The organism is Kistimonas ophiarachnellae, assembly GCF_057552235.1.
The window spans coordinates 346,030-387,292 of the sequence record NZ_BAAJPA010000003.1 but is presented as its reverse complement, the minus strand read 5'-3'; the positions used below and the strand labels follow the sequence as shown (position 1 = coordinate 387,292).

35 protein-coding genes and 1 tRNA gene (1 of these 36 cut by a window edge) are annotated in these 41,263 nt (G+C 48.5%); 19 read left to right on the top strand and 17 right to left on the bottom strand.

The genetic code is table 11. From position 1 onward, the window contains the following. The first annotated feature begins 217 nt into the window (after positions 1-217). Positions 218-1,009 (top strand): helical backbone metal receptor, encoded by a 792-nt coding sequence (locus tag AC27K1_RS05735; RefSeq protein WP_487148982.1) that lies wholly within the window; start codon positions 218-220, stop codon positions 1,007-1,009. Positions 1,010-1,079: 70 nt separating this feature from the next. Here AC27K1_RS05735 and AC27K1_RS05730 read toward each other — a convergent pair whose 3' ends face one another. From AC27K1_RS05730 to AC27K1_RS05710, 5 genes are all read right to left on the bottom strand, one after another. After that, positions 1,080-1,976 carry a LysO family transporter gene (locus tag AC27K1_RS05730; protein ID WP_487148980.1) on the bottom strand — a complete coding sequence of 299 codons (897 nt, stop codon included), beginning with the start codon at positions 1,974-1,976 and terminating at the stop codon, positions 1,080-1,082. A gap of 138 nt (positions 1,977-2,114) precedes the next feature. Beyond that, positions 2,115-2,189 (bottom strand) — tRNA-Gly (locus tag AC27K1_RS05725). Between the two features lie 65 nt (positions 2,190-2,254). Then, on the bottom strand, positions 2,255-3,088 hold the full coding sequence (locus AC27K1_RS05720; protein WP_487148978.1) for a c-type cytochrome: 834 nt from the start codon (positions 3,086-3,088) through the stop codon (positions 2,255-2,257). A 108-nt stretch (positions 3,089-3,196) separates the two neighbouring features. Then, the gene (locus tag AC27K1_RS05715; protein ID WP_487148977.1) at positions 3,197-3,952 is read right to left on the bottom strand and encodes an META domain-containing protein; all 756 of its coding nucleotides are present in this window, start codon (positions 3,950-3,952) and stop codon (positions 3,197-3,199) included. Between the two features lie 54 nt (positions 3,953-4,006). Then, positions 4,007-5,239 carry an FAD-dependent monooxygenase gene (locus AC27K1_RS05710; RefSeq protein WP_487148975.1) on the bottom strand — a complete coding sequence of 411 codons (1,233 nt, stop codon included), beginning with the start codon at positions 5,237-5,239 and terminating at the stop codon, positions 4,007-4,009. A 471-nt stretch (positions 5,240-5,710) separates the two neighbouring features. On the opposite strand from AC27K1_RS05710, the gene AC27K1_RS05705 reads away from it, so the two are divergent. Next, a complete protein-coding gene (locus AC27K1_RS05705) occupies positions 5,711-6,961 on the top strand; it encodes a protein kinase domain-containing protein (RefSeq protein ID WP_487148973.1) in 1,251 nt (416 codons plus the stop codon). Positions 6,962-7,188: 227 nt separating this feature from the next. On the opposite strand, the gene cdd is transcribed toward AC27K1_RS05705, so the two are convergent. After that, positions 7,189-8,226 carry a cytidine deaminase gene (gene cdd / locus AC27K1_RS05700; RefSeq protein WP_487148971.1) on the bottom strand — a complete coding sequence of 346 codons (1,038 nt, stop codon included), beginning with the start codon at positions 8,224-8,226 and terminating at the stop codon, positions 7,189-7,191. A 155-nt stretch (positions 8,227-8,381) separates the two neighbouring features. Beyond that, positions 8,382-10,112 (bottom strand): hypothetical protein, encoded by a 1,731-nt coding sequence (locus tag AC27K1_RS05695; protein WP_487148969.1) that lies wholly within the window; start codon positions 10,110-10,112, stop codon positions 8,382-8,384. 235 nt (positions 10,113-10,347) lie between these two features. Between AC27K1_RS05695 and AC27K1_RS05690 the strand changes: the two genes are divergently transcribed. Continuing rightward, on the top strand, positions 10,348-10,707 hold the full coding sequence (locus AC27K1_RS05690) for a TraR/DksA family transcriptional regulator (RefSeq protein ID WP_487148967.1): 360 nt from the start codon (positions 10,348-10,350) through the stop codon (positions 10,705-10,707). A gap of 117 nt (positions 10,708-10,824) precedes the next feature. After that, positions 10,825-11,604, top strand: a complete 780-nt coding sequence (gene murI, locus AC27K1_RS05685; protein WP_487148965.1) for a glutamate racemase — start codon at positions 10,825-10,827, stop codon at positions 11,602-11,604. A gap of 164 nt (positions 11,605-11,768) precedes the next feature. Here murI and AC27K1_RS05680 read toward each other — a convergent pair whose 3' ends face one another. Next, positions 11,769-12,764: a metallophosphoesterase gene (locus AC27K1_RS05680; RefSeq protein WP_487148964.1), complete on the bottom strand. Its 996-nt coding sequence runs from the start codon at positions 12,762-12,764 to the stop codon at positions 11,769-11,771. Positions 12,765-13,125: 361 nt separating this feature from the next. Beyond that, the gene (locus tag AC27K1_RS05675; protein WP_487148963.1) at positions 13,126-13,692 is read right to left on the bottom strand and encodes a metallophosphoesterase; all 567 of its coding nucleotides are present in this window, start codon (positions 13,690-13,692) and stop codon (positions 13,126-13,128) included. Between the two features lie 297 nt (positions 13,693-13,989). Between AC27K1_RS05675 and AC27K1_RS05670 the strand changes: the two genes are divergently transcribed. Continuing rightward, a complete protein-coding gene (locus tag AC27K1_RS05670; protein ID WP_487148961.1) occupies positions 13,990-15,135 on the top strand; it encodes a bZIP transcription factor in 1,146 nt (381 codons plus the stop codon). A 329-nt stretch (positions 15,136-15,464) separates the two neighbouring features. On the opposite strand, the gene AC27K1_RS05665 is transcribed toward AC27K1_RS05670, so the two are convergent. Further along, on the bottom strand, positions 15,465-15,605 hold the full coding sequence (locus tag AC27K1_RS05665; RefSeq protein WP_487148959.1) for a hypothetical protein: 141 nt from the start codon (positions 15,603-15,605) through the stop codon (positions 15,465-15,467). 304 nt (positions 15,606-15,909) lie between these two features. Here AC27K1_RS05665 and AC27K1_RS05660 point away from each other — a divergent pair, with 304 nt between their 5' ends. Both AC27K1_RS05660 and AC27K1_RS05655 read left to right on the top strand, forming a co-directional pair. Then, positions 15,910-16,410, top strand: coding sequence for a prolyl-tRNA synthetase associated domain-containing protein (locus AC27K1_RS05660; RefSeq protein WP_487148958.1), 501 nt, complete (start codon positions 15,910-15,912; stop codon positions 16,408-16,410). A gap of 92 nt (positions 16,411-16,502) precedes the next feature. Then, positions 16,503-17,018 carry a hypothetical protein gene (locus AC27K1_RS05655; protein ID WP_487148957.1) on the top strand — a complete coding sequence of 172 codons (516 nt, stop codon included), beginning with the start codon at positions 16,503-16,505 and terminating at the stop codon, positions 17,016-17,018. Between the two features lie 19 nt (positions 17,019-17,037). On the opposite strand, the gene AC27K1_RS05650 is transcribed toward AC27K1_RS05655, so the two are convergent. Together AC27K1_RS05650 and uvrD are read right to left on the bottom strand one after the other, a co-directional pair. After that, the gene (locus AC27K1_RS05650; protein ID WP_487148955.1) at positions 17,038-18,147 is read right to left on the bottom strand and encodes a TRAP transporter substrate-binding protein; all 1,110 of its coding nucleotides are present in this window, start codon (positions 18,145-18,147) and stop codon (positions 17,038-17,040) included. 137 nt (positions 18,148-18,284) lie between these two features. Continuing rightward, positions 18,285-20,462, bottom strand: coding sequence for a DNA helicase II (gene uvrD / locus AC27K1_RS05645; RefSeq protein WP_487148954.1), 2,178 nt, complete (start codon positions 20,460-20,462; stop codon positions 18,285-18,287). Between the two features lie 446 nt (positions 20,463-20,908). Here uvrD and AC27K1_RS05640 point away from each other — a divergent pair, with 446 nt between their 5' ends. Continuing rightward, positions 20,909-23,743 (top strand): putative bifunctional diguanylate cyclase/phosphodiesterase, encoded by a 2,835-nt coding sequence (locus AC27K1_RS05640; protein WP_487148952.1) that lies wholly within the window; start codon positions 20,909-20,911, stop codon positions 23,741-23,743. A gap of 20 nt (positions 23,744-23,763) precedes the next feature. Here AC27K1_RS05640 and AC27K1_RS05635 read toward each other — a convergent pair whose 3' ends face one another. Beyond that, positions 23,764-24,549 (bottom strand): gamma-glutamylcyclotransferase family protein, encoded by a 786-nt coding sequence (locus AC27K1_RS05635; protein ID WP_487148950.1) that lies wholly within the window; start codon positions 24,547-24,549, stop codon positions 23,764-23,766. A 586-nt stretch (positions 24,550-25,135) separates the two neighbouring features. On the opposite strand from AC27K1_RS05635, the gene hexR reads away from it, so the two are divergent. Both hexR and AC27K1_RS05625 read left to right on the top strand, forming a co-directional pair. After that, the gene (gene hexR / locus AC27K1_RS05630) at positions 25,136-25,990 is read left to right on the top strand and encodes a transcriptional regulator HexR (RefSeq protein ID WP_487148948.1); all 855 of its coding nucleotides are present in this window, start codon (positions 25,136-25,138) and stop codon (positions 25,988-25,990) included. A gap of 191 nt (positions 25,991-26,181) precedes the next feature. Next, positions 26,182-26,373 (top strand): PA3496 family putative envelope integrity protein, encoded by a 192-nt coding sequence (locus AC27K1_RS05625; RefSeq protein WP_487148947.1) that lies wholly within the window; start codon positions 26,182-26,184, stop codon positions 26,371-26,373. Here AC27K1_RS05625 and AC27K1_RS05620 read toward each other — a convergent pair. Continuing rightward, the gene (locus tag AC27K1_RS05620) at positions 26,313-26,894 is read right to left on the bottom strand and encodes a class I SAM-dependent methyltransferase (protein ID WP_487148945.1); all 582 of its coding nucleotides are present in this window, start codon (positions 26,892-26,894) and stop codon (positions 26,313-26,315) included. The genes AC27K1_RS05625 and AC27K1_RS05620 overlap by 61 nt on opposite strands. Before the next feature lie 474 nt (positions 26,895-27,368). On the opposite strand from AC27K1_RS05620, the gene AC27K1_RS05615 reads away from it, so the two are divergent. The 7 genes from AC27K1_RS05615 (at position 27,369) to AC27K1_RS05585 (ending at position 36,779) form a co-directional block, all read left to right on the top strand. Then, complete coding sequence (locus AC27K1_RS05615) at positions 27,369-28,106, top strand: ankyrin repeat domain-containing protein (protein ID WP_487148944.1); 738 nt, start codon at positions 27,369-27,371, stop codon at positions 28,104-28,106. A 226-nt stretch (positions 28,107-28,332) separates the two neighbouring features. Continuing rightward, positions 28,333-29,553, top strand: coding sequence for a serine hydrolase domain-containing protein (locus AC27K1_RS05610; protein WP_487148942.1), 1,221 nt, complete (start codon positions 28,333-28,335; stop codon positions 29,551-29,553). Positions 29,554-29,713: 160 nt separating this feature from the next. Then, positions 29,714-30,655 carry a zinc ABC transporter substrate-binding protein gene (locus tag AC27K1_RS05605; protein WP_487148940.1) on the top strand — a complete coding sequence of 314 codons (942 nt, stop codon included), beginning with the start codon at positions 29,714-29,716 and terminating at the stop codon, positions 30,653-30,655. A gap of 154 nt (positions 30,656-30,809) precedes the next feature. Then, the gene (locus AC27K1_RS05600; protein ID WP_487148938.1) at positions 30,810-31,664 is read left to right on the top strand and encodes a mechanosensitive ion channel family protein; all 855 of its coding nucleotides are present in this window, start codon (positions 30,810-30,812) and stop codon (positions 31,662-31,664) included. A gap of 283 nt (positions 31,665-31,947) precedes the next feature. After that, positions 31,948-34,497 (top strand): hypothetical protein, encoded by a 2,550-nt coding sequence (locus AC27K1_RS05595; protein ID WP_487148936.1) that lies wholly within the window; start codon positions 31,948-31,950, stop codon positions 34,495-34,497. Positions 34,498-34,635: 138 nt separating this feature from the next. Continuing rightward, positions 34,636-35,619 carry a PLP-dependent cysteine synthase family protein gene (locus tag AC27K1_RS05590; RefSeq protein ID WP_487148935.1) on the top strand — a complete coding sequence of 328 codons (984 nt, stop codon included), beginning with the start codon at positions 34,636-34,638 and terminating at the stop codon, positions 35,617-35,619. Then, a complete protein-coding gene (locus AC27K1_RS05585; protein ID WP_487148934.1) occupies positions 35,616-36,779 on the top strand; it encodes a trans-sulfuration enzyme family protein in 1,164 nt (387 codons plus the stop codon). The genes AC27K1_RS05590 and AC27K1_RS05585 overlap by 4 nt, the downstream gene beginning before the upstream one ends. A gap of 56 nt (positions 36,780-36,835) precedes the next feature. Here AC27K1_RS05585 and AC27K1_RS05580 read toward each other — a convergent pair whose 3' ends face one another. Beyond that, positions 36,836-37,789, bottom strand: a complete 954-nt coding sequence (locus AC27K1_RS05580) for a bile acid:sodium symporter family protein (RefSeq protein ID WP_487148933.1) — start codon at positions 37,787-37,789, stop codon at positions 36,836-36,838. A gap of 334 nt (positions 37,790-38,123) precedes the next feature. Between AC27K1_RS05580 and AC27K1_RS05575 the strand changes: the two genes are divergently transcribed. After that, positions 38,124-39,158 carry a hypothetical protein gene (locus AC27K1_RS05575; RefSeq protein ID WP_487148931.1) on the top strand — a complete coding sequence of 345 codons (1,035 nt, stop codon included), beginning with the start codon at positions 38,124-38,126 and terminating at the stop codon, positions 39,156-39,158. Positions 39,159-39,289: 131 nt separating this feature from the next. Next, complete coding sequence (locus tag AC27K1_RS05570) at positions 39,290-40,351, top strand: pyridoxal phosphate-dependent aminotransferase (protein WP_487148930.1); 1,062 nt, start codon at positions 39,290-39,292, stop codon at positions 40,349-40,351. Here AC27K1_RS05570 and AC27K1_RS05565 read toward each other — a convergent pair. Both AC27K1_RS05565 and AC27K1_RS05560 read right to left on the bottom strand, forming a co-directional pair. After that, positions 40,348-40,797 (bottom strand): hypothetical protein, encoded by a 450-nt coding sequence (locus tag AC27K1_RS05565; protein WP_487148929.1) that lies wholly within the window; start codon positions 40,795-40,797, stop codon positions 40,348-40,350. The genes AC27K1_RS05570 and AC27K1_RS05565 overlap by 4 nt on opposite strands. Positions 40,798-40,926: 129 nt before the next feature. Further along, on the bottom strand, positions 40,927-41,263 hold the 3' portion of the coding sequence (locus AC27K1_RS05560) for a bacteriohemerythrin (RefSeq protein ID WP_487148928.1). 161 nt of this gene lie beyond the right edge of the window; only the last 337 of its 498 coding nucleotides appear in the window; its start codon lies off the right edge, out of view; the stop codon is at positions 40,927-40,929.

Below are 41,263 nucleotides of genomic sequence, written 5' to 3'. Positions count from 1 at the left end.
GTTTTCGCTGTCAACCACTGCGTGGCGCGGTGGTCAGAAGCATGCGTCGCAGACAACGGAGGCGAATTATATAGAGACATCGCGAGATAGCAATAGGCAACTTGCGGCTTATTATCGTTCGATACTGAACGCCTTCTTTTAAACCCATGTGCTTTATCTTATTGTTCGCCGCCTTCGTAACTTTCCAAGCCGCTTTTCCCTGCACAAGGAATCTGACATGACCCGTTTATTCATTGATCAAATGAAGAACCCTGTGAATGTCTGCGATGAACCGTCACGGATCATATCGCTTGTCCCTTCTCTGACAGAGCTGCTCATTAACCTTGGACTGGAAGATCGAGTCGTGGGTGTCACCCGTTATTGTGTACACCCAGAAAACATTCGAAAGGATAAAGCCATCATTGGCGGTCCAAAGACTTTTGATTTCGACGCCATTGACGCCTTGCAGCCGGATTTGATCCTGGGGAACAAGGAAGAAAACTACAAAGAGGGTATCGTTGAGCTTCAACAGAAATATTCCACCTGGCTTTGTGATATCCATACCCTAGATGACGCGCTTGCCATGATCACGGCCGTCGGCCAGCTGACCAACAGGGAAGAGAAAGCCAATCAACTGGTTGATGATATTCGCGCCAAAATGGATCGTCTTGCTTCCTACCGTCCACTGCGTGTCGCCTATTTTATCTGGCGAAAGCCTTATCGTGTCGCTGCAGGAAACACCTTTATTAATGAAATGCTCAAACGCTGCGGCATGGTAAATGTATTTGCCGACCTGGATCGTTATCCGGAAGTAACGATTGAGCATGTTCGCGAAGCGAATCCGGATATCCTGCTACTGTCTTCCGATCCCTATCCATTTCGCGACAGGCATTGCCAGGAATTTGCGGAAGCGGGCATCAACACTCGCTGCAAACTGGTAGACGGTGAAATGTTCTGCTGGACCGGCAGCCGACTGCGTCTGGCCGCCGATTACTTCGCGACTTTGCGTGAAGCTATTGATCACGAATGAAATAAAAGAATAAAAGGCAGCGCGTACAGGGGTGTAATTCCCATTCACGCTGCCTTTGAACGTGATAAATTCAGGCGATTCCGAGAAACACGGGAATCAGCAACGGTGCGGATAAGCTCAAAATAAATCCACTTGCTACTGCAACCGGCACGCAGTGGACACCGCCCGTTCTTTCAATAACCGGCAATGTGTAATCCATTGAAGTTGCGCCACCATACCCTATCGCCATCGGTGCATTACGGCGAATAACAAAAGGTATTAGCAATAGCGCCACCAGCTCCCGGCAGAGATCAACCAAAAATGCCACGCTGCCATATACCGGCCCCAGCTGATCACCGATCATGATGCCACTGAGCGAGTACCAGCCAAAACCGGACGACAACGCCAGTGAAACATTGACCGGAACACCCGCAATCCATCCTGCCAACAATCCACCCAGCAATGCAGTGATCACGACCGTCGCGGCAATCCGTATACCGGTTTTATTCAACAAGACATCTCTGATCGCAATATCACTGCTGCGAAGCTGCACGCCGATTAAAAGCAACATCAGGTAAAGCAAACCATTTGCAACAGTATCAAGTAGTGCAAAAGGCTTGTTAACAAGGATACCTGCAACCATGCCCACGACAACGATGCCGGCAAACATCAGGGATTCCAGTGCCATCCCGATAAACGACGGACGCCCACCAGATGCCTCACCGGTAATCATGCGAATGGTAGGCAACAACCCCAGCAGGTTTGCGAGTGTGATACAGACCAGAAACAGTAACGCCATTTCCAGCGCCAGCATGAGATTTTCTGTCATATTCTCAAGGGTTCCCAAGCCATACCCCATGAGAAACAAAATGCCCAGCGTGATGGCAAGCAACGATTGGCTAATCCGTTTCAGTGCTGACGATTGGCGTACTCTTATTCCATAACCGGCAAACAAGGCGACAAAGAACAACGCAGTCCCGAAGCTCATGACATCTCACCCAGAGTAATGTTTACATCAGCCCTATAAACAACAATGAATTAGTAGCTGGCGGGTTTACTAACAATGTGCTGTTTAATTATCTGTATTAGCGAAAGTTGTCCAGAGAAGAACGACGAATGGACACTTTGGAGCGGGTAGCGGGAATCGAACCCGCCTCACGAGCTTGGGAAGCTCGGGTAATAACCACTATACGATACCCGCAAGCAGAGACTTCATTCTATCGATCTGCACTGAAACGAACAACTGACGAATATCAATTCAAACGACTACTGACGCTCAGCATTACCTGAAATCTTGTGTTGCTCCTGATGTTTAAGGTAAGCGATGATCTGATCCAGTTCCTTACTACCAAGATCCTCGTTATCCGGCATTTTCGTGTACCGAAAATCCGACGGCTTCCTGATGTACGCTTTAAGAAACGCATCATCCCTGTAAGTGACAATCCCTTTTGGCATCAACAAGTCTGGCCCAAGCCATCCACCCTGCCGGTCCATGGCGTGACAAGTAAGGCATCGCTGCCTGAACAACTTGAACCCCTGCCAGACATCGGATGTCTCTTTTACCTTCTGTGGATAAACCGCCGGATAACGATTCTGAAAACGGAGCAGAACAATTTTCACCACTTGATTCGGCCAGGGATAACCGGTTGCAAACCTCTGATGATCACCTGTCCAAACCAGATAATACGGACTGAAATCAATCCTTTTTTCGCCAAACGGCTCAAACCCGGAGCCATGATCCACATCTCGAAAGGCCAACCAGGCTTCCGGTTTTTCCTCTACACGTTCCAAGTCCATGACGGGCTGATAACCATCCAGCGCAACAAAAGCCACATCCGAAAATTCCGGCGCTCGCCAGCGTTCTGCCAGCCCACGCATCATCACATCGCTGAGCCGGAACGCTTCATACCGTTTTATCTTATTAAAATAAGGGTCATAGAGTTCGACGATCTGGCTTTTCAGCCCGGAATCCGAAGCGGTGAGATCGACACTTGCCACTTCATCCTGCTCAACAAAAAAGCGGACAATACTACCGAAGCTCTCCAGCGGATGCAGGCCCCAGAGCACCATCAGCAATACAAATGACGTGAAATGCCTCACTGACAAACCCTGACCCGATAGTTCTTTCAGGTATGAAATACGGCGAGTATAGCGGCTGACCCAAAAAGCACCCTGACTCTTTTTTAAAATCAGCCAACCGCTTTTCCCTTATTCTACCGCCTCAACATTCACAATAATTGGATTATTGACGTCAGAATCCAATTCCAATGGGATCCGGCTGGTACTGATATAAGCAAGCCGCCCCTCCTCCATCACCCTGACGGAGAGGCTGTAACGATGATTATCCTTCACCAGCGAGGGCGCATAAGCGACAGAAAACGGGATGGGTGACTGTTCAGCCTGCTTCAGGCGTATCTCATTCATGCCGATGGTAAATGATCGGACATCCTGCCGGCTGACATCTTCTATCGACACCATAACCACGGCATTTTCGGGCAACGGCCCGGCTTCTGCGATGATCCTGCCATTGACCTGTCTGCTTTCGGCCTCAAACGCCAGGGATTTATCACCGGATTCATTGGTCATCACCAATGACCAGCCATTCTGTTTCAGGCGGGTAACCTGCTCCAGATCTGACAGAAAAACCTGCTCCTGTTTCATCATGGGATCCGGGCACGCCATCAAGGTCGAAGCCAACTGGCCGATTTCGACACGGTTCTGGTCAATGGCATACATACCAAAGTAACGGTTGCAGGATGCATCACCGAAAATACGGCCTTTGCCCTCTTCCGGCGACTCCAGTCTCATGGTGACCCGGGACTGTTCCACTGGTGCCTTGCCATTCATCGTGACAAGCACCCAGTCATGTTCATAAAGTGATGTTGATTCATTCATTGCCGCATTCTGAAAAGTACTGCATGCCGTCAACAGCAAACCTGCCATTACCAGACACTTTTTCTTCACGTTTCCCAGCTCCAGAAGAAGAAATGGTTAGCAGGTTAGTTCATCACCGGCGGTTTAAACATCCTTCAGGCCCATCGCGTATTTCATGACCTGCCTTTGACCCGGCGTAAACCGTCCCGCGACCGTCAAACCAATGTTACGCAGCAGTTTGAGCGGCGCATGATCATTACTGAATGTGTAGTAAAACGCATCCATGGCCCACTGCATCTTACGGTTGGCTGGCCGGCGAATACGCTCATACTCATTCAAGACAGCAAGACTGCCAAAAGGTTCGTTCTTTTTGTGGGCTTTGCCCAGAATCTCCACCAGGGTCGCGGCATCCTGGAAGCCTAAATTGACACCCTGTCCTGCCAGCGGGTTAATCGTATGCGCCGCATCACCCACCAGTGCCACACCAGGTTTTACATAGTGCCGGGCATGTCGTTTGGTCAGCGGGAAACTGCCTCGTTCCAGCAATCGTTTGATAACGGGTAATTCCACCGGGTAGGTCTGAACCATTTCGTTGAGGAAATCGTCATCTGACAATGCCTTTAAACGCTGCACGTCTTCCGGCAGGTTATACCAGACCATGGATGCATAACTGCGGCCGTCTATATCGGGTAAGGGCAACAGGGCCAACGGGCCTGTCGGCGTGAACGCCTGCCAGGTGATATCCAACTGACCTGGCTCAATCTCAACCGTTGCCACCAATGCCTGTTGTTCGTAGTCTTCGCTGTTGAGGCCAATGCCTGCCAGCTTACGTACCTGCGAGTTGGCGCCATCAGCACCCACTACCAGAGAAGCTTCAAAGCTGGCGCCATCCTTTAATCTCAGCGTGACGTTTTCATTCTCCCAGCAAATGTCGTCTATCGCTGACGGGCAGAAAAGATCGACCGTATCCAGCTGCTCCAACACCTTATGAATAGAAAGCTGGGTAACACGGTTTTCCACAATAAAGCCAAGCTGATTTACCGACAGATCACGACAATCAAAAAGCGTTTGGTTCGGTCGCTGCCGGATCTCTTTTCCTGTTAGCGGTTCACGTAATTTCTCCCAAACCGCCATACGACGATAAGGGCACATCCGCATCGCTTTCATGTGCGGCCAGGCACCGATATTCTGCAGAAAACGTTCCGTCGCAGGGCTCAGGGCAGATACCCGCAGATCCGGCAGCTGTTCCGGAGAAAATGCCGACGGTAACGCATGATCAAACAGCGCAACCTTTATTCCCTGTTGTCCCAACGCGCAGCCTACGGCAGCGCCCACCATGCCGGCACCCACCACAAGCACGTCGTACCGCATTGTCATGATGTCTCCTAAGAAATTACTAACCACCCGATGCTCGAGATTGTACTGTTCCTTGCTGTGAGTAACAGCCTTGCCTGTGTCATCGGCAGAACTTGTTGCCTATTCTGACCGTACATACCTGAAGCAGATGTGTCCTAACACAATAAAAATCCAGAGAGCAGCTCGAAAAATATGCGTATCAAAGGCAAACATTCTTCCGAATTTCAGCTTGATGATAATCAGATCCTTGCACATCAATAGCCCTCACTCCTGTGATGGGCCACTATGAAATGGTTGCTCCACATAAATATACTGCTCATTTCTCCGCTCTCTCAGCATGTCATTATTCTATGTCTTAGAGGAAATAGAATTTTGACATGGCTTTTACAGGCAAAATTTAGTCAGTAAATATGATCAATCTGTAGATTGAACTGTTAAATCACTACGGTATTAAATCTGTCTTACGTCACAGCAATTCATAAGGGTACAGGTATGGAATCAACAAGTTTCAGAAGTGGAAGCTTGGCAACCGGAGAGCATGTGGGTCAGGCTCAACCATCAAGGTCACATAGCCTATCAGAAATAGAATCAATAATTGCCAGAACTCCAAGCTGGTCTCCGCATCTGAGTGATATGACAGCACTTACTGATCGACGGTTCAAACAATTATACAAAGTATTATGTTCATTTTGTAAGGATTGGCTTGATTTTAAAGCCAATACGATTTTAGCGCCTGCAGAGAGGAAAACCACAGCGATTGAACTGATTGGCAAAGGTGCTTTTTCACACGTCTACGTACATAAGGAAGCCCCTGAGATTGCCTTGAAACTTGCAAAGGGAGAGTCTGATACACCGAAAAATGTAGAAGCTATTGACTGCAGAAACAGCCTTGTAAATGAAAAAATACATTATACGAAAATAGGCGATCATCCGAATATTACCAAGTACTTTGGTACTGCTGATATTTGTCTTGATCCTAGAGAGACCCTGAAAATCACAGGGGTTCAGCGGTATCACATGAATTTCACGCAGTATCTTGAAAGTGACGACCGTGAAAAAATGTCCATTATGTCTGATGAATATGTTATCAGGAGAAGCATTCTCGATATATCCAAAGCCATCACTCATCTTAAGAAAAAAAACATATTACATCGTGATCTAAAAACTGAAAACATATTATTATTCTTTAGTGATTTTGGTGTTAAAGCGTTACTTTCTGACTTTGGTGCTGCCTGCTCGAATACCAAAGAGCAAATGCATATTTATGATGGCATTAGCAAACAAGCGCCCGAGTTACTAGGATATTATGTTGATGGCAAGTTCCGGAATCACACCATATGGACAGAGGCATGGGCATTCGGAACAATATTAATGGAAATTGCCTGCTTTCCTGAACCACCGCCCTACTATGCAAAAATGGCAGTGGTTAACAATCAAAAGACAGTCATGACGCATAAACCAGACACCTTTTTGAAGGTTTTAAAAAAGTACAAATCAGGCACAGATAATTTAACACTGGAAGAAGCCATATCAAAAGCCTTCATCAGCGTGAGGAATCTTGAAACATTCATGTCTATGAAGATCAATCCGTCACAATTCAAACTTAACCAATTTTCCTTGAAAATGCAGTTATTCATAATCGGTGCCGCCTGCAGGAGAATCCCTCCAAAGTTAAGAATGCTTTCAGAAGTTATTGAATCGTTGCAGGAAGATTGGTTTAAAAAAACTATTACATTTTTGTAATAACCCTTTTCAACAGATGACTAACAGCTGTAAAACCGGCTTGACGAAGGCTTCGTTGACACTGTCTGACATTCAGAGCAAACAACCAACTGCGGGTCACTGTAGACTGCAGTACGCCCATTCACCACCAAAGCGACTCCATGGAAGCACTGCAAGATGCTATTTCCTGTCACATCACCGTTACACTGTTCCAGACTGCAGAACGGTGATGATCATCATCCTGTATTCTATCCTCTACCATCCACACACCCACTTGAAGTTAACACGGGCAGGTAACGGAAACATTCAACACCCAACATTCCTGCAACAGACTCTGTCAGCTGCTTTTGAGTGACCGTGGCCTGATGCTCCACCAAAATAATTTCAGCAATACGGCGGTGGGTATTCAAACTGGCAAAACGTAACTGAGACAATGCAGAGATTATGGCCGTCAGGCTGGGATTAAACGCGGCATTCTCGGCATATCGCCCGACAAAAACAGCATTATCATCCGTTCGAATTGCAACGCCTGCATAGCCATTGGTATAGGGTGCATAACTGGAACAAGCTTCGTGCAATGCATGATCGGCCAGCTTGTCACCCGTTGTGGATAACCGGAGTGGCTGATGTGATTCATCCATCAGCAAAGTATCCACTGTCAGGTTCCTCGGACCGAAGGCAAACGGCAGCAACTGTGTCAGCTGACAGTGCTGAACTTCTGCGCTATTCATATCACCAATCATGATATCCAGTGTTTCTGCCGAGGCCGTCTCAAACATAAACTGTCGGCAATGCCCGCAGGGAGCCGCATTGACGGCCAGCCGGTCCAGCCCCTTTTCACCGTGCAGCCAGGCATTATTGATGACAGCCTGTTCAGCATGCAGTGCGATGGCCATACTGCCGCCTGCAAGCTCCATATTCGCACCGAGATAAACGGATCCCGAAAGACCACGGGCAACCGCTCCGACATAAAAGGATGACACCGGCGCCCAGGCACAAGCCGCCGCCAGAGGCAGCAGACGAACCAGCAGGTCATTCGCGGAGCAATCCAGTTTCTGGCTTAATGTCTCTGTTTGATCAGGCGAAATGACGCCAGCCTGTTTGAACAGGATATCCTTCAAGAGTGGATGGCTGTCAGTGGGGAATTGATCAAAGACTTCGGCGCGGAAACAGCTGGAAAACATGGGCGTCACTTCATACAGGTGATAGGCAGGCCGTAAAGCCATCTGCCATGGCGGGACAGTGTAATACCCCGGCGTCAGCGATACCAGAACCGGATATACCACCTGCGATCCGTGCTTACCACCCTCTCAACAAACACGTCATGTGCATGGCGCTCATCTATTCCAGCCACTTTGATCATTCCGAAGGAGGATGAAGAGTTGTCATTTTTCATTACAGGCCTGGCGGGTGAACCCAAACAGGAGAAAGTGATCCCGGATTAGCCTTCCTTCCATTCCTGATATTTCTTACCCCAATAACTCACCAACTGTCGGTACTCATACGTGTTTTCGCGTCCGCCTTTCTGAAAATACTCTGATTGGTTATTGAATGCTATACGGCTATTTTTCGTGCTGGTAATTCTGTTTTCCAGAACGATAAATGCTTTTTTGTTTATTTTCTGGCAATAGAGTACATAGTACTGTGCTGTTTCTTTCGACATTTTCTGAACCGCAAGGTTGGCCCTGTTCGGAAGATACACCGGCTTCCCGTTGATGACCACGAAGCTACTGATGCCTGCTCTGTCATAAACATGGGCGCAAGGGTTCCCGTTGCGTATTCGTATACAGTCGGCAAAGTCTTGACAAAATCCGCCTAAAAATTCTTTAAAAAATGGCTCATAAAGACCAATGTCTGTTTTATAGTTGTGTCCGGCATTAATACTTATAATATTGTCGAAAATGTATTGAGGTAATGCCTCTTCAAGTTTTTCTTTACCCTCTATGAAGTGGTAGAAAAACTGTACAGCGTCATCATCAAATATTTCAAATACTTCTTGCTCCATGCTGACTCTTAACGATAAGTAGCCATACCTTATTGAGTTTTTTATGTCTGGAATTCTGATGCCTGCCTCTTTGTTATTTTGCAGATTGATGAAGTAGTTCATGATGACTTTTGCATGGTGAAATAAAAAAGCCTCTATTTGCCTTTTTGCTTTATGGGGAAAGGTTGTCTCCGCGAACAACTCTATGATTTTTTTCTTTAATTCACTATCCAACTTACTCATGATTACAACTTCATGCAGATCAACACTTACATTTTGATAGTCTCCATATAATTCTTCTATTTCCAAAATATTTTCATAGGGTATCAGAAAAGATGTTTGTCTGAACCATGACTCAGATAATCTTCTGTATATACAGGATGGATCGTCATTAGCAATCCTGATGTGATCATCAAAGGTGCGTTCGTCAGCAAATATTTCTGATAAGAAGATATCATCTTTACTGTAATCCAGGTTGAGGAGTTCGCTATGCTCTACGATGGTTTTATATATTCGCCCAGTCTTTCTTAGTGTGCCTGTATCCTTAACTCGAGAGAGTCTTACAAGATTTTTGATGTCCTCTGGGATGTCCAGCTCTTCTATTTTTTCGTTTATGTAGCTGACGACGTCTTTGAAGGGGACGTAGCTTCTTTCAGCTGCTGTTATTTGTTTTTTCCCCTCATTGCCAAGTAAGTGTTTTAGTGTCTCTTGAATGATGGCCATTATTTTTTCCGTTCTTATTTCCTGGTGTTCTTTTTGTGTTAATGGCGCTGTAACAATCTCTATGCCAGGAAATTGACCATAGCGAATAGTCTCAACAGTCATCGATATCAAAGGGTGACCACAGCAAACACCTTTTGATTTTGCAACGATATCGCTCTTTTTTAACGGCCAATTTGAAATTAAACAATATGTTTTGCACTCTAACTCAATACCCGCTTTAAATAACAATGTTTCGTCCGTGATAGTGACCTGATCCGTTATCAGTGCCGGGCGGACTTGTTCAGGAAGGCAGGGCTTGATATTGAAATTAGTGATTTTTTTATCATCATAGATGGGGATGTTTTTCAGGGTTTGAGATTGTAATACAGAACCCGACGGGTTATCTGTACTGACATTGCTGTTATCATCACTGGCAGGCTGAGTCAGAGGGTGGCCAGTTGCAGGTTTGAACTTTGGTGGGGTCATGATTTTTCAGAAGGAGAATCTCACAGAATCGGTTATGTATATTTATGACCATGCTACGGCGGAATAGTTGCCTGTTTTTCATCCTGTTCATGATTTTACTCGCCCTGGGCATTAACATGATCCAAAGAGATAGACAGAACGTGCAACCGAATACCTCAGACTTTTCCAGGATGGCAGCGATCCATCCAAAACACTCGCACACTCTACCAATCATCAGGTTACTTGCAGACTCTCTATGGATGAACTGACGCCGGAACAATTGACAGAATTAACCCACAACCTGCAATCCCTCCGTGACACGCTGCAACAGCAGCTGGCTCAGACCAGCGAATCAGCACAGACGGTCACCCTGGATCAGCAGGCGTTTGGACGGGTTTCCCGTATCGATGCGATTCAGCAACAAAGTATGGCCCAGGCTGGCAAGGCACAATGTGAACAACAGTTACGTCAGGTGTTTCGGGCACTGGCAGATGTGGACAGCGGCGACTATGGTTTCTGCCGGAGCTGCGACAACCCGATCGGCTACGAAAGGCTGAAGATCCGGCCGGAGACACCACTTTGCCTGATCTGCCAGACAAAAGCCGAGCAGGCCTGAAGGGCTATTTACTTATTTGGACAATGACTGTCGCGCTCTACAATGAGGGCACAATGCACGCCCTGGTGCAGCATAACGGACGTGCCGAATGAACAACCATGAGATGTAACCAGACCCGTGTCACCTATTGTCATTTTTGATTCCGGGGTCGGTGGGCTCAGCATATTCGACGAGGTTCGCCAGCAATTACCCTGGCTGCCTGTTGTGTACTGTTCCGATAACGCCGGCTTTCCCTATGGCCCGAAAAGTGAGGCCGAGGTGGTAGAGCGCGTCAGCGAGTGTCTCCGTCGCCTGCAGGATACCTATCAGCCCCAGCTGATGGTGATTGCCTGCAATACCGCCAGTACCGTTGCACTTCCGCGTGTTCGCCGGGAACTCTCCGTGCCGGTGGTGGGTGTCGTACCCGCCATTAAAACTGCGGCTGGCCTGTCACAGAATCGCTGTATTGGTCTGCTGGCAACTCCCGGTACCGTAAATCGCCCGTATACGGATCAACTGATCCGGGAATTTGCCAGTGACTGTGATGTTATTCGGGTGGGTTCATCAGAACTGGTTTTCCTGGCCGAACAACAGTTACGCGGCCAAACCACCGACCGGTTACAACTTGCTGCCATTCTGGCACCTTTCCTGGAAAGGCAGATAGCCCCCGATCATATTGTGCTGGGCTGCACTCATTTCCCGTTGATGAAGGATGCGTTGTCTGTCTGTGCTCCCGGTATCAACTGGATTGATTCCGGTAACGCCATTGCCCGGCGTGTCAGCAGCCTGATTCCGCAGGAAAGTTCAGCCGTGGGGAAAGCGTCCCATATCGCCGTTTTTACACAGCCCTGTGACACGATTGAAGCATTGTCACCGGCACTCTGCGCACGGGATATTGGCGATATACACATACTGTGATGAATCGATAAAAGGGAAGTGGTCTCTCCCGCCAGGCACATTTTCTTGCAAACCTGTCATGAAGATCCTGTCACCCGCCGGGAGAGCATCTCTTTGGAAAAGCCAGAACGTCGAAAGTTCACTGACACACTGTACGACTATGGTCAGCAAAGTTGACCTCAGGGTTACTGTCGGGTGATGGTTTTTGTATACGCCAGCTGCCATTGTCCGGTATTCGGATTAACGGTATAGGCTTCTCCGGTCAACTGGTCACCAGCAATCTGAATCCTGAAAAAACCCAGGGTATCAGCCGCCTGCCACCAGGCAGCATTCCTGTCTTTTACTAACAATGGATGCGTCTGGCCTCCCGCGCCGGATACGATGAATCCCGTTTTGCCACAGGCTTGAACCGGCGTTAACCATTGCAGGTTGTGATCATGCCCGGAGAAATAGACATCCACCCGATCACACAGCGTGTCCTCTATCAACGACAACCAATCCTTACCCGAACCGGTTACGCCATCATACTCTCCGGCATTGCCATGCTTGCCATTGGACACATAGGGATGATGAGCAAACGCGATTTTCCATGGCGCCTGAGAACCTGCGAGCCTTTGCCCTAACCATGTCTTTTGTTCTGCCAAGTACTTATCCCGCCAAGGCAAACGATCCCAGCGCAGTTTGCCGCCACCGATCGGGTTTGAATCCAGTGCAAAAAAATCGATCAACGGATGATCCGAAGCAACAGGGGCGGAAAAATGATAGTAGCGTGCCGGCAGATACCACTTATCACTCAAGCGGCCTTTCCGGTAATGATAACCTACCTGGAATTTTCCCTTGAAATCATCCAGCCCATTCAGCGGAGACCGGGGAGAATCGTCATGATTTCCCAGCGCCATATAGAATGTGAAATCCAGTTTGACATAAGGGTGTTCGAACTTGCTTTCAAAAGCCTTGTCACGGCTGCTTTCAACACCTGATGGATAAATGTTGTCGCCTAATCCGATAGCAAAATCACACGTTTTCCTGCCACACACATCGGCGATAGCGTGAGCGACAGCATATTGGTTTTCATTGCCGGTACCCGTATCACCAACAGCAATAAAGCTGACACTCTCAGACAATGCATAAACAGATGTCTGGGTAAAATACAGCAAGAGAAGTAAAAAAATGCATTTCACGGAACAGCCTTCCATCAACAGGGCTATCCATTACTCAGCTTTTTTTGGATAACCAATGACCAATCACAGCGCTGTTTATATAGCAGAAGCAAACAGCCAGACCGCTTCTGTAAGCCTTCATTCTTCAATAATCAGAACCAAGGGGAACATGAAAGTTCCCCTTTTTATAATAGAGCTGACGTTGAGAATAACACTGTCACTCAAGGTTTACTGATAGTGTTGCTATACGCCAACTCCCACTGGCCTGATTCTGCATCCACTACGTAGGCTTCCCCGGTAAACTGATTGCCTTCAATCTGGATTCTGAAAAATCCCAGCGTATCACCAACTTGCCACCAGGCAGGGTTACGATCAGGGTTCGTCAGGCTTCGCGTTTTTCCGCCAGCACCAGAAATAATGAAGAATGTCTTGCCGCATTCACTGCCAGGTTTGAGCCATTGCAAATAGGATTGGAATCCAGCACGAGGAAATCGACCAGCGACTGTTCACTCTCCAGCGGTGCAGTGAAATGGTAATAGCGGTTAGGCATACGCCATTTGTCACTGCTGCGATCATCGCGATAATGGTAGGCAACCTGGTACTCGCCCTTGAAATTATCCAGACCACCACCGCTGGAAAAATGGGAATTATCATGATTGCCTAACGACATGAAAAAGGGGAAGGTCAGTCCTGCATAGGGTTGTTCGAATTTACTCTGGAAACTGTCGTCACAACTACTGTCGACACCTGCCTCATAAATGTTATCACCAAGACCAATAGCGAAATTGCAGGCTTTTTGCTGACAAAGGCTTTCTATTGCCTTGGCCACCTTATACTGCTTATCGCCCCCCGTTCCCATATCACCAATAGCAATGAAACTGACGCTTTCGGCCACGGCACCAGTCGCCACCAGGCTGGTTGCAAGCAAGAGTTGTCTAACGCGGCTCATATCCCTGATTCCTGTTTTTTTTCGTTATTATCTGGGGTCTTTATGACATATGAATTGCGAAACAATGACAAGCACTATCGGTAAAGCGTGTTCAGGATATAAATTTGCGTGCACAAACAATAAATACAAGAGGCCTATCAAGAGCATGTAAAATTTAATACACTACGATGTTAGTGACATTATGCATATAAACAATAAAAATTATCTCTTTGGTTTTATAAGAGATAAAGGTTAATGTTTTCAGGATCACCTCCAAAGACCACAAATAATAGCCCTATTCTTAATCCAGATGTTTTCATGCCACAGTCAACATCACCAATAATGCCATTACTTGAGGCCGGACCATCACAATCAACTCTTGTTCGAACAGTTAGCACCGTCCCAGCAGTCCCTTATTCCGAGAATCTTTCTCAAGCTATGACGAATCCTGACCAAGAATTCCCATCAATAGAGGAATATATTCAGGGAGCGGAGGATCAACCTCGTCTGCTCCTTAGTGAGGCTTTTTCATTAGAATTTGACACTGCTATTCCGTCATCATCTTGTACGATACCAACAAGCTATCCACCAATAAATCCTCTTGAAACCACTGACTCAACCGTACAGGAGCCTAGCGCTCTACAAGCAGAACCACTATTAACAGCGGCCTTCACACAACCTTACACATCTCAAGCCGGGACTACACCATCAGAAAAACCTCACTATGTGCCAACAATCTTACCTGCCAGAAAACAAGAGTCCGATGGCGCCACCATTTCAGGCGATCTGACAACTCCCCATCACCAGAGATATTTAGCTCCATTTTCAGCGGCATCAGAACAACAGGGCGAAGGCATAGCAGTCAAAATAAAACCAACATCGAGGAGAAAGCCATACGGGAAAAAATCATATACTGCAGAATCCGCCACTCAAGAATCATCAGTTAGTATTGATGACGCGAGTGTCATTTTAAGTGAATTTCACATTCCTGACATGTTTAATCCTACAAAAGCAGCGAATATAAAATTACTTATATCACAAATTCACGATGAGATTTATCAGCTGGATCTTGAACATTATTTATCTTCTCTACCTCCCACCCAAAAATGGGCGGCAGTATTTGAAATAGCTTCCCGCACTATCGAAAACCCTGACCTGTCCGAACAATATTTAAAAACCATCAAAAAAAAGATCAGAAAATACAAAAACAAATTATCAGCACAAGAAAGTAGAAAAAGAAAAAAACAGTATGTGGATCAATTAGAACATCAGGTCCAAAGCAAACAAGCCCACATTAATGAATTAGAGTCAAACATCAGCTTTTTGAGAGAAAAATTAAGCCAGACCTCACTAAAAACTACTGAACTCACTGAGTCACTCAAAGATATCTCTATTCCTCCAGCAGCCAGCCTCAAACTAGATGAGCTACAAGCGTTAATTGCACCGTGGGGAAATACGACCTAATTATCAAAAAAGACAGATGTTAAATAAATAGACCACTTATATTTACAAGCAAAAAAACACTGTACTCACGATATATTATACTGAGCCTCCGCGAAAAAATACTCAGGCAGGCTTGAAGTGTCTAAGCCTGCCAAAAGATATTTTATGTTTGATCACTACAAGAAAAAATTCCACTATTTAGTTTTCCTATAACCACCCTTAGAAATGTTTTTCAGTAAAGTCCCACATTGCTGACATCCTGGTTTATTCAAATGGGCTACTGTCTTCTTTTCATCTATCTCTGTGGTGACCGAGCAGTAGGTATACAGGCAGTTATTATCTTTTGCCCACTATTCATAACTGTCCGGCAATACCCTGACAACGGTAGCCAGGATGAACGAAAAGCCATTTTCAAAGGCAACCCGCTCATCCGAGAACTGGCTGATGTGATTGTATTGCGCAAGAAAACCTGCCACCAGATTTCCATCCACTTCTCCGACCCATCCAGCGTAAGCAGGCTCAGTCAAATAGAGATCAAAAATTTGCTTAACCCGTTGTTCACAAAACGACAAATTACAGTATTCATAACAGCCTCCTGATTTCCTTGCAGATAACGATATGAGTATCAGTCACAACGCCACCATTCTTTATGGTCATGACACACGACGAATTACACCCATATGCCTTTCCCCCAACCATCGCCATTCAGTAAGCTGGGTATCCGCTGAGGTAATAACCATCCGTTTCAGACAATGCCCCGGCGATCCGGTATGAAGTACTGTTGAGGTAAAGCCTGTGGATATTTTCGACCAACTCACCCGCCTGAAGATTGACTTCCAGCGTGTCGACCACCCTCCGGTCTATACCTGTGAAGAAGCGAATCGTGAAACACCCGACCTGCCGGGTGCCCGAACCAAGAATCTGTTCGTTAAGGACCGCAAGGGCAAGCAACACTTTCTCATTGTTGTTGCAGACCACAAGGCCACCGACCTCAATCAGCTGGGGAGTGTTTTGGATGTGGGGAAGCTTCAGCTCGCCTCACCTGAACGACTGAAAAAATACCTCAACCTGAAACCTGGCGCCGTCACACTGCTTGGAATCGTGAATGACCCGGAACAGCATGTTACCGTTGTGATTGATGAAGATGTCTGGCAACAGGATGCCATTCAGTGTCATCCGCTGGTTAATACCAGCACACTGGTGATCAGCAGAACTGGCGTTGAACAATTCCTGCAAAGCAGCGGACATACGCCGTACGTCGTAAAAATACCGGAGCGGGAATTATCCGTATCATAAGCGTAATGCTGTAATCAGGCCCGCTGTAACATTAGATACGCTAAGCTAATGCAAGAGCTAAATACAGCGGGTCAGCGTCAGGGAAGCCGGTTATGCCTCATGGAATAGACTATGGTCGTCGTATTTCTTTTACGTTATTCATCGGTGCACTGGTTGCAGCACCCTTTTATATTCCCGGACCCAGTGGCAAACCGCTGGCAACACTCGATGATATCCTGCCAGATGCCAATACCTTCACCTCACTCCTGAATGAAGGTAAACGCATTACCAGAAAGCTTGAAACCCATATACCAGACGATACACATTACCCCCGGCAAAAAACCGTTAACGGATGGCAGGATGCCAACGGTGTCTGGCACTTTTCAGATACGAAACCCACTGATGACTCCAACATTAAAACACGCAGGATTCACATAGATACCAGTCGCATAACACCGCTGCCTGACATGCCAGAACCGATCAAAAAGACAAATAGCACTGAAAATAAAAATGATGGTGTACGACCAAATCTGTCGAACCCGAGCGAGATCATTAAGGAAGCGCAGAAAGCGCGAGATCAGATGAATCAGCGCCACTCAAATCAGAAAAAAATTCTGGATAGCCTCTGAGTGGCGCCTGGTCATACGCTTACAGAAGACGGGCGTCGTAATATGCCATCTCTGACACTTTATGATACTCCGTTACCTGTTCAGTGAAGCGCTTGAACGACTCATAAATGGCCTTGGACTGTTCATTGGTCGCCGCCACTTCCTTTGTCACCTGATCAGCAACCTCTTTCAGGCTCTTTAGCACATCGTCCGGTAGTTTCAGTACCTGTACGCCGTGATCATTGATCAGCTGGTTCAGGGCCATGTTATTGCGTGCGGTATATTCGTCGAGCATGGACTGATGTGCGGCCTGGGTTGCCGTTTGAACAATGGCTTTCAGGTCTGCCGGCAGTTCTTTCCAGGCATCCAGGTTAACAGTGAATTCCAGGGTTGAACCCGGCTCATGCCAACCGGGGTAATAGTAGTACTTCGCCGCTTTGTAGAGACCGAACGCCATATCGTTATAGGGGCCAACCCATTCGGTGGCATCAATACGACCAGTCTGCAACGCAGTGAACAGTTCGCCACCAGGAACATTAACAGGAGAACCGCCCAGACGTTTCAGCACCTCACCACCCAGACCGGGAATACGCATATTCAGGCCTTTCAGGTCTTCCAGCGATTCAATCTTACGATTGAACCAGCCGGCCATCTGGACACCGGTACTGCCACCCGCAAATGGTTTAAGGTTGAAAGGTTCGTAAAGTTTTTCCCACAACTCCATACCGCCACCATAATGGAGCCAGCTGCTCATTTCCTGGGCGTTTAAACCATAAGGCACTGCGGTGAAAAACTGCGTGGCGGGCTCTTTACCTTTCCAGTAATAGGCGCCACTGTGACTCATCTCTGCAGTTCCGGTGCGAACAGCATCAAAGACTTCCAGCGCCGGCACCAGCTCTCCTGCACCGTACACTTTTATCTCAAGACGACCGTCGCTCATCTGGTTGACCATCTCGGCAAAACGCTCGGGCGCCGTGCCCAGACCCGGAAAGTTTTTCGGCCAGGATGTCACCAGTTTCCAGCGATACTTTTTCTTCTCAACGGTACCCTGTCCGGCAGCCTGCGGCGCCGGTTCACTGCCATTACAACCCGCCAGCATTGCACCGGCGGCGCCTACACCCAGAGCAGTCAGCATCTGACGGCGTTTCATACGTCTCCCCCTGTGTTGGTATCCAACTTTCTTATTATCAGCAGCCCTGCTTTACCCCTGTCATGTGGTAAAGCAGGCTGGTATTACCTGTAAGCGGTGCTTACCTCGAGCCCATACTAGCGACAGAAGTCGCTAGTTCACAAGGGCATTAGCCTGGCATAAGCGACCATCAGCCACTTGCTACCTTCATCATCAAAATTAATTTGTACCCGCGCCTGGGCACCCTGCCCTTCAAAATTAAGCACCGTACCATCACCAAACACTTCGTGTGCAACCCGCTGCCCCAGATGCAGGCCAGTATCCGGCACTTCAGCATTGATGGTTGCGCCACCAGCGGTGACAGGTCGGCTGATAGTGGCATTCAGGCGAACTTCTTCCATCAGTTCAGCCGGGACTTCCCGCAGGAACCGTGAGGGACGGTTGTAGTTTTCCTGACCGTGGAGACGGCGACTTTCGGCATAGGTCAGGTACAGTTCTTCCATGGCCCGGGTGATACCGACATAGCAAAGACGACGTTCTTCGTCTAAACCGCCGGAATCATCCATGGACATCTTGTGCGGGAACAGACCATCTTCCATACCGCACATAAAGACCAGCGGGAATTCCAGACCTTTGGCAGAATGCAGTGTCATCATCTGGACACTGTCGGCAAACTGGTCAGCCTGCGTTTCACCGGCTTCCAGCGCAGCATGGGCCAGGAAAGCGTCTAACGGCGACAGGTTCTGCTGCATCTCTTCATCGAAGACATCTTCCGGATCAAACTCCTTACAGGCTGACACCAGTTCCTCAAGGTTCTCAATCCGTGCACGACCTTTTTCACCTTTTTCTTTCTGGTGATGTTCAATCAAACCCGTGACATTGATGATGTGGTCCGCTAATTCAGCCAGAGGAAGATCATTGGCAGAAGATGACAACCCTTCTACCAATTCAATAAAGGAAGACACCGAATTTGCCGCCCGCGCCGTCAGCCCCTTGCCCTTGATCATTTCGCGGGCCGCCCGCCACATGGAGACACCACCGCTCCGGGCGACATCCCGAATCTGTTGAACGGTTTTTTCACCAATGCCCCGCGCCGGGACATTAATCACCCGTTCCAGTGACGGATCATCATCCTGGTTGCTGGCCAGTCGCAGATACGCCAGCGCATTCTTGATTTCCGCCCGCTCGAAGAACCGCTGTCCGCCATAAATACGGTAAGGAATACCGCTGCGCAGCATGGCTTCTTCCAACACCCGTGACTGCGCGTTGGAGCGGTAAAGAATAGCGATTTCTCTGCGCGCCATACCGCCGTTCGCTGCTTCCTGGATGCGGTCGGCAATGAAACGGGCTTCATCCACTTCATTGAATCCGGCATAGACCCGGATAGGTTCACCGTCATTGCCTTCGGTCCAGAGTTCCTTGCCCAAACGATCCGGATTGTTGGCAATCAGGGTGTTAGCAGCTTTCAGGATGGTACCGGTGGAACGGTAATTCTGTTCGAGCCGGATGGTCACGGCATTGGAAAAATCACGGGTAAACTGACGGATATTCTCGATACGTGCGCCACGCCAGCCATAAATTGACTGGTCATCGTCGCCGACTGCCATCAGGTTTCCTTTGTCACCCGCCAGCATACGCAGCCAGGCATACTGCACGGCGTTGGTATCCTGAAACTCGTCGACCATGATCTGCTGGAAACGCTCCCGGTAATGGGCCAGCAGTTGTGGGTGCTCCAGCCAGAGTTCGTGGGAACGCAGCAACAGTTCTGCGAAATCGACAACGCCCAAAAGACGACAGTTTTCTTCATAGGCGGTGTAGACCTGGTGCATATTTTTCTCGAACAGGTCATAACCCGGTTCGATATGCTGCGGCCGCAGACCTTCGTCTTTTTTACCGTTGATGTACCACTGGGCCTGCCGGGGTGGCCATTTGGCTTCATCCATGCCCAGGGCGCGCATCAGACGTTTGATGATGCGCAGCTGGTCGTCGCTATCCAGAATCTGGAAATTTTCCGGCAAGCCTGCCTCTTTCCAGTGCGCCCGCAACAGACGGTGCGCCAAACCGTGGAACGTACCAACCCACATGCCGCGCACCGGCATTTCCAGCATCTGCTCAATACGTCCCCGCATCTCGGCCGCGGCTTTGTTGGTAAAGGTCACCGCCATGATGGACCAGGGCGACACACCTTCGGTCTGGATCAACCAGGCAATGCGGTGAACCAGCACCCGTGTCTTGCCGCTGCCCGCACCGGCGAGAATCAGGCTGGACCCCAGGGGCTGGGCTACCGCTTCGCGCTGGGCATCATTGAGAGAATCGAGAATTGCAGTGACATCCATTATTGCAGCCGGAAGGAAATTGAAAACCTCAAGTGTAACCGAGAGCGATGGCTCCCATAAACCGGGAATGCGAGAAACTGATACCCGAGATGCCTGGTTCAACATCACCCTACAAGGCAATTGTGTGATTCATTGTCAGACCACACATACTGGCTGGCACTATCTTTGCTGTCAGTGTCGTATGTCGAACATAAATATTGGCCTGTGTGTTGCAGCCGTACAGCGGATTGGATTTAATAATCAAGCACATTTAATATGCACTATGGTACATGAACAGTTTCTTTTATGGCGATGGGTCGAGAGATTACATAATGTCGTAACCTGTCTCTCTGACACTGTCTGTACCCTTGGCATGGATGCACCTGACAAAAACAACAACGGCACTATCGGCACCGGTTCCAGGAACGGAACGCTACCGAAGATGCCCGGACGCAAATGCTGAGATCATGCAGGAACACAACCTGTTATCCACACCCCAGATAACGCATAACCGACAGGCGAAGCTTTCCTATTCCTGGCTCAACGCGCGTATCAGTAGCGAACAGCTGAAACTGCTGCACCAGGGATCACTGCGCATGATCATCATCCTGGGTGTCAGTCTGTCCGGCGTCATTCTGCTACTGTGGAATTCGATTAATACCAGCCTGGTGTTGCCTATTGCGACCTGGCTCGCAACGCTTGGATTATTACGTCAGGTACTGGCATCAGGTTTCCTGCGGGAAGCACAGGATACGAAACAGGATGGCCATCAGAAGTGGCTGCTTTACTTCTGCATCAGCACCGCCCTGAGCGGCGCATCGTTTGCGGCAGCCATTCTTTTGTTAATGCCGTTCTCCACCTTTACGGATCTCGCCGCCACACAGCTTTTGCTGACCATTGCACTGCTTTCAAGTGCGGTGCTGTTTTCCTGCTATCTGCCAGCCTTTATCTGTTTCAGCCTGCCCAGCCTTCTGCCCGTTTCGCTTTCCCTGTGGATGAATCCGGTGCCCCAAACCGATATCTGGGCCTTTATCCAGGTTATTCTGTTGGGCGTTGTCTTGTATTGCGCGCTTTATGCGCACCGTTTTTCCATCAAGTCACTGGAACGTCGCTTTCGTAACCAGGCGCTCAGTGATCTGCTGTCCGATGAAAACCGCAAAGTCCGGGATACCCAGAAAGAACTGGAGGAAACCCATGCGGGACTGGAGCAAATGGTCACCGAGAGGACTCGTGAACTCTCAGAAACCACCGAGGCATTAAAAAACAGTGAGCATCGACTCAGCCAGGCCCTGGACGCCAGTCGTCTTGGTTTCTGGGACTGGGACATGGAAAACGAGCAAATCTATCACAGCCATTTCAAGGAACTGTTTGGCTATGACACGGAAAAGCTCAGTGGCTTTAAAGGCCACCTGGAACCCCTGATTCATACCTCGGATGCACCCCGTGTCCGCAAAGCCATCATCGCCCACCTTCGACATAAAACCGATCAGTATCTTGCTCGCTACCGGATACTCCATGCCAATGGCTCCTGGGTCTGGGTAGAAGACAGTGGACAGGTCGTTGAATGGAACGACAAGGGACGTGCAAGCCGTATGCTCGGCACCCGTCGGGATATCTCACTGGAAATGGAGCATGAACGGCAGACTCGTCTGGCCCTCACCCTGTTCCAGAGCACCAGTGAAGCCATCTTTGTGCTGAATGCCCGTTTCCGCTTTGTGGCGATTAACAAGGCGTTCAAGGAACTGACCGGCTACAGCAATGATGAGATCATCAATAAAACCATTGCCGATTTCCAAACGGATGACGGTAACGAAGAACGCTATAACCAGATAGGTAGTGCCCTGATTCAACAGGGGCGTTATGAAGGGGAGCTGATTGAACGACGCAAGGACGGTGATACTTATCCGATCTGGATTCAGATCAGTTCCGTTCGAGACCAAAGTGGCCGGATTACGCATTATGTCGGCATGTTCCGTGACCTGACCGAATATAAACAGACAGAAGAACGCCTGACGTACCTGGCCAATTTTGATCCACTGACCGGTCTGGCTAATCGTAATCGATTCCGTGAACGTCTGTATGAAGCCATCGCTTATGCCGATGCAAAACAACAGTCCTTTGCGCTGATCACGATTGATCTGGATCGTTTCAAACAGATAAATGACAGCCTCGGCCACGAAGTTGGCGATAGCCTGTTACAACAGGTTTCCCGACGCCTCACGCAACATACCTCACATGCGCACAGTGTGGCGCGACTGGCTGCAGACGAATTCAGCCTTATTATTGATAACAACCCAACGCAGGGGGCCATTTCAGCATTGGGCGAAACCATTGTGCAGGCCGTTTCCAAACCTTACCGGATACACGACCACGAACTCATCATTGGCGCCAGTATCGGTGTCGCAATGTTTCCGGAAAATGCCCGCGAATTGCAGACACTGATCAGCCAGGCGGATATGGCCATGGCGCAGGCCAAATACCTCGGCGGCAATAATCTGCAGTTCTATAACCGAAACCTGCAGTCTGCTTCCAGGGAACGGGTCGCATTGGAGACAAGCCTGCGTAAGGCAATCAGCAATGGTGAACTGGAAACCTATTATCAACCTAAAATGACGCTGGCTGGCGACACCATCACCAAGGCAGAAGCATTGGTTCGCTGGAATCATCCGGAAGAAGGGCTGATCACGCCGGGCCGGTTTATCAGCATTGCCGAGGAAAGCAGCCTGATAAACGACATTGGTGAATTTGTCATGCGCCAGGCCTGCCAGCAGGCAAGAACCTGGCTGGATCAGGGCTGGGAGATCCGGGTTTCCGTCAACCTGTCGGTCAGCCAGCTCCGCCAGGCCCAACTGATTGAGCTTATCCGTACGGTTCTTGAAGAAACCCGCCTGCCACCGCATCTTCTGGAACTGGAACTCACAGAAAGCCTGATCATGGATGATATTGATCGCACCATTGAAACGCTTCACGACATCCGGCAACTGGGCGTCACAATCAGTATTGATGATTTCGGCACCGGCTATTCATCCCTCAGCTACCTGAAGCGTTTTCCCGTGGATGCCCTGAAAATCGATCGCTCCTTTATCAGCAGCCTGGATACCAGCGAGGATGATTCCGCCATAACCCGCGCCATTATCGTCATGGCCCACAGCCTGGATCTGAAGGTTGTCGCGGAGGGCGTCGAGAAGCTATCGCATCTTCAGTTTCTACGTGACAATGCCTGTGATGAAGTCCAGGGATATTTCATCAGCAAGCCGCTGCCGGCAACGGAATTCAGTCAGTTTCTTGCCAGTCGCGCCTGAATCCCCATCCGGCTGACACGCTAACTGTTTTCACAGACCGTGTTCATGCGGTTCATGTAGGCATTCCAGTCCTGCTCCATGTAGTCTTCCAGTTCCTGGACCCGCTTTCGAGCGGACTCTAACAGGTTCGCCGGAGCCCGAGGATAACGGGGATTCTGACGATCATCATCGATATGGTATTTACGCAATCCCATGCTGATATGGCAATCACCGATGAAACGGCCATTCAGGTGGTTACGATCATCCACCTCCATACAGCCCGCCATCACAACATCCAGATAAGAGCGGGTAATTTTTTTATTCATATGGTCATACCCATTCCCCAGGTAATGTCCACCATCGTTGATATCGTGCTTATTGGCCACGTACATGTAGATCTCAATATCGTCTACATGATCCACAAACCAACTACTATCCTGCGGGTTATAGAATTCAATCGCACTGAGTGGTAAACGAATTCGTCGATAACGGCGATGACCTTCACGGGCATCAAAGCGCCAGAGATCATGGGGGCTCACACGGTACGCCAATCCATTCACGAAACGGCCTGCATGTTCTTCTGCTGCAAGCACGCGCATCTCATACTGCTCAAGCCACAGGTTCCAGGAACGTTCATAACCGTTAATCCGGACAGGAATCAGGGTCTGCTCAGCAACATCTGGCGCTGTCACTGTACGGGTCAGTGACAACATCAGGCTCCCGTAGCCAACGAGATAAACGTTCTTATGCTCCTTCTCAGGAGAGGCCATGGCATTTGTTGTTATCAGTGTGTACAACATCACAGTCGCTACTATGTTATGTAACATCCTTCCATCCTTGTCATCTGTCTTGAAATCAATAAGAAGTAAAAATGAAGGAAGGCTGCCCGATGCATAACCGCAGTTGCCTGACGGATAACATGATCAAAAGAAAAATGGCTATTCACTGTAATGGGTAAAACCCTACAACTTGTTCACCAGTGCTTTACGTTTTTCATTTAACGTAATGTTAAGTGTTTAATCCTGGGCAACGGTACATGCCACAAACCTGATACCCAGTGATGAAATGATCATCATGCATCCTTCCTGATAATCACATGAGACCCCTGACAGGACTTAAAATTCCCCAATCTGCTTCTGTTTGTTTCAATTGTTCGCTCCCCTGATAGGCTCGTTGCCCTTACTGCCGGTCACTGCTTCGTCCCCCTTGATTCGGGTTGAACTGCCTTACAAAAACGACATACACCGGATAAAGTGTCAGGATGACTGTAGTTTTACTACACCGATATTACCGGTGAGAACGGGGATATTACTGACAATTACTAACAGCACCACCAGCGGCATAGGTACTTTCCACTACTATCCCCGTCTTCCTTGTTGTATAACTACAGCCCAAAAATAAGCCGGTCCGCCCATGTCCCCAACAAACCTGCTTCAGCACATTGATGAAAATCGACGCCATCTCAGAAAGTCGGAGCATAAAGTGGCGGATTATGTCGCGGCACATCCGGCTAATGTCATTCATATCAGCATTGCAGACCTGGCCGCTCACTGCGGTGTCAGCGAACCCACCGTTTTGCGTTTCTGCAGGGCCATTGGCTGTAACGGGTTTCAGGATTTCAAGTTACAACTTGCCCAGAGCCTGGCCAGTGGTACCAGTTTTGGTCAGTTTGAGGTCACAGGGGAAGAATCCACCGGCGATTTCAAGCAGATGGTCTTCAATACCACCATCAGCAACCTGATTGATATTCGTGACCAGCTGGATTCAGAGCAACTGGAACAGGCCATTTCCCTGTTGAGTCAGGCGCAGCGGATTGAATTTTATGGTTATGGTGCTTCAGGCATTGTCGCAACGGATGCACAACACAAATTTTTCCGTCTCCAGGTAACAACGGCTGCCTATTCCGATCCCCACATGCAATCCATGTCTGCGGCAACGCTGACACAGGATGATGTCGTGATCGCTATTTCACAGACCGGGCGCACCAAGGAATTACTGCACGTCATCCAGCTGGTGCAAAAACAATCCGCCAAAGTCATTGCCCTGTGCCCTTCAAACACGCCAATGGCCAGTGCCTGTGATATCCATGTGCCCATCAATGTGCCGGAAAACACTGACATCTATACCCCGCTGACATCACGCATCGCCCACCTTGTCGTGATTGATGTTCTGGCCATGGGTGTTGCCATGTCACGGGGGCCTGAACTGGCGCAGCAATTGCAAACGGTTAAGAAAAACCTTCGTTCACTGAGGCTTACGCAAAAGTAGTAAAGCGCCATGAACCGTTACCGGCACTTTAAACGACAATGGCATATTTCCTACAGACGACCGGTATAATCTCGCTTGAGTTAAAACCTGTCGATTTATACAAATGCCTATAGCGAAATAAGGTCATAAAACGGCAACAGACTCCGGTCACCATTCGCATAACAAGTAATAACAAGAAAGGGAGTGGCACAATGACTGAACCACGCACCAGTACCACGGAAGAGATAATACGTCCATTGATACAGGATAAGGACAAGACTAACGATCCTCTGCCGGAAAAAGCATCCGAACGTTCACTCTATATCCGTCGCGCCATAGAAGATCATTTCGAAGAAAAACGACTCAAGGCGTTAAGCGATGATGGTTGGTGGGACAACATATAAACCCACAACCGACTCCCATACCAGTCACCTAAAGGGTATTCGGACTCTGGCGTCCAGCCGGGAACGGAGAATGTACTGCTGACGAGCTGATACGGTTGGTTAACTGATGCAGACAGCAAAAAATCTTTGATACGTAGCATCTGCCCTGTGCAGAGATAGCAGTAGATAAGCCCGCATCGATCCAGAGAGGCGCTGCGAAAATCCCCATAGCGGACACTCAGGTTCTCCTGTCCGCTTAACACCTTTCTCAGGTAAGCGACAAACCATGGAACCGGTGAATTCTCCCAGGCGATAATCGAATTTTTCGGATACTTCCTGGCCAGATACAGCGCTATCCCACCCCAGCCACAACCGAACTCCATAATCACACCATCGATTGCCTCGGGTAACAGGTTATCCAGAGCGTCTGTCGTACGACGGCAGGAAGGTGTGGGGCCAATACCATTTTTCAGGGTGAAGCCGACAATCAGCGCGACCACCAGAAACAGGCAAACCAGTGCTGTGATTTCGAAACCCGCCATCGCTCATTCCAGAATGCATCCTGTGGATAACATCGGCGGACATCAGGATCGGATGAATGTCCCGGTTAATATCAGAACCACCCGTTAAGTGATGGCGTCAACAGGCCGCTTTCAGAACGTACCTTGATTAGACAGATGGTTTCGTACAAATGATCCAGCGAAATTCACGACACCGCCATAAACTTCACTGGATACGGAACTAACTGAAAAACAAACCGTCTATTGATGACCTTAATGAATTTTTGATGCGTTAACGATTTATCACCACTAACTGTCCGGTTAAAGAAAAATCAGTTATCTCAAGGTAATTCCTGGTCAAAATGCAACCGGGAATGTTAGAAAAAGCAACATTGGCTATCAAAACACGTTTTAAAATACCTGCATATCGCCGCAATCGCTTAACCTTTGTTGCGCAAATTTGAGCGCGAAATTTCTAACCGGACGGCAGAAATTTATCACAATGGAGTTGATGCCATGGAAGCCACCAGGTACACAAAATACGGAACATTCATCTTAAATGATGATTTAGACCAACACAGAAACATACTTGCCCTTGAAGAACCTGCCCTTAGAGCCTGCCGTGAAGGAGATCTGCCCAGCCTGAAAGCAGAGTTATCAAAGGATCCATCAATAGTAAGGAATGAATTCCGTTCACGTAGAACAGGGCGCATGGTCAGGTTGATTTCCATCGCTCCCACGTGTAATACCCCTGAAGTGGTAAGATACCTGCTCAATAACGATGCTAACCCAAATGAGTTAGACCTCCGGGGATATACACCATTATTCTGGGCCTCATTCTACGGTCGCGCCCAGGCGGTAGAATATCTGCTCCAAGCCGGAGCCTGTGTAAATACCAGAATGAAGGATGATGCTACGGCGCTTTTCGCCGCCTCACAGAATGGTCACCAGGAAGTGGTAAACCTTTTGATCCTTGCCGGAGCCGAAGTCAATGTCAGCATGATGGATGATGGTGCTACCCCCCTTTTCATCGCCTCACGGAACGGTCACGTTGAAGTGGTAAAATTGTTACTGCACCACCAGACAGATTTCTCCCTTACGTGTGATGCCTTCGACAACATTCCCAAAACACCTCTCATGATAGCCAAAGATATGCATCAGCAAACGAGGGATATTCGGTTTCGGGAAACTGTGCGAATACTGGAAAAATTCATCTCAGATAAAACAACAGCAAAGAAAAAAACAATACCCTGATAAGCCCCCGGCTTCATACCGGCAATATGCGGCTCCGGGTTCAACCATTACCGGCTTAATAACGACATGCGTCAGGTATGGCAAGCGCTATTGCAGGGCGCTCGCCATCATTGCGCACCATGATGTACAAAGGAAAGTGTCACTCATGACCAGCTCTTTGCTACTATGTCAGGCAGCCTGATGATCCTGTCATCCGGCAACATCAACGAGCGAAAGAAAAACAATAATGACGATCATGAAACGTGCGCTTACCCTGATCCTGCTGGTGATTTGCCTGACGGCTATCGCGGCCAGTATTCGCTTCCATACGGAAATCAACCGTTTCTATCATGTGCTGACGCTGTTTGATCCGGAGGTAATCCAGCACAACTTCAGGAACATGGGCACTATCTTCGCCTCACGGGATGTGCCTCGCTCAGGTGACGTTTATACCTTGCCTGAACAGCCTCAGCCGCTGCCCGAACGTTATCAGTGGAATAACGAACAACGAGACCTGGAAGACTGGCTGGATCGCACCGAAACCACGGGAATGATTGTTCTGAAAGACGGCCAGATGGTTTTCCAGGAATACTATCGTGGCAATGATGAGAACAGCCGAACGATCTCCTGGTCGGTCGCCAAATCTTTCGTATCAGCGCTGACCGGATTTGCCCTGCACGATGGCGCGATCAAAAATGTGGAAGATCCGGTCACTGCTTATGTGCCAGAGCTGAAAGACAGTGGCTATAACAATGTACGCCTCAAGGATGTCCTGCAGATGTCGTCAGGTGTCGGGTTCAATGAGGATTACGGCGACTTCCATTCCGACATCAACCGCATGGGTCGTACCATGGCGCTGGGCATCAGTATTGATGACTTTGTTATCTCCCTGAAAAATGCCCGTGAACCCGGTACCTACAACCATTACGTCAGCATGGATACCCAGGTGGTCGCCATGGTGATCATGCGGGCTACCGGTCAGAACCTTTCCGACTATATGGAAGAGAAACTCTGGTCACGACTGGGTGCAGAGTCTGATGTCTACTGGCTGACAGATGACGATGGCGTCGAGCTGGCCTTCGGCGGCCTCAACAGCACACTGCGCGATTATGCCCGTTTCGGGCAGTTGTACCTGAACAAGGGCAAGAACTGGCAAGGCGAGCAATTGTTGCCAGAAAGCTGGATTAAAGCATCGGTGACACCTGACGCACCTCACTTAATGCCCGGCGAAAACCCAGCTTCCGGTTCACGCTTTGGTTATGCCTACCAGTGGTGGCTGCCAGAAAAGACAACCGATGAAGGGGACTATCTGGCAGTAGGCATCTATGGCCAGTTTATTTACGTTAACCCCAAGCATCGGGTGGTTATCGCCAAGTCATCCGCCTACAGCGACTACAATAACTCCTCAGAAGCGATGGAGACTGAGAGTATTGCCGTATTCCGGCATATTGCTCGCAACCTGAAGTAAAAGGCCTGAGGGCTGCTCTGACACATAAAGCATTGTCAAAGTAGTCCTTACTTTCCTTCCTGTTATACCTGGTTTTATCTGGAGTCGTTTTCCCAACACGGCAAATGTTATAACATAACATTCCAGCCATTATTCCTGACGATTCGCGAAGTATCCTTTTATGCCGTCATTCCGTGCCCTGCTGTTGCTTTTCTGTCTGATTCCCACCACCCTGCCAGCATTGGCGACTGCGGCTGTGAATCAAACACCACCGGTGAGCGTCATCACCAGTATCAAGCCCATTCAACTGATTGCTGCAGCCATTACCGACGGCATCAGTGAGCCCGATGTTCTGCTGGATCCGGGAGTCTCTCCTCACAGCTACAGCATGAAACCTTCGGACATTCGCCGGCTGTCTGATACACCGGTCATTTTCTGGCTGGGTCCAGAGCTAGAAACCTTCCTGAAAAAACCGCTGGGACAGGTAGCAGAAAACAACACCGGACAACGCGTTGTCTCGTTGATGGATGCACCAGGAATGCACCTGAGAGAATGGAGCGGAGAAGAGCATCACCACGACCATCACGATGATCATGACCTCCACGGCTCTATCGATTCCCACGTTTGGCTGTCACCGGGTAATGCCATTGCCATGGGTAAGGCCATGACTGATGCCCTGGTAGCGGTTGATCCCCAGAATGCCGCCCGTTACCGTGAAAACCTGGCGGTCTTTATTGATCAGGTGAAAGCCACTGATCTTGCCAACAGCGAAAGCCTGGCCACCGTCCGTCAGCACGGTTTCTTTGTCTTCCATGATGCCTGGGGCTACTTTGCTGACCACTATCGCCTGACTGTTAAAGATGTCTTTGCACTGAGTCCGGATCGCCAACCGGGTGCACGCCACCTGATGAAATTGAAGGATTCTCTCAAGAACGCCGGCCATACCTGCATCTTCCGTGAACCCCAGTTCAAGCCCGCCTATATCAACCGTCTGACAGATGGTCTGGATGTGGGAGATGCTGTGCTTGATCCCATGGCGGGTGATATTCCGTTGTCGGCGAACGGCTATCCCGCCTACCTTCGCCAGATTGGCAGTACCATTACCACCTGCCTGGCTGATTAACCCATCCCGTCCCGGCCATCTGTGCCGGGACAAATCGGCTTGTACTCCCCGCCGATCCGGATACTATTCGACCGTGTTCATATAAATCACAAGCCATCCCCTGGCGGTGGATTTCCGCTCATCCGATGGCAATTAAATGTCGGGGAATCAGGTCATGAATCAAACCGGTCTGGAACAGGAGCTGCAACAGCTTCAGAACGTTTATACGCTGATCACCGAATTCCTGGTGAAGTACAGCTTCCAACTCGTTGGCGCCCTGATCATTTTCTGTATCGGGCTCTGGGTGGCCAGCAAAGTCTCGCGCCTGCTGATGGTGTTGTTCAAGAAACACAATATCGATATTACCCTGGCGACCTTTGTGGCCAGCGCCGTACGTATTCTGATTATTATTCTGATCGGTATTATTGCCCTGGGTAAGCTGGGCATCAGCGTCACGCCCCTGGTGGCAGCCATCGGTGCTGTTTCTCTCGGCGCCGGACTCGCGTTGCAGGGGATGCTGTCTAACTACGCGGCCGGTGTCACCATCATTGTTACCCGTCCCTTTGTGGTCACGAATACCATCTCCGTACTCGGTGTGACCGGCCAGGTGAAATCCATCAGCCTGGGCAAGACCACGCTGACCAATGAAGAAGGCGAAGAAATCAGCATTCCCAACAAACACATCCTGGGAGAAGTGCTGCACAATTCATTTGGTAACATGCTGGTTGAGGCGAAAATAGGCATCAGTTATCAGGCCGACCCCGAGCAGGCGATTGCAGTGCTCGAAAAAGCCGCAGCAACCCAGCCTGATATTGACCAAAAACAGGGCATACAAATTGGTATTGATGCCTTTGGTGATAGTGCCATCGAACTGGGAATCCGATACTGGGCACCCACACAACAGTATTACCGGGTAAAATACCAGACGAATCTTGCACTCTACAAGGCCCTGCAAGAAGCCGGTATTGTGATTCCATTTCCGCAAAGGGAAGTGCGGATACTCAGCGAAAAAGCACCAGAAATTTCCTAATCGGATTGCAGGATGATGGTGTTACTCACCAATCGCCATCATCCTTACTTTATTGTTCCTGACCATTAAATGTCAGGCATTCAACCTGTAAAAAATGTAACATTAATTATTTCAGGCTTTCGATTAATTTATCAACATATAAGAATTACTGAAAAACGATATAAAGAAAACACTCACCAAACATCAAAGTATCACTAATACTGCAAGCAAACCTATCTAAGGTGTTATTAAAAAGACACAGATAATCAATACAATTAAAGAATTTCAAACAAGGAATAAATTGATGGAACCAAGTAAAGCATCCGTACAAACCAGCCAAGGTGTAAGTGCTAGAAGGAGGGAACAGGGTGATTCCTCACAATCCCCCCCTGTAACGCAAGCAACAACTGCGGTTACTGGCACATTACTGAGTTCTCAAACTCCTCAACAACCATTACAAAGACGAACGCAGGGCTCCATTCCGCTAACCAAAAGACAACTAACTGCCGCAGTCGAAGAAGACAAACCTATAGTTACTAAAGATCAAGCTGACAGCATGATCATAGAATTTGAAGTTCTGACAGAACCGGTAACAGTAAAACTAAACCAACCATTGCCAATAACACAGAGTTATAGGATGCCTTTTCAATCTTATATCAAGTGGCTATCTAGAATCATCCCTTGTTACATCATATGCGACAAAATAAAGACTGCTGAAGACCATGTAGACTTTGCCTTAAGAGCAATAGATTCAACAAAGAAAAAAACAATTTATTCAGATTCAATTACTGGCATACTGCACTATTCAAAATTCCATATCCTATCAATAAAACATACCAAAACCGAAGAACAAGCGTCGCCACAAGAATTTCAAACAAGTGGTAGTACAGAACGAGCACTGACACTTCAGGAAGAAATGATTTATCATCTGGAGGTAGCGATTCGCTCTCATAATGATTGTGCGCTACTTGCAGGTATTGTATATAACCTTAATACTGAAAATGATTTATTTACTGCGAATCCACCACGGGCAATCGCCTTAATTGATCGAATTATCAAGGATGTACATTCAAAGAAGCAACGATTAAAAGAAAAGTCTGACCAGAGAACAACATCAGATATAGAATTTTTCATTATTAACATGGTAGAACACATTAAAAGAATTAAAAAAATACTAAAATTAGATTCTCGACAAAAAGATATAGAACTGGAAAAGTGGGAACCCAGCATATTAGCTCCTTATACGCGGAAAACAACACATCTGTTAAATCATTTCCGTAATCCCATATATCCCTATATTAATTTCCTGTCTGGTAGTGAAGAACCTAATATACTTTTTTATACACATATGAATAGTCGAAAACTTCTGACAAATTATATCAGAGTCTGCCACCCCATATTTTTATATGTGTTATCAAAGGAAGATGAGTCTCAATATTTAAGACTGGTAGAAATAATCAAGGAACAAATGCAAGTTGCTGGAGAAAAACAACAAACAATAAGGTCGAGATTTTTTAAGGGCTGTCGTCAGTATCAGTGGAATAGCAAACCATCCGGCGATCTTGAAGGTGTATATGAACATGATCCCGAGCTACGCTCATCCATGGTCGACTACATCCACATTAAATACATGCTAGATAACAAGAAATGGGCAGATTTAACAACTTATTGTGACCGTATAATAAAAGAAACCGGAGGGAATTTACCTTTATACATAAGAGCCCTGTATAAAGATGTATTGATTCATACCAGTCGATTTTTTGAAGCCCTGATTCAACTACAGATACTCGGAGAAGAATACGAACAAAAGCAGATGTATTATGAGCTCGCGATGGTCGAATATGATATTGAGGACATGGAAGCTCAACTCATCAATACGACTGATTTTGATGAAATGGAGGAGTCTGCGAAACATCAGGAACAACCCTCACCTGAAGATAAGCCCGCTGTGCAAACACCATTTGCGGCAGAAGCAGCGTCTACAGGTGTGGCAGAAGAACAGCTTTTGCACGCCCTTGAGAAAACAACCCTTGAAACAGAGACCACAGAACGGGGTAAACTGCCCCACTTTGTGGAACATCCGGAAGAGCAATCAACAGAAGGTCATACCGCTATACAAGCGCCAGCTACAACAAAACCATTATCTACTACAAGCTGGGAAGCAGAACACCTGATGCCCGGTCATGCGCAAACATCCTCTGCAACAGACACCGGCAAATTCTCAAAAGCCTTATCCAAAGCCTCTCAAGCCACTGTCCCGGAAAGCAAAAAAAGCAGGCATGATAAACCTGCCAGAAAATCAGCCAGAAAAAAAAGGTCAATACCAACTCCCAGTTACCGTGATGTTTGTCGTAGCATAAGGCAACAAATGGCAGATGATTCACCCTTGGAATCTATAGTCAGCTTGATTAACGATGCATTAGAAAAGTCACAACTGACTGTTATTCAACGGGGCAGACTGTATTGGCGATTAGGATGGGCCTACAAATCACGTGCCCATACGATGAAAGAGAGAGCTAAAGCGTACGATTACTTTGGTAAGGCATTAGCTTGTGCTGTCAGTGAATTGTCAGGTCAGCCACGTGAAAAAAACATAGATCCTGTGTTATTTCTTAAGGATGAGATGTTATCAGCATGCTACTATCGGAAAAGCTACAAAAATCCTGCTATTTCTCTCATTGCTGACGTTTATAGCTCATCCGGAAATTATTTTAGAGACATGAATAAACCTTATATAGGAAGAGAATGTACGCATGTCGCTGACACTATTAAATGGTGGAGAAAACTGAGAAGGTTACCTTCATATTTTCAACATAAACCCAAAGTCAAATTAACAAAAAAAGATTCAGACTAAATGCATACTTTGATATACATCTTCTTTAGCCCCATGGGTTTATTAAAATAAACTCTATCGATAAGCCAAATTATTACTGAGCATTGCCAATGCGTCTGCCAGAATGCAATCAGTAAACTAACCTTGTGGTTTCTTTTTATGCTGACTGGCCATTCCTTGTTAAGTCTGATCGGCAATACGCCTCTTGTTAAACTTCAGCATTTTGATACGGGCTACTGTGACCTCTATATAAAACTCGAGTGCAACAACCCCAACGGCTCCATTAAAGACAGAACCGCCCTGAGTATCATCAATGCTGCAGAGCGCAGCGGTCAGTTGCGTCACGGGCAGGGCATTATTGAAGCAACCGCAGGCAATACAGGTATCAGCCTGGCGGCTATAGCCCGAATGAAAGGGTATCCCCTTACCACGGTCGTGCCTGACAAAATGAGTCGGGAAAAAATTGACCTGTTGAACATCATGGGCGTTCACGTTGTTATCACCCGATCGGATGTGAGTCGGGGGCACCCTGATTACTATCTGGATTTTGCCGAAACCATAAGCCGGGAGAAAAACCTTTTTTACACTAACCAGTTCGCCAATACCGCCAATATTGACGCCCATTACCGGACAACCGGCCCAGAACTCTGGCAACAAACCGGAGGGCAAATTGATGCTTTCGTCTGCGGCGTGGGCACCGGCGGAACCCTGACCGGCGCGGGGCGTTACCTGAAAGAACACAACCCGGAGATAGATATCGTACTGGCCGACCCGGAAGGGTCGCTACTCGCTCCCAAGGTGAACGGAGAATCCGGTACGGAAGCTGGCAGTTGGCTCGTAGAAGGCATCGGTGAAGACTTTGTGCCGGATAACTGCGATCTCTCCTTGGTCGATCATGCCTTCAGCATCACTGATCAGGATGCTTTTAAGCACACCCGTGCACTGTTCAGTCATGAGCTGATTCTGGCGGGTACATCAACCGGCGTTCTCCTGGCTGCAGCATTGCGGTATTGCCGACAACAAACGCAACCCAAAACCGTTGTCACCCTTGCCTGTGATACGGGCTATCGTTACCTCTCCAAGGCGTTCAATGCCGACTGGCTTGAACAGCACCACCTTGCCGGAGACAGCGAAACACTATGACCAGCCAACCCATGCACTTCGCCACCCGCACCATTCACGGCGGGCAGGAGAATGACCCGGTAACAGGCGCCGTGATGCCTGCCATCGTCACTGCATCCACCTACGCCCAGCAGGCGCCGGGCCATCATACCGGCTTTGAATATTCCCGAAGTCAGAACCCGACCCGGTTTGCCTGTGAACGTTTATTAGCAAGCCTGGAAGGCGGCCAGCATGGTTTCGCATTTGCCTCAGGTTTGGCCGCTATCGCAACGGTGCTGGAACTGCTGAGCCATGGTGACCACATCATTGCCATGAACGATCTGTATGGCGGAACCTTCCGTCTGTTTGACCAGGTGCGTCGACGCAGTGCAGGGTTGGCCTTCAGTTTTATCGATATGTCTGAACCTGAGGCTTGTCAGCAGGCGATACAGGCCAACACCCGGATGATCTGGATTGAAACCCCCACGAACCCACTACTGAAACTGGTGGATATTCAAGCCATCTGCTCGCTGGCGAAAGCACGGGATATTCTGGTGGTTGTGGATAACACCTTCGCCACCCCCTTCAATCAGCAACCGTTATCACTCGGTGCCGATATCGTCCTGCATTCCACCACCAAATACCTGAATGGCCATTCGGATACCGTGGGCGGCGCGGTGATTGTCGGGAACAACACCCACCTGAGTGACAGCCTGACATTCCTGCAAAATGCCATTGGCAGTGTGGCCGGTCCGTTTGACAGTTACCTGACCCTGCGCGGTATTAAAACACTGGCATTACGCATGTGCGCCCACAATGAAAATGCCCAGAAACTGGCTGAGTGGCTCACACAGCACCGGCAGATTGAAAACGTGATTTATCCCGGACTGGACACGCATCCACAACACGCCTTGGCTAAACGACAAATGACAGGTTTCAGTGGCGTGGTATCCATCCGGATCAAGGGTGGCATGCAGGAAACCGCCCGCTTCTTCTCGCGATTAAAGTTATTTACCCTGGCCGAAAGCCTTGGCGGTGTGGAAAGCCTGGCGGAACAACCGGCAATAATGACACATGCCAGCATCCCACCGGAAACCCGGCAAACGATTGGCATTCATGACAACCTGGTCCGGCTCTCTGTGGGCATTGAGGATATTGAAGACCTGAAAACGGATCTCGATACAGCCCTGCTTGCCGCCTGATGCCCCATGATGTGAGCAGGTATCTTACGATCACCTGTTCACACAAGATGTGTCCATTATCCAGCCGTCAGTGATTTTACAGTTTTTTTATCCCTGACCTGCGTTTCTTCCTCAGCCTGACAACGCCACCATTTCGCCGCGGCCACCCCAAAAAGATTCTGGCTGATTGAGAACAGAACGCCCGGCAAGGCCGCCAGTGCAGAGAAATGCTTGAGCGCCAGCGCCATGGCCAATCCTGTGTTCTGGGTACCGACTTCTATGGCGATGGTGCGAGCATTGGTCCGGGACTGTCGACAGGCCAGCGCCAGTAAATAACCGGCGACCAAACCTGCCACATTATGGATCAACACCCCGACAACCAGCAGCCCGGTCAACCGGTGCAAACTTCCGGCGTTGATGGCAACCAATGACGCAATGGCAACAATAATAAACAGCAAAGCCAGATCAGGCAGCCACTGCCGGACACGATTGATGCGAGACTCACCCAGCACATGGACAACCAGTAGTCCAAGCACCACAGGTATCACGACAATCTGGGCAATACTGAACAACATACCCAGTCGATCAACCTCAATCACCGTTGACAGATACCAACCGGTTAGCAGGGGCATCATAAACACTGCCAGCGTTGTAGAAACCAGCGTCATGCTAATGGAAAGCGCCACATTGCCTCTCGCCAGGTAAGTGAGGGCATTGGACGCTGTCCCACCCGGCGCCGTGCCCACCAGCATCATGCCAAGCAGCCATTCTGGCGGGAACCCGAACGCCTGACTGATCAGGAAGGCTAACACCGGCATCAGCAGAAATTGCAGTGTAACCCCCAGGCAGACAGCACCGGGATGCCTGAGAATATCGCGGAAATCCTGCCAGCAGAGGGTCATGCCCATCAGGAACATGATCGCGGCCAAAAGCCAGACAAAATAAGGTTGTATCCCTAACCAGGGTGATGGCCATAACCATGCCGCCAGTGCAAACAGGAGAACCCAAAAGCTGTAATAACGATTCAGCATGATTCTTTCTCCATCGCCCTAATAAGCCATAAGTGATGGATGATATATCATCACTACGGATTCATGACGCCAAAATGGCCATAAACTATGGCATTAATTCTAACAAAAACCTCTACTCTGTTAGTTTTAATAACAATTAGTCATATCGGGACAAATCACTCATTTAACCTGAACGTGGTTCGTAATAGAGTGTAAAAACAAGAATCACTGAAAAAACACTTAAAAAGATCACATATCTTTAGATCAATAGATTAATAAGATTCACTTTAAATTTCAGGCATCTGATTCTTCAGGCGCAGACGCTAAACTTAAAGGTAATTTCGAAGGAGGCTTTATGGGATTATCAAGCTCAGGGAATGTTTCAGGCAGCTCATCTATCTCGTCTGTCTCCCGGCAGGACAAAAAAGACGAACAGGAAGCTTCTGCTCAAGCAGTGAATCCCACTGAAAGGCGGATACCTGATGGAGAGGCTCTTCCTTCAGGCAGAAGCCGGACAGTGACTACGCCTGAATCTATCACCAGTACCAGTGAAAGCGAAGAAACACAAATCGAAAAACTCAAGGAAGAAATCCCCGATTATGCAAGAAAATTATGGATTTATTCATTACGAGATGACATTGAAAGATTGAAAAAAAATGAAGAACCCCTATCTATCACCCTGGTTGAGATTCACGGCAAGACACTTTATCCACAACGGGATGAGGGTCTGAGCGACGATGAGTATTTAAGCCTGTTAGATGAAATTAAGGCCGCACTCCCAGACCAGAAGGATGATGTCACTGAGTCCGGCGATGGGGAAGACATCGATTACATGGAAACCATAAAGAACAAAGTTAATCAATTACATCAGTTATTGCTAAGTCGCTATAAAGATAAAGACGAAGAAGAAAGTCTGAAAGAGAGCCTGAAAATTCTGAGACCGCTGGTGCAACGGACATTCGCATGGCCCTCACCCTCTTCAGAAACTGAAAGTGAATCCCAAATAAATGTTCAAGGACGGCCACCTAAAGAATTCAGAACGAAATTTGCCCCCGTACTTGAACAATTAAAAACAAGACAACAGTTGCAGGATCAGCTGTTAGAGAACGAAACCACTGACAATGATGATAGCGATTCATTCACTACCGCCGCCGAAGAACTGCCACCCTTAGTTCCACCAGCGCCGCCGCCCCCCCAAACACCAGAGCAAATTCATGAGGGTATAAGAAGAGGAGTTACAACATTCGACAAACGCAAATTGAAGAAAACAACACCTAATTCCGCAGAACATATAGCCGCACGCAACAAAAAGCTAGAAGATAATCGTGACAGGTTAATGAACGAGTTGGAAAACACACTAAGAGAAAGAAATAAAACAGATGATGATTAATCTCTGCCCGTTTTATTGTGAGTGACTGCCATGTACCACTGAACCGGCATGCGATGACATAAGAAAACACTCTGCGTATACTGGCTCCGCCTGTTGGCCACCCAGATCAAGACAACAAAGCGGTGCAGACCATGAGTGTTTTCAAATCCCATATTGCCGCCATGAGCGCCTATGCCCCTCCGCTGGAAGGCCGTGATCCGGGGCAGCATTTACTGCTGGATTTCAATGAACGCACCCTGCCCGTCAGCCCGCAGGTTCGCCAGGCACTGCTGGATTACCTCAACAATGACCGGCTGCAGATGTACCCTAATTATGGTGACCTGACCAATCGTATTGCCGAGTACAACGGTATTCACAGCAACCAGGTCATGATCACCAACGGTTCCGACCAGGGCATCGACCTGATCATCCGCGCCAGCTGCCGTGAGGGGGATGAAGCTATTATTCCCGGCCCGTCGTTTGCGATGTATTACCAGTGCGCAAAAGTGGAAAACCTCAACATTATTGAGCCGCAATACACTCGTGGGGAAGGATTTCCCGCCCGGGCCGTAATGGATGCCATCACGCCCGCCACACGGCTGATTGTGATTGCCAACCCGAACAATCCATCCGGCACTGATGTGAGTCGTGAGACCATCATCAAGATCGCCAAAGCAGCACCTGAAGCCGCTATTCTGGTTGATGAATGTTACTTCGAATATACCCGAAGCACGGTCAGTGACCTGGTCAATGACTATCCCAACCTGCTGGTCACCCGTACATTTTCAAAAACCTGGGGGTTACCGTCTATCCGACTGGGTTATGTGATCAGTTCTCCTGAAAACATCAATGCCCTGCTCAATGTCCGGGGACCTTACGACGTCAACCAGTTTGCCGTTGTCGCTGCAACGGCGGCGCTGGCGCATCCTGAATACACGGAAAACTACGTCAGGGAAGTCATGACCGTCTCAAAACCGTTGTTTGAAGCATTTCTTGTGGATAAGCAGGTTGATTTCTGGCCCAGCGCTGCCAACTACCTCTGGACGTTTCCGGTGGAGCCCGACAAGGTTAACCGTCACCTGCAGGCACATAACATTCTCGTACGCCCGAAAGCCGACCGGCAGGGCCGTATGGGCTTGCGTATCACACTGGGTAACCGGGAACAGACGGAGCACCTCATCCGGGTACTGGATGAGATAATCCCCACGCCTTAACGGTGTTCGGCCAGCAGCATTTCCAGCTTTTGCATCAGTTTGTTGTTACCGGGTACCGGATCATCCGGAAACACTGCCGCCTGATGGCCACGACGGTTCACCAGGCAGACTGACATGCCGGCAGGACCAGCCAGGCCGGTGATCGTCTGAAAGTGTTCATGATCACTCCCGGTGGGCAGCTTCAGCAATGGAAACGAAACCGCTGTAGCCGCCGGAACCGTTTCCGGATGGAAACCCAGCACGGTGAAATGACGCAGGCGATACTGCAGGAACATTTTTTCCAGGGTTTCCAGCTGTTCCTGAATAGTCTCAGGTTCCAGCAGCGTCATCAGGATGACATGGCCTCTGAAGTGGTCGCGGATAGAGAAGGGTTCATCGTTCGAAGAGAGCCTGAAAGCATGGTCCAGAATAGGCGCCTGACCACTGCCGGCATGTGTGATCACCATAACAATCCCTGTTACTGCACGCAGACAACGCCGGTTTCGTCCTGAACCGGCACACCTTCTGGGAAGTATAATCAGCGCAGTGACAGGCGGTTATAACCATTCTCAATCACGCCTGCGGGGATACAGCGGTTAGCGATGAAAAATCCGGTCGAGCCAGGAACGCTTCTCGTAACTGGCTTTGACGCCTCGGGACAGGAAAAACGGTACATAATCCCGGTCATCTTCCAGGATATGGCGGGTCAGCCAGGATTTCAGGAAATGAAGTAATTCGAAGCTGATATGTTTGCCGTTACCGACTTTGCCCCGGAGTTCATACACCTGTTCGATCAGTTGCTCATGGTGTTGCTTGTGTTCTTCATAGCCGGGGTAATCCAGCACCCGCATCAGGCTTTCTTCGACGGAAAAATGGATTCTGGTATATTCCACCAGCCGATCAAGAATACCAATGGCGGCTTCACTGCCATGA

What these genes read in the sequence shown, in the direction of transcription:
- hexR (WP_487148948.1), top strand. Translation starts at nt 25,136, where the DNA reads ATGTCCCCAACAAACCTGCTTCAGCACATTGATGAAAATCGACGCCAT.
- AC27K1_RS05640 (WP_487148952.1), top strand. Translation starts at nt 20,909, where the DNA reads ATGCAGGAACACAACCTGTTATCCACACCCCAGATAACGCATAACCGA.
- AC27K1_RS05620 (WP_487148945.1), bottom strand. Translation starts at nt 26,894, where the DNA reads ATGGCGGGTTTCGAAATCACAGCACTGGTTTGCCTGTTTCTGGTGGTC.
- AC27K1_RS05670 (WP_487148961.1), top strand. Translation starts at nt 13,990, where the DNA reads ATGCCACAGTCAACATCACCAATAATGCCATTACTTGAGGCCGGACCA.
- AC27K1_RS05650 (WP_487148955.1), bottom strand. Translation starts at nt 18,147, where the DNA reads ATGAAACGCCGTCAGATGCTGACTGCTCTGGGTGTAGGCGCCGCCGGT.
- AC27K1_RS05585 (WP_487148934.1), top strand. Translation starts at nt 35,616, where the DNA reads ATGACCAGCCAACCCATGCACTTCGCCACCCGCACCATTCACGGCGGG.
- AC27K1_RS05580 (WP_487148933.1), bottom strand. Translation starts at nt 37,789, where the DNA reads ATGCTGAATCGTTATTACAGCTTTTGGGTTCTCCTGTTTGCACTGGCG.
- AC27K1_RS05605 (WP_487148940.1), top strand. Translation starts at nt 29,714, where the DNA reads ATGCCGTCATTCCGTGCCCTGCTGTTGCTTTTCTGTCTGATTCCCACC.
- AC27K1_RS05690 (WP_487148967.1), top strand. Translation starts at nt 10,348, where the DNA reads ATGGATGAACTGACGCCGGAACAATTGACAGAATTAACCCACAACCTG.
- AC27K1_RS05695 (WP_487148969.1), bottom strand. Translation starts at nt 10,112, where the DNA reads ATGACCCCACCAAAGTTCAAACCTGCAACTGGCCACCCTCTGACTCAG.
- AC27K1_RS05730 (WP_487148980.1), bottom strand. Translation starts at nt 1,976, where the DNA reads ATGAGCTTCGGGACTGCGTTGTTCTTTGTCGCCTTGTTTGCCGGTTAT.
- AC27K1_RS05705 (WP_487148973.1), top strand. Translation starts at nt 5,711, where the DNA reads ATGGAATCAACAAGTTTCAGAAGTGGAAGCTTGGCAACCGGAGAGCAT.
- AC27K1_RS05610 (WP_487148942.1), top strand. Translation starts at nt 28,333, where the DNA reads ATGACGATCATGAAACGTGCGCTTACCCTGATCCTGCTGGTGATTTGC.
- AC27K1_RS05565 (WP_487148929.1), bottom strand. Translation starts at nt 40,797, where the DNA reads ATGGTGATCACACATGCCGGCAGTGGTCAGGCGCCTATTCTGGACCAT.
- AC27K1_RS05675 (WP_487148963.1), bottom strand. Translation starts at nt 13,692, where the DNA reads ATGAGCCGCGTTAGACAACTCTTGCTTGCAACCAGCCTGGTGGCGACT.
- AC27K1_RS05595 (WP_487148936.1), top strand. Translation starts at nt 31,948, where the DNA reads ATGGAACCAAGTAAAGCATCCGTACAAACCAGCCAAGGTGTAAGTGCT.
- AC27K1_RS05570 (WP_487148930.1), top strand. Translation starts at nt 39,290, where the DNA reads ATGAGTGTTTTCAAATCCCATATTGCCGCCATGAGCGCCTATGCCCCT.
- AC27K1_RS05635 (WP_487148950.1), bottom strand. Translation starts at nt 24,549, where the DNA reads ATGTTACATAACATAGTAGCGACTGTGATGTTGTACACACTGATAACA.
- AC27K1_RS05615 (WP_487148944.1), top strand. Translation starts at nt 27,369, where the DNA reads ATGGAAGCCACCAGGTACACAAAATACGGAACATTCATCTTAAATGAT.
- AC27K1_RS05600 (WP_487148938.1), top strand. Translation starts at nt 30,810, where the DNA reads ATGAATCAAACCGGTCTGGAACAGGAGCTGCAACAGCTTCAGAACGTT.
- AC27K1_RS05590 (WP_487148935.1), top strand. Translation starts at nt 34,636, where the DNA reads ATGCTGACTGGCCATTCCTTGTTAAGTCTGATCGGCAATACGCCTCTT.
- AC27K1_RS05625 (WP_487148947.1), top strand. Translation starts at nt 26,182, where the DNA reads ATGACTGAACCACGCACCAGTACCACGGAAGAGATAATACGTCCATTG.
- AC27K1_RS05655 (WP_487148957.1), top strand. Translation starts at nt 16,503, where the DNA reads ATGCCTCATGGAATAGACTATGGTCGTCGTATTTCTTTTACGTTATTC.
- AC27K1_RS05710 (WP_487148975.1), bottom strand. Translation starts at nt 5,239, where the DNA reads ATGACAATGCGGTACGACGTGCTTGTGGTGGGTGCCGGCATGGTGGGC.
- AC27K1_RS05735 (WP_487148982.1), top strand. Translation starts at nt 218, where the DNA reads ATGACCCGTTTATTCATTGATCAAATGAAGAACCCTGTGAATGTCTGC.
- uvrD (WP_487148954.1), bottom strand. Translation starts at nt 20,462, where the DNA reads ATGGATGTCACTGCAATTCTCGATTCTCTCAATGATGCCCAGCGCGAA.
- AC27K1_RS05575 (WP_487148931.1), top strand. Translation starts at nt 38,124, where the DNA reads ATGGGATTATCAAGCTCAGGGAATGTTTCAGGCAGCTCATCTATCTCG.